The organism is Amycolatopsis sp. NPDC051071 (genome assembly GCF_040682875.1).
GTDB lineage: Bacteria > Actinomycetota > Actinomycetes > Mycobacteriales > Pseudonocardiaceae > Amycolatopsis.
Genome location: NZ_JBFBBY010000021.1, coordinates 1 through 57,671 on the forward strand (window position 1 = coordinate 1; position 57,671 = coordinate 57,671).

The following is a 57,671-nucleotide window of genomic DNA, read 5'->3' on the forward strand; positions in this document are numbered from 1 at the left end:
GGTGCGTGAGTGATTTGGGTCGTTCTAACGACCCAAATCACTCACGACCCCTGTACCGGTGCCACCTCAGTCACACCTGCCACGCCGTCACTGACACCGCCGAAGAAGGCGCATCAGAGAAAGCGCGCATCCTGACCGGCTTGACCTGGCCAGGGGTAGCGATATTGTGAAATCAGTTTTCAAATTCAACATAGGCTACGCGGCATTGCCGCACACCTGAGTTCGGCATCCAGCACGCGAGTTACGGCTTCAAGCACGCGAGTCACGCCTTCGCTCCGGCCGCCAAACCCCGCGAACAAGCCGGTCACAGCGAGCCCGGACACCACGCCACGATTGCCTTACAACAGAATTCGCCAGGCCGCCGACATGACCCGCCCGGATGATCGATACCCGGGCTGTCCGGAAGGGATTCCCTTTGTTACGAAGATTTTGTGCTGGATTGTGCGCCGCCGTTCTCGTCGCCGGCCTGACCGCCGGTACTCCGGCGGCGATCGCGGCACCGTCAGCCGAGCCGGCCGCCGAAGCCCGTGGCGGGGACGACCTGCCCAGTCCCAGTGACGTCCAGCGCAGGTGGCTGCGGCAGCAGGCGCACGCGGATGTGCTGAAGGGCAACGAAGTCACCGAGAAGCGCGGCGCGAGCACGGTGGTCAAAACCGGGCGAAAGCCCGCTCCGAAGGCTAAAACCGGAACTGGTGGCGGTCCTGTCGACGAATACGTCGAACTGGCGCGGGAAGCGACCGATCGGATTTTCGTGGTGCTCGCCGAGTTCGGCGACCAGCGCCATCCGTCCTACCCCGACGTCGACACCGATCCGGCCATCCCCGGCCCGGTGCGCTTCGACGGTCCGCGGCACAATCAGATTCCCGAACCTGACCGCCGGGCCGACAACACCACCATCTGGCAACCGGACTACGACCGGCGGCACTACCAGGATCTGTACTTCTCCACCGCCCCCGGCGCCAACTCGCTCACCAACTACTACCGCAAGCAGTCCTCCGGCCGGTTCTCGGTCGAGGGCCAGGTCACCGACTGGACCAAGGTGCCGTTCAACGAGGCACGCTACGGCCGGTCGAACGGGTTCCCGTGTGCCGGGGTCGTCTGCGCCAACTCCTTCGATCTGGTGACCGACGCCGCCGACGCCTGGTACCGCGGACAACTCGCGGCAGGCCGGACATCGGCACAGATCAAGGCACAGCTCGCCACCTTCGACACCTGGGATCGCAACGACTTCGACGGCGACGGCGACTTCAACGAGCCGGACGGCTACCTCGACCATTTCCAGGTCGTGCATTCCGGAGCCGATCAGGCCGACGCGGATCCGATCCGCGGTGAGGACGCGATCTACAGCCACAGCGCCTACGCGTTCGACAACACCACCTCCGGCCCGGACCGTAACCTGCGGGGCGGCACCCAGATCGGCGACAGCGGCATCTGGATCGGCAACTACACCATCCAGCCGGAGAACGGCGGCGTCAGTGTGTTCTGCCGCGAGTTCGCGCACGACCTCGGGCTGCCCGACCTGTACGACACCAACGCCGGTGCGAACAACGTCAGCTGGTGGTCGCCGATGGCGCAGCACCGTGTCGCCGGACCCGGCGAGGTCATCGGCACCCGGATCAACGACCTGGACGCGTGGTCCAAGCTGCAGCTCGGCTGGCTGGACTACGAGGTCGTGGTGGCAGGCCAGACCGCCACCCTCGACCTAGGCCCGCACGAGTACAACTCCGCCAAGGCACAAGGCGTCGTGGTCGTGCTGCCGGACAAGCAGAAGACGCTCCACTACGGCACTCCGTTCGACGGCCCGAACCAGTGGTGGAGTACCAAGGGCGACAATCTGTCCACCACGATGACCCGCCCGCTCGACCTGACCGGCACGACGTCGGCGTCACTGACGCTCAAGGCCCGCTACGACATCCAGCCGGACTTCGACTTCCTCTACACGCAGGTGTCGGCCGACGGCGGCGTCAGCTGGACCGCATTGGACGGCATCGCCGGTGGCACGCCGTTCCAGCGGGACTTCGGCGGACGGCCGGGACTCTCGAGCAGCACCGGCGGGAACTGGGTCGACATGAACGTGCCGCTCGACGCGTTCGCCGGCAAGAAGGTCCTGCTCCGGTTCCAGTACCGCACCGACGGCGCCTTGGCACGCAACGGGTTCTTCGCCGACGGCATCACGATCACCGCGGACGGCGTCCCGCTGCTCACCGACGGCGCGGAGAACGGCGCGAACGGCTGGGAACTCGACGGCTTCCGGACGGCGGCCGCCACCGAGACTCGCGTCTTCGACAACTTCTATCTCGCGTCGAACCGCACGTACGAGTCCTACGGCCAGTATCTGCGTACGGGTCCCTACAACTTCGGGTTCCCGGGCAAACCCGCCTTCGTCGAGCATTTCCCGTACCAGACCGGACTGGTGGTGTCCTATTGGGACATGTCCGAAAGGGACAACAACACCAGCGAACATCTCGGCTCCGGCCTGATCCTCCCGATCGACGCGCATCCCGCGCCGATCTACACTATCGAGGGCGTCCCGTGGCGGTCCCGGATCGCGGGCTACGACATGCCGTTCTCACTCCGCAAGGCCGACTCGTTCACCTTGCACGTCAACGGAAAGCCCAGCTACATCCGCGGGCAGAACGCCGTCCCGCTGTTCGACGACACCGGGACGTTCTTGTTCCCCGCCCAGCCGAACGCCGGTGTGCTCCTCCCCGCCACCGGAACCACGATCCGCGTGCTCTCGCAGACCGGCACGTCAGTGCGCGTTCGCGTCGGTCACAAGTGAACAACCCGCGTGCGGGTTGACCACTCGCCGCGACGAGGACGGGTGGCGTTCGAGCAGGGCCGCGGGCCGCACTGGCCGTCGCACGAGCTCGCCGCCGCAGTTGGGGCAGATACCGCCGAAGCCGCCTTCGGCGCACGCGGGGCAAAAGGTGCACTCGAAGGTGCAGATACGCGCGTCCGCCGCGGGCGGCAGATCTCGATCGCAGCACTCGCAATTGGGCCTGAGTTCGAGCATGGCCTGAATGCTACCCGGGTGCCCGCTCAACTGGGCAATGCCGAAACCGGGCACGATTCGCAAGACTGACGCAGGCTCGCGGCCGATGGCCGCCGAGTGGGCTATCGGGGGTTCCTGGAGGTTCAGTGCAGTCCGATCAGACCATGGATGACTCGAACGAGGCCGGTATCTCCCGGCGCGGCTTGCTGGTCCGGACGGCGACGGCGTCGGCGGCCCTGGCGGTCGGCGGTCAGCTTGCCGTCCAGGAGGCGGCGGGCGCGGAGCAGGACGGCCGGGAAAGCGGCCTCATCGACGTGGAGCTACGGGTCAACGGGCGGGTGGAGCGGCTGCGGCTGGATCCACGGGTGACGTTGCTGGACGCGTTGCGTGACAGGCTGGGGTTGACCGGAACCAAAAAGGGCTGCGACCGCGGCCAGTGCGGGGCGTGCACAGTGCATGTCGACGACCGGCGGGTGCTGTCCTGCCTGACGTTGGCCGGCTCCGCGGCAGGCAGCCGGGTGACCACCATCGAGGGGCTGGCTCGCGGCGACAAGCTGCATCCGGTGCAGCAGGCGTTCATCGAGCACGACGGTTTCCAATGCGGCTTCTGCACTTCCGGCCAGATCATGTCGGCGGTGGCCGTGCTCCGCGAGGGGCAGGCCCGCTCGGCCGGGCAGATCCGGGAGCAGATGTCCGGCAACATCTGCCGCTGCGGGGCGTACGCCAACATCGTCGACGCGGTCCGGACCGCGTGGGCGGCGGAGGTGACGGACTGATGCGGCCGTACGACTTCGCGGTCGCGCGCAGCGTTGCCGAGGCTGTCGACCGCGCGGGTGCGCCGAACTCGGCCTATCTGGCAGGCGGTACGACCCTGGTGGACCTGCTGAAGCTCGAAGTGCTGACGCCCAGCCGGGTGGTGGACATCAACCGCTTACCGCTGACCGGCGTGTGGACCGACCGGCAACGGCTGCACATCGCGGCGCTGGAGCGGATGAGTGACGTGGCCGTACATCCGCTGGTGCGCGCACGCTATCCCCTGCTCGCCGAGGCCCTGCTCGCCAGCGCGTCGCCGCAGCTGCGCAATATGGCCAGTATCGGCGGAAATCTGTTGCAACGCAGCAGATGCGGTTACTTCCGGGACACCGCCACGCCATGCAACAAGCGAGTACCCGGCAGCGGCTGTCCGGCGGTCAAGGGCGCCAACCGCACCCACGCCATCCTGGGTACCAGCGACTCCTGTGTTTCCACTCATCCGAGTGATCTCGCGGTGGCGCTCGTGGCGCTGGACGCCTCGGTACGGCTGACCGGCCGGGGCGGCTCCCGCGACGTCCGGCTCGTCGAGTTCTACCGGCTGCCGGGCACCACCCCGCATCTCGAGAACGAACTGCGACCGGGGGAATTGGTGACCGAGGTGACGGTGCCACAGCTCGATTGGGCGAACCGGTCGACCTACGTGAAGGTGCGGGACAGGGCCTCCTACGAGTTCGCGCTCGCCTCGGCCGCCGCCGCGGTGCTGGTTCGCGACGGCGTCGTGCGTGACGTACGGCTCGCGGTGGGCGGGGTCGGCACCCGGCCATGGCGTTTGCCCGCCGTGGAGGACGCGTTGCGCGGCCGCCCGTTGCGGCTCGACGTCGTCGAGAAGGCCGCCGCACTGGCCGCCGAGGGGGCCCGTCCGTTGACCCACAACGGTTTCAAAGTGCCGCTGTTGCGACGCGCCGTCACCAGTGCCCTGATGAAGCTGGCGGACCGGCCATGACCGCGCTCTCCCGCGTCGACGGCCGGGTCAAGGTCACCGGGGCCGCCCGGTATTCCGCCGACTACCCGATCGGCGGCCTCGCCAACGGCTACCTCGTACTGAGCACGATCGGGCGCGGCGCCATCCGTTCCGTCGACACCGCCGCCGCGCGGCGCTCCCCCGGCGTCCTCGCCGTCTACACGCACGACAACCCGCCGCGGCTGTTCGGCGGTGCCGAATCCGGCGTCGGCTACAACTGGCTTCCGTTGCAGGACAACCAGGTTCGCTACCACGGGCAGATCGTCGGGCTGGTGGTCGCCGAAACCTTCGAGCAGGCCCGTGACGCCGCCGCACTGGTCCGCGTGGACTACACCGCCGTCCCGCCGCGGGCGTCGCTGCGGGACGGTATCCCCGGCGCCACCCTGCCGGACGACGTCAACGGCGAGCCGCCGCTGCTCGACCTGCTCGCCGACGGCGTCGCGTCCATCGACGAAGCCCTCGGCGCGAGCGACGTGGTCGTCACCGGCACGTTCACCCAGCCGATCGAATATCACAGCGCCATGGAGCCCCATGCCGCCATCGCGGTGTGGCGCGACGGCTACCTCACCCTCTACAGCGGAGCACAGGCCCCCCAGCTGGCAGCCGGAACGATCGCCACCACCATCGGCGTCGACCCGTCCCGGGTGCATCTGCTCAGCCCGCACGTCGGCGGCGGGTTCGGCAACAAGATCCTCACCTGGGGGCACCCCTTGCTCGCCGCGGCCGCGGCCAAGGCACTCGGCCGCCCGGTCAGGATCGTGCTCACCAGGGAGCAGACCTTCGGCGTCACCGGCCACCGCTCCGCCATGTCCCAGACGGTCTCCCTCGGCGCCGACCGCGGCGGGCATCTCGTCGCCGTCAAACACGACGCCTACGCCAGCTTGTCGGCAGGCAGCGACGGGTTCCTTTACGAGGCGGGACCGCATACGACCTCGCGCTACTTCTACGCCTCCCCCAACATCCACCTCGGGCAACGCCTGGTGACCCTGGACGTCCCACCCCAGACGCCGATGCGGGCGCCGGGTCAGCAGGCCGGTTCGTTCGCGCTGGAAACCGCCATGGACGAACTGGCGGTACGACTCGGCCTGGACCCGATCGAGTTACGCATGCGCAACTACGCCACCACCTACCCCGGACGCGGCGTGCCGTGGTCCGGCAAACATCTCGACGAGTGCTACCGCGTCGGCGCCGAGGCGTTCGGCTGGTCCCGGCGTGACCCGGTGCCGGGGGCGGCCGTCGACGGTGACTGGCTGGTCGGCACCGGTATGGCGACCGCCGCCTACCCGGCCGTGCGGTACCGCACCACGGGAAAGGTCCGGCTCCAGGCCGACGGCACCGCGGCGGTGTCCACCGCGACGTCGGATCTGGGCACCGGGATGTGGACGGTGCTGACCATGGTCGGCGCCGACGCACTCGGCATCCCGGTGGACCGCGTCCGCGCCGCGCTCGGCGACTCCGCGCTGGCCGGCAACCCCGGCGCGTTCGCCTCCGCGGGCACGGCGAGCTCCGCCCCTGCCATCCAAGCGGCCGCCCGGTCCGCGACGCGCGCGTTGCTCGAACTCGCCGTGACACACGAGCGCTCCCCGTTCCACGGCCTGAGCCAGGACCAGGTGCGCTACGAACGCGGCGACGTCGTGGGCCCCGGACGGCGAATCGCCTTCGGCACACTGCTCGGCATCGTCAACCTCGCCGGGATCGACGCCGCCGAAACCACGGCACTGGGGCCGGAACGCGAGCGATTCGCCTTCGCTTCGTTCGGCGCGCACTTCTGTGAGGTCGCGGTCAACCGCTGGACCGGAGAACCCCGCGTGCGCCGCGTGACGACGGTCATCGACGCCGGCACCATCATCAACGAGAAGACCGCGCGCGGGCAGATCATCGGCGGCGTGATCTTCGGCATCGGTCAGGCCCTCTTCGAAAACACGCACCTCGAACCGGACACCGGCCGCATCGCCAACGCGAACCTCGCCGACTACGTCCTTCCGCTCAGCACCGATGTGCCACCGATCGACGTTCGCTTCCTCAACCACCCCGACACCGTGTTCAATCCCCTCGGCGCACGCGGGATCGGCGAACTGGGCACCGTCGGTATCGCCGCCGCCATCGGCAACGCCCTTCACCACGCCACCGGCCGTCGCGTCCGCGACCTCCCCATCACCCTCGACAAACTGATCGACACCTGAGGCGAGTCGCCTTTCACCGATGTACCTGAAGGCCCCCTTCCCTACCTAGATCCGGTCTGCCGCGCGCAGCGCGTCCTTTGAGGGCGGCGGCGGGGGCATGGATGGAGCAAGGACCCGGCAAAGTCGTTCTGCGGGTCAGGTGATTTTTGGTAGATGTGTCGTGAGTGGTAAGTAAGTCGTGCTATGTGGGAGGTAGGTCAAGTCTGGCGTGGCTTCTGCCGGGTAGGCCCTTTTTCGCGAGCTTCAAGGTGGGAAGGGGTTTTCGCGCGTGGATTTGGACCGGTCGTCGGAGCCGACGGTGCTTTGAGCGTCCATAATGGACACTTACCGGCGAGCAGATGCCCGATTAATGGATATTTGTACGGTTGCTGACCGGGTCGTGAGTGATAAAGAGGGTTAGAACGACCCAAAACACTCACGACCCCCGCGCAAAGCGCCCAAATCGGACACGAATGACGGGATTGCTGTCCCTTGTGGACGGTGAGGCCACGATCAGCCCGGCTGACCGGTGTCCGGCACACCACGTTGCCTTACCTTTCAATAACCCCCCACTGCCACTCGCGACCCCTGCGCGCACTCTCGTGACTTTGCCGGGGCCCTGACCTAGGCACAAGGAAGGGGGCCTTCCTGTACTTCAAGTGGCCAGGGCGGAGCCGGTACACCGAATAGCCCACTCACGACCAGCCCGATGCCTTAGGGTCCTTCGCGTGACGGAAGTTATCGAGCTGCGGCAGTACACGCTTCATCCAGGGCAGCGGGAAGTGCTGATCGAGCTGTTCGATCGCGAGTTCATCGAGACCCAGGAAGCCACCGGGATGCGTGTCCTCGGGCAGTTCCGGGACCTGGGCCGCCCGGACCACTTCGTGTGGCTGCGGAGCTTCCCCGACATGCGGGCCAGGCTTCAAGCACTGGAGAGCTTCTACACCGGTCCGACGTGGAAGGCGCACGCGGCGGCGGCCAACGCCACCATGATCGACACGGACGACGTGTTGCTGCTGCGGCCCGTCAGGCGGGGAATGCCGTCCGGCCTCGACCCCGCGGTCCGGGACACGCCGGCCTCGTCGGTGGTCACGGCCACGATTCACTACCTGCCGGAGCCGCCGGACGAGGAGCTCGTCCGGTTCTTCGACGGCACTGTCCTCCCGCTGCTGGAGAAGGCCGGTGCGACGCCGCTTGCCTTGCTGCAGACGGAATACGCGGAGAACGACTTCACTGGGCTGCCGGTCCGCACGGGTGAGCACGTGCTCGTCGTGCTCACCTCGTTCCCCGGGCGGGAGGCTTACGCCGAGCACTCCGGCAGGCTGGCCGGGCTACCCGAGTGGCGGGACGGCGTCCAGCCCCATCTGCCGGATTCTGTCGAACGGCTGCTGCTGACCCCCACCGACCGGTCGATGCTGCGCTGAACATCGCCGCAACGCCGAGGACAGCCGGCTGACCAGCCTCGGCAGCTCGGTGCCCGGCGAGCGGGCGGCGAGCACGCGCAACGTCAGGCATTCCTCGCGGTACCACGCGAGCCCGGCACCGCGGTTCGCCGACAGCCGGGAAAGCTGATCACGCACCGCGCCTTCGTAGTATCCGACGATGCGGTGCGTCGCGGTGCGCTCCTCGTCGGCCGTGACGTACTCGCCGAGGGCGAACAGCCGCACCAGCCCCGGCACCCGGTACCGGTCCATCCGCAGCGGCTCGACGAGCCCGGCGTCGACCAGCCGTTCCGCGGCGGGTTCGGCCAGGCGGACGGGGAGGTCGAGCGCGGCCGCGAGCGCGGCCGTCGACACCACCGGCAGGTCCAGCACGCCGAGCCTGCCGAGGGCACGCGTCACCGTCGGGTCGGCGTGGTGCCGCGGCAGCAGCTGGACGCCTGCCCGCAGGCTGGCGCGGACACTGAGTCCGTCGCAGGTCAGTGCGTCCAGCCTGCGCCCTGGATCGGCCAGCCGCGCGGCGAACTCGCCGACCGTCCACTCCGGACGCCGCGCGAGCCGGGTGGCGGCGATGCGCAGGGCGAGCGGCAGATGGTCGCACAGCCCGGCGAGCCGGGCGGTGGCGGCGAGGTCGGTGTCCACCCTGGCGGCCCCGGCGTAGCGGCGGATCAGCGCCGTCGCGGCCGTCATCGGGAGCCTGCCGACACGGAGCAGGCCCGCCCCGTCCACCGCGGTGGACGCCGTCCTGCCGGTCAGGATCACCGCGCAGCCGGGCGCCGACGGCAGCAGCCGTCGGATCTGTTCGGAGCCGACGACGTCGTCGAGCACGATGAGCACCCGCCGGTCGGCAAGGGTGGTGCGCAGCAACGCGGCGGCCCCTTCCTCGTCCGGCGGCAGGCTCGCGGCCGGTACACCCAGCAGCGCGAGCAGCCGCCCGATCACGTCGATCGGGGCCGCGGACGCACCGAGGCTCAGATAGACCTGACCGTCCGGAAAGGATCCGGCCACCCGGTGGGCGGCGTGCACCGCCAAGGTGGTCTTGCCGCCACCGGCCAGACCGTGCACGGCGCAACACCGCTCCCCACCGGTCAGCCGGGTGGTGATCCAGGCCAGCTCGCGATCCCGGCCGAGGAACGCGGGGACGTCAGGAGGCAGGGTGCGGGGCACGACCTGCCGCGGGACCGCGGTCGCCGTCGAGGTGGGCCGGGGTGCCGCCAGCAGCGGGTCGTCCCGCAGGATCCGGCCCTGAAGCTCCCGCAACGGTTTGCTGGGCTCGACGCCGAGTTCGTCGACCAGCAGCCGTCGCAGATCCCGATACGCGCCAAGGGCTTCGGCCTGCTGCCCGGACCGGTACAGCGCGACCATCAGATGTGCGTGCAGTCGTTCGCGCAGCGGAAACCGCGAGACCATCAGCTTCAGCTCGGGCAGCAGCGCCTCGTCACGGCCGAGCCCGATCTCGGCCTCGATCCGCGCCTCCACCACCGCCAGCCGCGCTTCCTCCAGTCGCGCGGATTCGGACAGGACGGACGGAACCAGCACCACGTCCGCCAGCGGCGTCCCGCGCCACATCCCGAGCGCTTCGGCCAGCGCCGCGGCGGCCGAGGGCAGGTCACACTCGGCAAGGCTTTTCCGGCCTGCCGCGACCAGTTCCTCGTACTCGTCGACATCGGTCGCGCCAGGGGGAAGCACGAGCTGATAGCCGGGTGCCCTGGTGCTCAGCATCCGCCCTTCCTGGTCACCGAGGCTGCCGCGCAACCGCCAGACGTACCCGGCCAGCAGGCCGGCGGCGCTCGGCGGCGGCCGCTCGCCCCACAGTTCCGCCATGAGCTGATCCGCCGACACCACGCGGTTGGCGTTGATCAGCAGGACGGCCAGCAGGGCCCGTTGCTTCGGGGCGCCGATCGAGGACCACTGCCCGCCGTCGAAGAACTCGAGCGGGCCGAGGAACCGGAACCTGACCGGTGACGATAGCGCATTCGGTTTGCCGTTAATTGACGTCCACCATTCTTCGGTGCTCTACTCGCCCAGCCGGAATACCGAGGGTGAGGTGCGAGATGGATAACGCTGAGCCATGGTTGCTGGAAATTCGACTGTTCACGGTGAAACCCGGAAGCCGGGAGGAATTCGACCGGATCAGCCGGGAGGGCACGATTCCGTTGATGCGCGAGCTGGGTATCACGGTCGTCGCCCATGGCCCGTCGCTGAACAATGACAACGGCTACTTCCTGCTTCGTGCCTTTCCGTCCGAGCAGGAGCGGGTCGAACGGGCCCAGTCGCTCTACGCCACGGACGAATGGCTGACGAAGTACGACGGGCCGGTCTCGTCGATGATCGACGACTACGAAACCGCGGTGCTGCCGGTGAATTCGGCCGCGCTCAGCCACCTCGCCGAGCCGGTCACCCGGTAGGCCGGGCAAGGCCGCCCAGTACGAGCGCCTCGGCGAGGCAGACCCGGCCGAACTCGCCGAGGTGCAGGCTTTCGTTCGGACCGTGTGCTTGCGTGTACGGGTCCTCGACCCCGGTCACCACGATCGTGGCGTCCGGGAACTCCGCCTGGAACGCCGAGACGGCGGGGATGGAGCCACCGAGACCGATCTCCTCCGGCGACACCCCGTCCCAGGCGGTACGTAACGCCGACCGGATCGTTTCGTAATGCGGGCCGGTGGTGTCGATGACGCACGGCGCGCCACCACCGTCGAAGGTGACCGAGAGCGCGGCGCCCCACGGGCGATATGCCTCAAGGTGGTCCCGTAACGCGGCGAACGCCTTACCCGGATCGTCTCCGGGAGCCAGCCGGACACTGATCTTCGCCCGCGCCAGCGGGACCAGGGCATTGCCCGCCTGGAGAACCGATGGCGCGTCGATACCGAGAACCGACAGCGAGGGCCTGGTCCACAGCCGGTCCGCCATCGAACCGGTGCCGGTGAACCGGACGCCGTCGACCATGCCCGATTCGGCGCGAACCCGATCGGCCGGGAAATCCACTGTGGACTCGGGACCCACGACAAGCCCATCGACCACGACGTCGCCCGCGTCGTCGTGCAGTGTCGCCAGCAACCGGACCAGCGCGGTCAACGCGTCCGGCACAGCGCCGCCGAATAGTCCACTGTGGACCTCGGCATCCAGGGTGCGCACTTCGACCACGCAATTGACAATGCCACGCAACGAGGTGGTCAGCGCGGGTACACCGATGTCCCAGTTAGCCGAGTCGGCGATTACGATGACGTCGGCGCGCAGCTTGTCGTGGTGCTGCCGGAGCAGCTCGGAGAGCGACGCCGAGCCGTACTCCTCTTCGCCTTCGACGAACACCACGACCCCGACCGGCAGGGCGTCACCGAACGCCCTGAGCGCCACGACATGCGCCATCAGCCCGGCCTTGTCGTCCGCCGCGCCGCGGCCGTAGAGCCGGCCGTCGCGCTCCACCGGCTCGAACGGATCGCTGTCCCACAACGCTTCGTCTCCCGGCGGCTGTACATCGTGGTGCGCGTAGAGCAGCACCGTCGGCGCACCGGGTGGCGCGGGACAGCGGCCGAGGACGGCTGGTTGGCCACCGGCCCGTACGACGTCGGTTTCCAGCCCACAGCCACGCAACAACGTCGCCACCGCTTCCGCGGAACGGTCCACCTCCGCGTGGTCGAATTCGGGAAAAGCAATTCCGGGAATACGGACCAAATGCTCCAGGTCGGTCCGCGCTCGGGACAGTTCCCGTTCGACGGCCGTCCTCAACTCAGCTTCTGTCGCGTCCTTGGTCGTCATGAATCGGATCGTACGGCGCGGCCGACGGAAAAGGTGCCGGTCAGCCGCGCGTGAATCAGCGGCAAAACAAACTTGTGGCACGGCGTTACCCTCGGGTCCATGTTGCTCGGAATCGACCACATCGGACTCGCGACCGAGGAACCCTCGGCACTCGGCCCCATCATGGCAGCGCTCGGCATGTCCAAAACCGACAGTGGGCTCGCCGCAGGATATCGCGTGGCGTGCGAGTTCTGGCGGCCTGCCGGCCGCACCGGACTACCCATGCTCGAACTGGTCTCCCCGGCGGGCCCTGATTCGGCACTCGACGGCCATCTCGCCAGGGTCGGCCCCGGCCTGCACCACATCGCCATCGAGGTGGACCACCTCGTGCCGGAGCTGAACCGCTTACGCGAGGCCGGGTTCACCATGGTCGACCGAGAGCCCTGCGCCGGTGCCCGGCAGGGCATGCTGGTCGCCTTCCTGTACTTGGCCCGGCCTGCCGGGCTACTGGTGGAACTGGTCCAGTACGACCGCGGCCAGTAAGGGACCCGGCTTTCAGCCCCGTCAGCGAGCCAGAGTGGTCGCCGCCACCCGGCTCGCCGCGAGCACGACCTTGGCCGCACCGCCCGAACCACCGGTGAAGGTGAACAAACCTGCCCCGATCTCGCGTAGTTCGAGGCCCGGCGGGTCGTGATAGCAGTCGGACGACACCGTGGTCCGATGTGGACAGTGGCTGCCCGGTGGGTGGCCGAGCAGGCGACGGGCCTCGTCGGCGGCCCGTTCGACGAGCGCGGTGTCCGGCCGCGGGCGGGACGGGTCGACGTCCCACCGGTCACAGGGCAGGCCGAGCAGGAATCCCGTGTCACCGGCCGGGCGACCCCACAGGCCGGTGCCCTCCCGGACGAACGCGCCGAGCCGGGCAGGCCGTCCCTCGTACACGGTGTACTGGATTTGTTTGACGCGCAGCCCGCCGGTGTCCAGCCCGCTCGCCGCCAGCAAGGCAGGCGTCCACGGGCCGGCGGCCAGCACGACAGCGTCGTATTCCGCTGTCGTGCCGTCGGCCAGCCGCAGGACCGGTGCCGGGGTCACGCTCACCACCGGCATCCGCCGGACCGTCACGCCGCGATCGGCCGACCAGTCCAGTACGGCGGCCCGTAATCGGGCCGTCGAAAGGAAACCCGCCTGCCGTTCGACGACCGCGGTGCCCTCGGGGGGCAGACCGCGGAACGGATACCGGCCGGCCAGTTCGGCACCGGTGAGCAGCGTCGCCGAGCCGGGCAGCACCTCCTCGATCACCCGGATCTGCTCGGTCACCTCGGCTCCGGAGGGCAGCAGGTACACCGATCCGACTTCCTGATACGCCGACGCCGACCGCAACGCGGGGTCGCCACGCAGTTCCGCGAGGCTGGACGCGGCCAGCCGTCCGGTCGGCACGACCCGCTCGAAGGCACGCACCAGCCCGCCGGACGCACTGGTCGCGTCGCCGTCGGCGGGCCCGGCGGTGTATACGTCGACCGCGATCCGCGGCGCCACTTGACGCAGCCGCCAGGCAAGCAACGCACCCGCGACGCCGGCACCGACGATTCCCACTCGCACGGGGCCCGCTCAGCCGGTGGCGGCGGCCTGGGCGGCCACCGCCCGTCGCAGGTCGCCGGTGAAGTCCGCGACCCGCCTGCGCAGCGGCAACTCGACGTCGCCGCGGGCCAGCAGCTTGTCGGCCAGCCGCAGGGTTTCGCGCGAGGCGGCGTAACGCGGGTAGAGGAAGCGGACCAGCATGTCCAGCACGAGGTCGCCACGCAAACCGGCGGCCGAGGGCATCTCGGCGAAGAACCGCGACACATATCCGACGGTCAGCTCTGCCTGTTCCGGTTGCCAGAATCCCTCTGCCAGCGCCCAAAGCCCGTAGCTGGACACTCCGCTGTCGCCGGTGATCGCGTCCCAGGCCGCGCTCTTGGCCGCCGGATCCGGCCTGGCCGCACGGCATTTCGCCGCGAACTGCGCGCCGAGGGTGCTCGGGTCCGCCCGGTGGGCCGCGGTGATCTCGTCCTCGGCGAGCCCGCCGAGGACGGCGAGCCGATACCTGGTGCGCCAGGCCAGATCCGCGTCGAGCACGAGTCCGGCGGGCAGGCGGGTGCCGTCGAGCCAGCCACGCAACTCGTCGACGTCCGCGCTGAACTCGATGAGCCCCCGGCACAGCGGCAACCAGATCTCGTCGGTGGGCACGACGCCCGCCATACGGTCACGGATACCGCCGGCGATCTTGGCGAGCGCGGCAGGCCGCCGCGCCGGACGCAGGAAGCGGTCGGCCACGTCGACGCGGGCCTGTTCGAGTACTTCGACGACGATGGACGGTTCCGGCTCCACGGCGAGCATCCCGGTCACCAGATCGAGGTGGTCGGCGGCCGGGAACGCGCCGTCCTGTACCGCCAGCAGCAACGCGCACCACACCATGGCGCGGTTGACCGGGGACAGCCGGGGAAGGAATTCGGGCAGCGCCGCCCGGGAACGGGCATCGAAACGGACCTTCGCGTAAGTCAGGTCGCCGTCGTTGAGCAGCACGAACCTCGGCGCCGGCAGGCCGACCAGCTGCGGCAGCTCGGTCCGGACGCCGTCGATCGCGACCCGCACCGTGGTGGACTCGTCGCCGTAGCAGCCGACGTCGAGGGTGTGCGGGTGCGCGGCCGAGGCGTCCTGGCGCACGGCGGCAGCCGAGATCACCCCGTCGGTCACCGTGATCTCCGGGGTCAACGTGGTGACGCCGGAGGTGGTGAACCACACGCGGGCCCAGTCGGTCAGGTCGGTTGCGGTGGCCTCGCCCAGCGCGGCGAGGAAGTCGGCGAACGTCGCCGTGCCGTACGCGTGGCGGGTGAAGTAGATCCGCAGGCCCGCGCGCAGTGCCGGGGTGCCGACCCGGGCGGCCAATTGCCGCAGTACCGAGGAGCCCTTGAAGTAGGAGATCCGGTCCAGTTCGAGCAGCACCGTCCGCACGTCCGGTCCGGCAAGGCTCACCGGATGGGTCGACGGCCGCTGGTCGGCGACGTAGGCCTGTGCTTTGCGCCGGACTGCGAACGTGGTCAACGGGCCGGAGAACCTCGTCACGTCGCTCGTGACCCGGTGGGCCATGTAGTCGGCGAAGGCCTGCCCCAGCCACAGATCGTCCCACCAGGTGTTGGTGACCAGGCCCGCCAGCCACATCAGGGACAGGCCGTGCGCGATGACGACGGCTCTGGTCTCCCGCTCGCTCGCGGGCACGGCGGAACCGAACAGGTACAGCTCGCGCAGCAGCACGCAACCGGGGTGGTCGAGTGAGAGCACGCTGAACTCCGGGACGAAGACCTGATCGAACTTGCCGAACGGATAGGGCACACTGAACAGCCGCTGGTATTCGTCGAGGCACTGCCCGGTGATCTCGAAGACCTCGTCGATGTCGTCCCGGAGCCCGTCGGCCAACGAGGCGCGGCAGTGCAGGCCGAGCGGCACTTCGCCGTGCTCGGTGTGGAAGGACTCATACGGTCCGGCGACCAGTGTGGTCAGGTAGGTCGCCAAGGGCGCGGTCTCGCCGAGCCGCCAGCGTCGCGCGCCGAGCCGGGTCGCCTTCGCGTTGCCGAGCACCTTCCAGTCGTCGTCGGGGACCGTGACGGTGAAGGTGAACGGCGCCTTGAGGTCGGGCTGGTCGAAGCAGGCGAAGATCCGTGGGGCGTTGTCGATGTAGGTGAAGGCGTACAGGTAGAGCCTGCCGTCGGCGGGGTCGGTGTACCGGTGCAGGCCTTCGCACTCCCGCGAGTAGGCCATGTCGGCGACCACGACGATCTCGTTGTCCCCGGCGAGGCCGGTGAGGGTGAGCCGTCCGTCGTGGAGTGCGGCCACGTCCAGTTCCCGGCCGTTGAGGGTCACCGAGCGCAACGCACGGGGCCGCACATCGAGAAAAGTATCGTCAGCCACGGAGCCCGCCTGGAAAACAATTCTCGTCGTCGATCGGAATATCTCGTCGCCTGCCGTCAGATCAAGGTCGACCTCATACGAGCGGACCTGCAGTACTTCACCGCGCCCCTTCGCTTCGGCCTGCGTCAGACTGGGCATTTCAACGGCCCTCCAAATAGCTGCATAGCGGCCGCCGAACAGCTCAAAGCAGCCTCCGAATAGGCAATCCCCCGGCCGCCAAATAGCGCACCGCGATGCTCAACCGCAGCCGGCGGATCAGTTGAACGGTCACTTTCGGCTGCCCGAAAGTTCCGGGCCGGACTCCGGCCAGGCACGATCGCCGATCATCCGGCCGAGTCCGCCGGTGTGGCAAGTCGCGAAAAGGTTCCGACCGGAGCGGAACTCACTTGAGCACCTAGTTCACGGTCGGTCGACAACCTACCCTCTGACCAGGAGAGCGGGGAGGGTAACGGTGACGACGCCGTTCACGAGTTGAACGACGCCGGATTTTTCCATGGGGATCTTTTAATGGGGACACAGTCGGCGGCAGTTTTGACTCCGCACACTACCGCGCGAATCGGAATTCAGGCCAGAAGGCGACGCCCGAAATCGGCGAAGTGTCGATATCAGTAAATCGGTGCAGACGCCGGGACTCATTCAGCGTATGTCGCAGATTTGCCATCCACAACCCGATGGGGGTGCCCATTGACCGGGCAAGCTGACCATGGCTCCAGTCAGGGGCACTCGGCTGATCCAGCCGAACACGGCGAACCGTCTTCGTCGATCGAGTATCCGAAGGCGGATCAGGTCACCCACACCGTTCCGGTGGCCGCGTTACGCCCGGCGGACTCGCCACGGCTGATCGGTGAGGACGCCGAGCACATCCGGGTACTGGCCGAACCGGACCGCGCACTGCCGCCGATCCTGGTGCACCGGTCGACCATGCGGATCATCGACGGGATGCACCGGCTCGGCGCGGCCCGCCTGCGTGGCCAGGACACCATCGACGTGATCTTTTTCGACGGCAGCGAAGAAGACGCGTTCGTGCTGGCGGTCAAGGCCAACGTCGCGCACGGCCTGCCGCTGTCCTACGCGGACCGGGAGGCCGCGGTCGCCCGCATCTTCGTCTCGCATCCGGACTGGTCCGATCGCGCCATCGCCGCGGCCGCCGGACTCGGTCCCCGTACCGTCGCCGCGGTCCGCGGCCGTGTCGAAGGGCTTCCACAAGGGACGACCCGGATCGGTCGCGACGGCCGGGTCCGCCCGTTGGACAGCACCGACGGGCGACGCGTCGCGAGCCAGCTGATCACGGCCTTTCCGGAGGCATCGCTACGCGCGATCGCCCGCGCGGCGGGAATCGCCCCGGCCACCGTGCGTGACGTGCGTGAACGGATCCAGCGCGGCGAGGATCCGGTGCCGCCACGACGGCCACGTGCCGTCCGGGACAGCCAGGCCGAACGCCGCGACGCCAACCCGTCCACTCAAGACCAAACCGAGCGTCTCTCGACACAGGAACGCAATGCCGTACTCCGGAACCTGGAACGCGATCCGTCCCTGCGCTTCGCCCAGACGGGCACCCGGACGCTGCGCTGGCTCGTGCACCGGGTGATCGCCGAAGAGGAGTGGCGCGAACTGGTCGACACGGTTCCACCACACAGCGTGTACGTCCTCTCCGGACTGGCCCGCCGGTGTGCCAACGAGTGGATCGAGTTCGCGCGGCAGCTGGAGCAGCGAGTCGGCTCGCAGAAGTCGTAACCCCGCGCCGCGGGTGAATGCGACAAGTGTTCAACTGGGCACCGGATACTCAGTTGAACATCGCGCGTCTTTCGAGCAGTTGTCGGCACGTGAGTCGTGCGAGCAGTATTCCCACTTGACACACGAGGGGTCCGAATGGTGTTCGAAAGTTCACGGCGGACCGCACCTCGGTAAGTGACCGCTATTGCCATGGAGGCGGGCCGGGCTTTGAATAACGCCCGACCAGTTCGAATCCGGCCGCCTTCCGGCAATGACTGATGACTTTCCGATTCACCGGGCCGATCGGCCGGAAACGCACGCCGCCCAATGCCGCCGACCGGCTCGGCAAGAGGAGAAACAATGCCAAGACCACTTGCCGAATTCGGCATCGCAGGTTTCGGTTACGCATTCGGCGACGATCAGGACGTCGAGCGCACCGCCGGCAGCTACGTCGCCGACCCGGAGCGCATCATCCGATGGGGCTATCAGACCTTCCACCGCGCCGGTGACGGGGTGACTTCGACGGCGCTGGCCGCCGAGGCCGCCCGCGACGCGCTGACCAGGGCCGAGGTGGACCCGGCGGACGTCGACCTGGTGGTACTGGCCAATTCGGAGCTGGCGGAGTACCCGTACTGGGACTCCTCCGCCGCGCTGGCCAGGGAACTGAAGATCCGGGAACGGCAGACGATGCTGCTGACCGAAGGCTGCGCCTGCGGGGTGACCGGCCTCGGCTCCGTCGCCGGGCAGTTGCTGCTGCAACCGGAGCTCGGCACCGTGCTGTTCACCGCCGTCAACCGGGTCAGCGAGTTCCACCGCAACCGGATGAACGTCAACAACGCCGTGCACAGCGACGGCGCGGTCGCGGTGGTGCTGCGCCGCGGCCACGACCGCAACGAGTGGCTGGCCACCGAGCAGTTCACCGATTCCGATTTCTGCGACTGGTTCCGCACCGACGTCGGCGGCAGCGTCACCCCGGTACCGCCGCCCGGCTGGTCGAGTTCGACCGCACCGAGTGGCACCGAACGCGTGCAGGCCCATTTCCGGAAGGACCCTCGGCAGCTCGAGAAATTCAGCGAACAGCTCAACGCGCGGGTCGTCGAGGTGATCGATCGGGTCTGCCGCCGGGCGGGTGTGCGGCGCGCGGATCTCGCCCGGTTCTTCTACATCAATGACCCGGACGGCATCGCCGATCTCGCCACGGTGCTGGATATTCCGCTGGCCCGGACCAACCACGATCTCGCGATCGAACACGGTCATATGGGAGCGGCCGATCAGCTGATCGCGCTGGGGGCACACCTCGACGACGGCGGACTGAATTCGGGAGATCTTGTCGCGCTCGCCGGAATCTCCATCGGTATGCGCTGGTACTGCACGCTTTTCAGAGTTTAGGCAGGGGCCGATGAACGATTTCACGGAACTGCTCGACGGCCTGCGGGCCGCGGTGGCCGCCCGCTCGGCGCCGTCGCCGGGCCTGCGCCAACGACTCGCCGGGCTCGACGACCCGGCGACGGTCCGCCGCGCCGGCCGTATCCTCGCCGAGCTCCCGCCGTCCGGGCCGGAGCCGCGGCCGATCCGGGTGGCCGTGCTGGCCACCTGCACCATCGGCCCGTTCGAGCATCTGCTGCGTGCCACGCTGGTCGCCACCGGTACTCAGCCCACCCTCCTCCTCGGTGACTACGGCACCTTCGACCTGTCACTGGCCGCCGGCGAAATCGGCGGCTCCCCCGACGTCGTGACGTGTCTGCTGGACGAGCGGTACTTCCTGCCCCGCGAGTGGAGTGCTGTCGATCCGGACGGCCTGGCCGCACACGTGGCTGCCCGGTTCGCCGACCTGCGCGGGCTGATCCTCGCCTGCCTGGAGCGGACGCCTGCCGCGTTCGTCCTGCACACCGTCCCGATTCCGGCCGAGCTGCGTGATTCGGTGATCAGCTGGCGGGCAAGGGCCACGGTCGGCCGGGCCTGGCACCGGCTCAACGCGGACCTTCTCGGCCTGGCGGAGGAGGACAGCCGGATCACGGTGGTGGACCTGGCCGGTGAACTCGCCGACGTCGCGGTCGCGTGCCGGGACGACCGGCTGCACCGGTACGCCGACCTGCCCTACACCGACGGCGCGCTGCTCGTGCTGGCCCGGCAGGTCGCCCGGGTGGTCGCGGCCAGGTCGGGACTGTCCCGCAAGGTGCTCGCGCTCGACCTCGACAACACACTGTGGGGTGGGGTGCTCGGAGAAACAGGCGAGGCCGGGCTGCAACTCGGCGGGTTGTACCCGGGGAACTGTTACCAGGCACTGCAACGAGTCGTGCGGCGGCTACGCGAACAAGGCGTGATTCTCGTACTGGCCAGCAAGAACGACGCCGGACCGGTCGACGAGGCATTGGCCAATCACCCGGAGATGCTGCTGCGCCCGCAGGATTTCGCGGTACGCGCGGTGAACTGGTCGGCCAAGGCGGAAAACCTGCGCCACGCCGCCGAGACGCTCAACCTGGCCGCGAGTGCGTTCGTCTTCATGGACGACTCCCCGTTCGAACGCGGCCATGTGGCCGCCGAACTACCCGGCGTTGCGGTGGTGGCGGCAGACGGCGACCCCGCCTACCTGGTCCGCTCGCTGCTCCGGTCCGGCTGGTTCGACGTGCCGGAGCTGACCGACACCGACCTGAAACGTCCGGCGCTGTACCGCTCACGCGCGCTGCGCACCGGCTTCTCCACCGGGTTCGCCTCGTCGGAGGACTACCTGCGGGCACTGCGGACGCAGGTGATCTCGCATCCGGTCACCGCGTTCGAGACGGGCCGGGTCGCCCAGCTCGCCGCCCGTACCAACCAGTTCAACCTGACCGGAGTCCGGTTCGACGAAGGCGTCACGACCGCGATGAGCACCGATCCGGACCATCTGGTCGCCTCGTTCACGGTGTCGGACCGGTTCGGCCACGAAGGAATCGTCGGCGCCGCGTGGATCGAACGCCGCGACCGGATCTGGCGGGTGCTGAACCTGGTACTGAGCTGCCGGGTGTTCGGCCGGGGCATCGAGTTCGCGATCGCGGACTGGATCGTGGGCCGGGCCCGCGAAGCCGGAGCCACCGCATTGGTCGGCCGCTACGTGCCGACCAACCGGAACTCGGTGGCCGCCGGCTTCTGGGAGAAGGCCGGCTTCACCCCGTCCGATGAGGACGGCACCTACACCGTGGTGCCCGCCACCGCGCCGACCTGCCTGCCCACCTGGATCACCGACCCGGAAACGAAGTGATGACCGAAATGGATGACACGGCGTCCGTCGTGCTGAACACGCTGAGCGAAGTGCTGAACAAGTCGACCGGCGAACTGCGGGCACGACCGGTGCTCGCCACCCACGGTTGGGACAGCCTCGCGTCGCTGGAGGTCCTCTCCCGGTTGGAGAGCGGGCTGACGGTGACGCTCGATCTGCGTGCCTACCACGCCGCACACACGGTGACGGCGCTGATCGACCTCGTCGCGGCCGCCGCGACGAGCAACGCGGCCGCCGGTCGGCGCGGATGAAGGGGAAGGATTCGCGGTGCGATTTCAAGAAGTAGAGCTGTTGGCGATCGGAGGCGGCCCGTCCGGCCTCGCGCTCGCGGTCGCGGTCGAAGAGCTGGCAAAGTCGGAGCTGGCCAAGGACACGCTCATCGTCGAACAGCAGGACGACGTGGTCTGGCAGCGCGGGATGCTGATCCCGTGGACGCAGAGCCAGGTCTCGTTCCTCAAGGACCTGGTGACCCTGCGCAATCCACGGAGTGCCTTCAGCTTCATCAACTACCTGCACTCGGTCGGCAGGCTGGACCAGTTCATCAACCTCGGCAGCTTCACGCCATACCGGATGGAGATCTCCGGCTACCTTGGCTGGGTTTCCAAATCCCTGCCGAACGTGCGGATCGACTACGGCAGGCGCTGCGTTTCGGTCCGGCCGTTCGGTATCGCGGACGGGGCGGGCGAATGGCTCGTCCAGATGGCCGACGGCAGTGCCGTGGTGTGCCGCCATCTGGTGATCGCGGCCGGACGGGACCCCTACATTCCGGACACCTTCGCGGCCATCCCGCGCGAACTGATGATCCACAGCACCGAGTTCGCGGCCCGGATCAGCGAGCTCGATCCCGAGCGGACCCGCCGGATCGTGGTCGTCGGCGGGGCGCAGAGCGCGGCCGAGATGCTCTGGACCGCGCACCAGGCGTTCCCGAAGGCGCACTGCGCGATGGTGATGCGCTCGATCGGCCTCAACGCCTACGAGGCGAGCAAGTTCACCAACGAGCTGTTCTATCCGTCCTTTGTGGACGAGTTCCACTCCGCCCTGCCGGAAGCCAGGGCGCAGCTGCTGCGCGAGATGCATCGGACCAACTACGCCGGTCTCACCCCGGACATGCTCGACACCCTGTACCGGCAGATGTACATCGAACGGCTCACCGGGACCGAACGCATCGAGATGATCCCGATGGTCGACGTGGCCGGGGCCGAGATGGACGGCCGCGAGGTCGTGCTCACCCTGGTCGACCGCAAGTCCGGCCGTCGCTCCCAGCAGCGCTGTGACGTGGTGTTGCTCGGCACCGGTTTCACCAAGCGGATGCCGAAGATCGTCGAGGAAATGGCTTCCGCTGTCGGGATCGACGAGATCACCGTCAACCGCGGCTACCGGATGAGCCTGCCGCCCTCGTTCAGCGGGACCTGCCATCTGCAGGGAGTGAACGAGGCCACCCACGGCATCGCCGATTCCCTGCTCAGCCTGCTGGCCGCGCGGGCGGAGGAGATCGTCACCGACCTGCTCGCCGACCGCAAGGCGCCCCGGCCGCTCGTCGGCACCGAAACCGCCACCCGCCCGCTCGCCGCGACTCAAGGAGCGCAATGACCATGATGGAAATCCGCAAGTTCGATCGCACCCACCTCAAGCCGGACAACGGTTTGGCCGCGACGCGGCTGCTGCCGTGGCCGGAGCTGAACGCGCCGTTCGAGGGCTCTTGGTGTGTGGTGCCACCGGGTGCGGAGTCCGGCGCGCACAGCCACCACGAGTACGAGATCTGGGTGGCCATGACCGGCGCCGCTGAGATCGTCTGTGGTGGACGCCGGGTGCCGTTCACCGTCGGCGACGTCGTGCACTTCCCGCCACGGTCGCATCACCAGGTGGTCAACACCGGGACCGAGGAGTTCCGGATGTACGCGGTCTGGTGGGACAAGGCCATGGCCGGGCGGTTCACCACCCGCGACGAGGCCGGCGTGTAGATGTCCACGACCATCGTGGTCGCGGCGACCCCGACGTCCAACGGCGACCTGCATCTCGGGCATATGGCCGGGCCGTACCTGGCTGGCGACGTGTACGCCCGCTACCTACGGGCCACCGGCGCTTCGGTGATCTATACGACCTGTACCGACGACAGCCAGAGCTACGTCGTCTCCACCGCGCGACGGCTCGGCACCACACCGCGCGCCCTGTGCGCCGGCTCGACCACGGCGATCGAACGTTCGCTTTCCGCGATGGGCATCTCGATGGCCGGTCTTCCGCCGATCGACGACGTGTACCGGCGCGCGGTGCTCGAGTTCGTCACCGCCCTGTACGAGGCGGGCCGGTTCCGGACGCGTACGGTGCGGCTGCCGTTCGCGACGCGATCCGGCACGTACCTCTTCGACGGGCTGGTCGCGGGCACCTGCCCGGTCTGCCTGGCAGGCAGCAGCGGCGGGGTCTGCGAGGCCTGCGGGCACCCTAACAACTACGACGACCTGCTCGATCCACGCTCCACAATGGACCCGAGTGATCCGGTGTCCTACCGGGACGCGGAGATCCTGGTGCTGCCGATGGAGGAATACCGGGATCGGCTGACCGCCTACTACGCCGCGCAAGCGGGACGGTGGCGGCCGCACGCGATGCAGCTGGTCGGCGAGCTGCTGGCCAGGCCGCTGCCGGAGGTGCCGGTGACCATCCCGGCGGACTGGGGTATTCCCGCGCCGTTCCCGGAGACCCCCGGCCAGATGCTGTACCCGTGGGTCGAGGCGATGCCCGCGGTCATGTACAGCACCTGGTGGTCGGCGGGCGACACGACGCTGCCGCTCGACGAGCACTGGCGCGCCGGACACGAGGCCGACGTCGTCTACTTCCACGGTTACGACAACGTCTATCACTGGGGCCTGATGGATCTGGTGTTCCTGCTGGCCCACGGCGACCGGTACGTCACGCCGGTGGCCAACGTATGCAACGAGTTCTACAACCTGGCCGGGGAGAAGTTCTCCACCAGCCGCGACCATCTGATCTGGAGCGTCGACCTGCTCGCTGAGGTCCCTCGCGACCTCGTCCGATTTCATCTGGCACTCACCGCGCCGGAGCAGGCACGCGCCAACTTCAGCCGGGAAGGGTTGCGTGACACCGGGTACCGGCGGCTCGGCGCGCCGTGGAACGCGCTGGCCGAAGCGATGTCGCTGATGCTGACCGGACTCTCCGGCACGGTGCCGGTGACCCCGGCCGGACGGCGGCGCGCCGCGGCCATGCTGGAACGGTTCCGCGGCTGTTACGCATTGCCCGGCTACAGCATGAACCGGGCCGCGGAGACGGTGCTCACCCAGCTGACCCGGCTGCGCGATCTCGCCGCCCGGTCGTCGATCACCGCGGGCGATCTGCTGCTGGAGGTGCGCACGCTGCTCGCGGGTGCCGCCCCGATCCTGATCGACGTGGCCGAGGCGGCCGTCGCGGACGGGGTCGACCTGTCCCTCGTCGCCGAACCACCCGCTTCGGTTCCCGTGTTCGAACTCCCCCGGCTGCCCGAGGAGGCGAGCCATGAAGTTGCTGACCATCGAGACACGTCAGTACCTGACCTACTACCACTCCCGCTATCGGCAGGTGCAGGCGTTCGGCGTCGATCTGTACGTGATGAACGGTGAAGGGACGGACGATTTCTGGCCTGCCGACCACTACCGGCTGGTCGGCTCGAAGAAGATCGGCGAGATGATCGCCTGCGCCGGGAAATGGCATGAAACCGAGCAGTTCGACGGGGTGATCACCTTCTCCGAGGCGGCGGTGATCACGGTCGCCGCGGTGGCCGACGCGCTCGGCCTGCCGAGCATCGGCGTCGACGGTGCCCGCAACAGCCGCAACAAACTCCTGATGCGCCAGGCGTACGAGCGGGAAGGCGTGCCGATCCCCGGCTTCCGGTTCGTCACCGAACTGGACGACGCGCTCGCGGCGGGCGCCGAGTTCGGTTACCCGGTCATCCTGAAGCCCACCCTGGGCGCCGGCAGCCATCTGGTGTACCGAGTGGACGGTCCGGAGGAAATGGCGCGGGACTTCGCCACGGCCAGCGAGGGTCTGCGGAACATGTTCTGGATCAACGCCGAAGCCGACGACGTCGACCTCGGCCCGATCGGACTGCTTGTGGAGTCCTTTTTGGACGGGAAAGAATATCTGATGGAAGCCCTCGCCTGGGACGACGAGGTCTACCTCGGCTCGGTGGTCGACCGGATCACCGCGGAGGGCAGCAGTTTCGACGACGACGTGCACCACGCGCCGACGTCGCTGCCCGCCGAGGAACTTGCCAGGGTGCATCATGTGGTCAGGGCCGCCGCACACGCGCAAGGCCTGCGGCGCAGCGCGATGCACGCCGAGGTGCGCTACCACGACGGCAAACCGCATTTGCTGGAGATCGCGGCAAGGGTCGGCGGCGGCGGGCTGGACACCATCGCCCGGCTCACCGCGGACTACGACCCGATCCGTGCCGTGGTGGACGTCGGCCGGGGAGTCAAGCCGCCCGTCCGTCATTACTGGCCGACCGGGACGCATATCACCGCGATGTGCCTGATCTGCGACGGCGGCGTGGTCAAGGACATCGAGGTGCCGCCGGCGGTGAGCAACTCGGACCGGGTCTTCCTGCAGACGATCACCGCCCGCCCCGGCGACGTCATCCTCAGGCCACCCGACGGCAACACCATCTTCGGCTTCCTCGGCACCACCGGAACATCCAAAGAGGACGCTTTCGACCTGATGACCGAACTGGCAGGCAAGATCACCGTCACCCTGGAGGCCGACCAGTGCGGGTAGCTCGTGCCAGGCGGTTCCTGATGTGCCCGCCGAACCATTTCGAAGTCAGCTACTCCATCAATCCCTGGATGGAGCCGGACAAGCCGACCGACGCACCCTTGGCACTCGTACAGTGGGAACGGCTGCGTGCCCAGCTGGTCGCGCTCGGCCATCGGGTCGAGGTGGTGCCGCCGCGCCCCGGCCTGCCCGACATGGTGTTCGCCGCGAACGCGGCCACCGTGGTCGGCGGCCGGGTACTGGCGGCCCGATACCGCTACCCGCAACGGTTCGGCGAGGCACCGGCCTACCAGGCCTGGTTTGCCGAGCACGGCTACCCGGTGCGGCGCTCCCGGTTCGTCAACGAGGGCGAGGGCGACCTGTTGCCCACCGGCGCGCGGCTTCTCGCCGGCACCGGTTTTCGCACCGACCACCGCGCACATGCCGAGGCGGCCGACCACTTCGGCATCCCGGTGGTCACCTTGCGGCTGGTCGACCCGTACTTCTATCACCTGGACACCGCACTGGCGGTGCTCGACCACGAGGAGATCATGTACTACCCCGGCGCGTTCTCGCCGGACAGTCAGGCCGTGCTCCGCGAGCTGTATCCGACCGCGATCCGGGCCGACCGGGCCGATGCGGCGGTCTTCGGCCTCAACGCGATCTCCGACGGCAGGCATGTGCTGCTCCCCCAAGCCGCCGTCAATCTCGCCGAAAGCCTGCGGGCAGCCGGTTTCGAGCCGATCGCCGTCGACCTCTCCGAACTGCTGAAGGCAGGCGGGGCTGCGAAGTGCTGCGCTTTGGAGCTCCGAGACGTCGTGACCACCGCACCTCCCGAGAGAAAGGCGCCAGGGTTCACCATGATCGACTACGAGGGCAGGCGGTTCCGTCCGGTCGCCGTCAACGGCGCGGACGAGGGCAGCGACCAGGTCGCGGTCTACCGGCAGAAGGGCGACCTGGTCTGGGGTGAGTTCACCGGCGGCAAGGCCCGGCGTGGCTCGCTGACCGGCACCTGCGGACCGGAAGGCGAACTCGATTTCGCGTACTGCATGGTCCTGGAGAGCGGCGAGGTGATCTCCGGCCACTGCACCAGTATCCCGCGGATCCTCGACGACGGCCGGATCCAGCTCGACGAGGTGTGGCAGCGCTACGGCCCGCACCAGTCCGTCGGAGTCTCCCGCCTACAAGAGATTCGGTGATGACGATGACCCGAACCACCGCGTTGCCGTCGGCTCGCCGCGGCAAGCCGCGCCGGGGCGGCACGGTCACCTGGGCCTGCGCGCCCGGTTTTCCGCCGACGGTGATCTTCCCGTTCACCCCGGCGGAACGTATGGGCATGCGCAACGTCCTGGAATTCCAGGCCCTGATGTACCGCACCCTGTACTTCTTCGGCAGCGACGGCACACCGGAGGTCGACTACGCCACGAGTATCGGCGAGCCGCCCGTGTGGAGTGAGGACGGGCTGACCGTCACGGTCAAGATCAAGCCGTGGAAGTGGTCCAACGGTGAGACGTTGTGCGCCGACAACGTGTTGTTCTGGGTGAACCTGCTCAAGGTCAAGGGCGACCGGTACGGCGAGTACACCCCGGGCTATTTCCCCGACAACTGCACCGCGTACGGCAAGTTGTCCGAGGACACCTGTTACTTCACCTTCGACAAGGTGTACTCCCGGCGCTGGGTGCTGATGAATCAGCTCAGCCTGATCATTCCGCTGCCGAAGGCGTGGGACCGCACCGCGACGGGCCCGGCCAACGCTTCCGGCGATCTCGCCGACGTCGAAGCGGTCTACGACTACCTGATGGCCGAGCAGGGCGACATCATCGACGAGGGCAACGAACAGCGCACCCGGTGGGCCGGCAGTCCTGTGTGGAGTGTCGTGAGCGGACCGTGGCGGTTGAAGAGCTACACGCTGGACGGGGTCGTGACGTTCGTGCCCAACGAGCATTACTCCGGCCCGAACAAACCGCGTCTCGACGAGTTCCGGCAGATCCCGTTCTCCTCCGACGAGGAGGAGTACCACCGGCTGGAGAACGGACCGGACGGCAAGGACGCGGTCCAGGTGGGCTACCTGCCGCTGAGTTTCGCCACCGGTCGCACGGACGATCCGGCCAAGGGCGGGGTCAATCCGCTGGCCGGGCACTACACGATGGTGCCGCAGGTGGCGTACTGCATCCGGTATACCAGCCTGAACTTTAACAACCCCACCGTGGTCGGCAGGATGTTCGCGCAGACTTACCTCCGGCAGGCGTTGCAGTGCACGCTCGACCAGGACTCCGCGGTCCAGGACATCTACCAGGGCTACGCCTACCGGCAGAACGGGCCGATGCCCATGCTCCCGGTCACCGACCTGGTGTCGCCACCGCAGCGCGGCCGGGCGTGGCCGCTGCCGTTCGACCCCGGCCGGGCCAGGAAACTGTTGGCCGACAACGGCTGGGACACCAGCGTCACACCGGCGGTATGTGTCGATCCGGAGCTGGCAGGCGACGGGATTCCGCTCGGCACCAAGCTGAGTTTCCTGCTGCGTTACGTCGAAGGCCGTCCGGCGCTGACCCGGCTGATGACCAAGTATCGGTCCGACGCCGCCGAAGCGGGGATCGAGCTGCGCTTGCAGGAGGTCTACGGCTCGATCCTGGTCGCCGAAGACGCACCCTGCTACCCGACCGACGACACCCCGTGCCAGTGGGAGATGTGCTGCTGGAACGGCGGCTGGGTCTATCACCACCCGACCGGCGAGGTGCTGTTCAGGACCGACGCGGGCGGCAACTTCGGCCACTACCACGACCCGGTGGCCGACGAGCTGATCGAGCGCACGGTCACCACGGACGATCCGGACGTCCTGTACGAGTACCAGGACTACATCGCCGAGCAGGTACCGGTCGTCTTCAACCCCAACTTCCCGATCCGGTTGTTCGAGGTGGCCACCAATCTCGGCGGTTTCGAGCCGGTCAATCCTTTCGGCATGATCAGCCCGGAGAACTGGTACTACGTCGATGGCTAGCCCCGTCGCCACCATCAGCGCGCACTCCATGCTGGTGTTCCTGCTCCAGCTGGGACTGCTGCTCGGGCTCGCGCTGGCCCTCGGCAGGCTCGCCGTCAAGCTGACGATGCCGGCGGTGGTCGGTGAACTGACAGCCGGTGTCCTCATCGGACCGTCGGTGCTCGCCAACCTGGCGCCCGGCCTTTCGGCCTGGTTGATGCCGCACGACGCCGCGCAGCTCAACCTGCTCGACGCCGTCGGCCAGCTCGGCGTGCTGCTGCTCGTCGGGATCACCGGCGTGCACGTGGACCTGAAACTGGTGCGGCGCAAGGGTATGACCGCGGGCTGGGTCAGCGCGGGTGGGCTGCTGGTGCCGCTGGGCCTCGGCGTCGGGCTCGGCTTCCTGTTGCCCGCGTCGCTGATTCCGGCGGGGACCGACCGCGCGGTGTTCGCGTTGTTCCTCGGCGTGGCCATGGGCGTGAGCGCGATCCCGGTGATCGCGAAGACCCTGCTGGAGATGCGGCTACTGCACCGCGACATCGGACAGCTGATCGTCAGCGCCGCGGCGGTGGACGACATCATCGGCTGGCTGCTGCTTTCGGTGGTTTCCGCGTTGGCCGTCACCGGGCTGCTGGCCGGTCAGGTGGCGCTGTCGATCGCCGGCCTGCTCGCGGTGCTGCTGTTCACCGTCGTCGTCGGACGGCCGCTGGTCAACGCGGCCCTGCGCCTGGCGAGCCGCTCGGCCGAGCCGGGGCCCGGCATCGCCACGGCCGTGGTCCTGCTCCTGCTGGCTGCCGCCGGCACCCACGCGCTGGGCATGGAGCCGGTACTGGGCACGCTGCTGTGCGGCATGCTGATCGGCTCGTCCAAACACATCGACCTCGCGCGGCTGGCCCCGTTGCGCACGGTCGTGCTGGCCGTGCTCGCCCCGATCTACTTCGCCACCGCCGGACTGCGGATGGACCTCACGGCGCTTCGCGATCCCGCGGTGCTCGGTTCGGCCGCGCTGGTGCTGCTGATCGCCGTCCTCGGCAAGTTCGCCGGCGCCTATCTCGGCGCCAGGGCCGGACGGCTCAGCCACTGGGAGGGGCTGGCGCTCGGCAGCGGTCTCAACGCCCGCGGCGTCATCCAGGTGATCGTCGCGATCGTCGGCCTGCGGCTCGGCGTACTGAACACCGCCACCTACACGATCATCGTGCTGGTGGCGATCGTGACGTCGCTGATGGCGCCGCCGACACTGCGCTACGCGGTGCGGCGGATCGCCGTCACGGAGGAGGAACGCGTACGGGAAAGGGTGTTCCATGGCTAGCGAATCGCGACCACATCTCTTGCTGATCGCGACCGGGTGGCAGGTGTTCCGCGAATACCTGCTGCGGTCGATCAGCACCCGGTACCGGGTCCATTTGTTCCACACCGCCGAACCAGGCTGGGAACGGGAGTACATCACCGGCTGGTCGGTGGTGCCCAGCACCATCGACGGTCCCGCGATGGCCCGCGAGGCTGTCCGGCTGAATGAGGCCGATCCGATCGACGGAGTGCTCTGCTGGGACGAAGGGCGTATCCACGCCACTGCCTACGTCGCGGAAGCGCTCGGGCTGCGGTGCGGTGACCCGGCGATGATCTGGCGGCTGCGTGACAAGGCGCAGACACGCGCCGCGCTGGCCGAGGCGGGGGTGCCCCAGCCGCGTTCGGTCAAGGTCGGCACCCTCGCGCAGGCGCTGGCCGCGGCGGAACAAGTGGGATACCCGGCCATCCTCAAACCCCGCGGCCTCGGCGCCAGTCTTGGCGTGGTCCGGGTCGACGACCCCGCGCGGCTACGCGAAATGTTCGCCTTCACCCGCGACACCAAGGCACCCGACCCGGTGGTCTACGCCAGCGACCACCCGGTCCTGGTCGAGGAATGCGTCACCGGCGAGGAGATCAGCGTCGACTCGGTCGTCCAGGACGGGAAGGTCAGTCCGCTCTTCGTTGCCCGCAAGGTAGTCGGGTTCCCGCCCTACGCCGAAGAAGTCGGCCACTACGTGGACGCGGATGATCCGCTGCTCACCGACTCCACGTTCACCGCGATACTGCAGGACACCCATACCGCGCTGGGCTTCCGGGACGGTTGGACGCACACCGAGTACATGCTGACCGAAACGGGCCCGAAACTCATCGAGGTCAACGGCAGGCTCGGCGGCGACCTGATCCCCTACCTCGGCAAGCTGGCGACCGGCATCGACCCCGGCGTCCTCGCCGCCGCGGCGGCCTGCGGTGGCACCCTGGACTTAAACCCCACGAGACGACAGGTGGCAGGCATCCGTTTCTGCTACGTCGACCGGGACGACACCGTCATCGCCGCGATCCACTTCGACCCGGCGACGCTACCCACCACAGTGGACGCGGTCACCGTCGCCCAGCCCGGCGCCGTGGTGTCCCCTCCGCCCAAAGGCACGGTATGGGGCCGCATCGCCTACGCCACCGCCGTCGCCGATTCGATCAGCGAGTGCGCGCATACCCTCGACGTCGCTCAGGCTTCCCTGCGCGTGCTCGAATCTTGAAGGCGGAGCCCGCTGCGGCCACCAATCCGCCACGCCACCTTTGCCTTACCCCCGACTAATGAGGGCAAGGCAAACGTGGCGTGGTACCCGGGCTCGCTGTGACCGACTTGTTCGCGGGGTTGGGGGCCAAAGCGAAGGCGTGACTCGCGTGCTTGAGCACGTAACTCGCGTGCCTGAGCACGTAACTCGCGTGCTTGAGCACGTAACTCGCGTGCTTGAGGACGTAACTCGGTGTGCGGAGTCTGAGCACGCAAGTTACGCCTTTAAGCACGCGAGTTACGTCTCCAAGCACGCGAGTTACGCCTTTAAGCACGCGAGTTACGGCTCTGAGCACGCGAGTGCGATGTCGGGCCCCCTGAAGAGTCCGCTCCCGCCGGCGAACCCGTCATTCGCCCTCCACCGGACAGTGGTGCCAGGGCCCGTCCGGGGGTCAGTCACCCGCCGCCCGGAAGCGTCGATATCGCTTCGAGACCGAAGCCGCACAACCGGCGGGGCAGCCGGCTACGTCCTCGGCGCATGAGATGGACAGCGGCGTGCCTTGTGCTGATCGTGGCGGGATGTGGCGCCGGAAACGGCCCGGTCGCCGCCGACGGGAACGCGAACGTGAAGCTGGAGGCCTTCGTGAGACCCCAAGGCCCGAGCAACCGGCTGTCGGACCTGAGGCCGGCGGAATTGGGAACAGCCGAGGCCCAGGAGTTCCACCGGACACTGGAGCGCGCCGAGATCACGAACCCGGACGAGGTCCGTGCGGCTTTGTCGTTCGTCCCGGCCGCCGATCGGCGTGGTTTCGTCTTCGCCGTGGCGGGCTGCGCCGAGGACAGTGCCGAGCTGACCGTCGAGCACGGCACGCTGACCGCGAGACTCACCGGCGGCGAGAACATTCAATGTATTCACGCGAACTATTCCCTCGCCGTCTTCTCCGTCGGACGTGGCTCGATACCGCCGACGCCGACGTTGCTGACCATGCCGCGCTGACCACGACTCTCTAGGCCGACTCCGATTCACGCCGGGTCAACACCAAAGGGCCGTCCTCGGTGACGGCCACCGTGTGCTCGGAGTGGGCCGTGCGCGAGCCGTCCGCCGATCGGATGGTCCAGCCGTCGGGGTCGAAGACGACCCGGTCGGTCGTGCGGGCGAACCAGGGTTCGAGTGCGAGGGTCAGCCCCGGCTTGAGTGTCAGCCCGCGGCCCGCGTGCCCCTTGTTGGAAACGTGGAGTTCCTCGTGCATGGTGCGGCCGATGCCGTGCCCGCCGAACTCGGTGTTGACCGGATAGCCGTAGTCGCGCGCCACCGCCCAGATCGCCGCCGAGATGTCGCCGAGGCGGTTGCCGGGCCGCGCCACCTCGATCGCCGCCTCCAGTGCTTCTTCGGTGGCGCGGATGATCCGCAGGTCCTCTTCGGCGGCGGTCCCGACGATGACCGTGCGCGCCGAGTCGGCCACCCAGCCGTCGACGCTCACCGCGAGGTCCGCGGAGAGCACGTCCCCGTCGCGCAGGACGTAATCGTGCGGCAAACCGTGCAGGACGGCGTCGTTGACCGACAGGCAGATGACGTTGCGGAACGGGCCTCTGCCGAAGGACGGCGAGTAGTCCCAGTAGCACGACTCCGCCCCGCGCCGTTCGATCATGCCGCGCACGTGGTGCTCCAGGTCCATGAGGTTCACACCCACGTCGGCGAGCCTGCCGACCTCGGAGAGCACCTCGGCGACGAACCGCCCGGCCACATGCATGCGCTCGATCTCCGCAGGCGTCTTCAGTTCGATCACGAGCACCTCACAGGTTCCGGTATAGTTATACCGAGACCCTAGCATTGGCCGGTATAGTTATACCAGTCAGCCGGTCACGCCGAGCTTCTCTCCCGGCACCAGCCCGGCAAGCAACGAGGCCTGTTCCCGGCGGTACGCCTCGACGTTCGCCAGTTTGACGTCCTCGTAACCGCGGACCAGGTCAGGCAGCTCGGCCAAGGCCAGCAGCCGGCCGCGGTCGGCGTCCCCTGCGCCGAACGCCGCGAGGATCACGTCCCGGTATTCACCGACGAGCTCCCGCTCGACCTTCCTGACCTCGGCCTTGCCGAACAGATCCCAGCGGGTGCCACGCAGCTTCCGCGCGGCACGCAGTGCGACGAACACCGGGCGGAACTTCTGGCCGAGCGCGATCTTGCGCTTCATGCCCAGCGCACGGAGGACCGGCGGGTGCAGGCGGTAGGCGTAGCGGCTGCCCACCCCGAACTCCGCCTCGATCCCGGCGAGCACGGCCGGATCGAGCGAAAGCCGCGCGACCTCGTACTCGTCCTTGTAGGCCATCAGTTTGTGCAGATTGCGCGCCACCGCTTCGGTGACGACGGTCGAGTCCCCTTCCAGCACCCGGACACGCTCGACGAACTCGGCGTACTCCCGCGCGTAGCGAACGTCTTGGTACTGAACGAGTTCCGGAACGCGGATGTCCAGCAGGCGAGCGAGTTCCGAACCCGGCTCGGCCTGCACGAGAGCGCGGGTACGGAGCACGTCCGCGGACGGGGCAGGGGTCGCGGCGACGGCGGCCGGAGTGACCGCCTCGTGCAGCCCGCCGGGGTCGGCGACAAGCTGCCTGCCACGCCGGAACGCCTGGAGATTGCGCTCTACGGCGACCCCGTTGAGCTCGATCGCGCGTTCCAGGCTGGCCGCGTCCAGCAGGATGGCCCCGGTCTGGTGCGCCGCGCCCAGCTGGAGGATGTTGGCGAACTGGTCGTCGTCGAACAACGTCTCCGCCAGCGCGCGGGCGTCGAGCGCCACGGTACGCGCCGCGTTGTCCGAGATCGCGCCGCGAACGGCGGCGGCGTCGGGGAAGGACACCGTGGTGTCGACGATCATCCGGCCGGTCGGCACCTCGGTCGTGGAGACCACGGCCGTGGTGCGACCGGGATCGGTCACTCCCAGCTGAGCCGGGTCGGCCCCGACCAGGACGTCACAGGCCAGATACAGATCGCATTCACCGGCCGCGAGTTTCGGTGCCTGCGGTGACGGGTCGGCGGTGATCTTCAGATCCGAGACGACGGCGCCGCCCTTCTGCGCGAGCCCGGTCTGATCCAGCGTCCGGACCTGCTTGCCTTCGAGGACGGCGGCGGTGGCGAGGATCTGCGCGACGGTGACCACGCCGGTCCCGCCGACGCCGGTGATCCGTACGGTGAAGTCGGTCCCGGCTGCCCGAGCGGGCTCGGGCAGCTCGGCCGCGGTGATCTCCCCGGCCTGCCGCCGCTGCTTACGACCGCTGGGCACCACGGTCATGAACGACGGGCAATCCCCAGCAAGGCACGAATAGTCCACATTGCACGAAGACTGGTGGATCGCGGTCTTGCGGCCGAACTCGGTGGCGACCGGCTGCACCGACAGGCAGTTCGACTTCTCGCCGCAGTCGCCGCACCCCTCGCAGACACGCTCGTTGATGACGACCTTCGCGGCCGGGGTCTCCAGCTTGCCGCGGCGGCGTTTGCGGCGTTTCTCCGCAGCGCATTCCTGGTCGTGGATGAGCACGGTCACGCCGGGCATGGTGGCCAGTTCCTCTTGCGTACTCAGGATTTCGTCGCGACGGCGGACCTCGACTCCCCCGGGAAGGCGGACACCGCGGAACCGCTTCGGCTCGTCGGCGGTGATGACCACCTTGGCGATACCTTCGACGAGCAGCAGCGACGCGAGGCGTTCCACCGGGAGCCCGCCGACGGCGTCCTGTCCGCCGGTCATCGCGACGGTCGAGTTGTAGAGGATCTTGTAGGTGATGTTCACCCCGGCGGCGACAGCGGCCCGCACGGCGAGGCTGCCGGAATGGGTGAACGTGCCGTCACCGATGTTCTGCACGAAATGCGAGGCATCGACGAACGGCTCCATCCCGAGCCACTGCGCGCCTTCGCCGCCCATCTGCGTCAGGCCGACGACGTCCCCGACCTGCTCCGGCTCCATGAACAAGGCCATGGCGTGACAGCCGATGCCGCCGCCGACCACGGTCCCCTCCGGCACCTTGGTCGAGGAGTTGTGCGGGCAGCCGGAACAGAAGTACGGCGTCCGGGTCAGCAACGGAATCGAGATGCGCTCACGACGTCGCCGCTGCCCCCACGCGGTCACCGACGGGATCTCGTGGTGCGCACCGAGGCGGGTGGCCAGTGCCCTGGCGACGGCGTCCGGGTCGAGTTCGCCGAGTTCGGTGCACAGGGTGCGGCCGTCCGGGCCGGTCTTGCCGTATACGGCGGGCGCCTCGGCGGTGCCGTAGAGCACCTCCTTGATGGCCGCCTCGACGAAGGACCGCTTCTCCTCCACCACGACGATCTCCGCGAGGCCGTCGGCGAACCGCCGCACGATCGATGGGTCGAGGGGATGTATGACGCCGAGTTTGAGAATCCGGATCCCGTGCCGGGACAACGCGTCGGCGTCCAGGCCGAGCAGGCGCAACGCCTGCATCAAGTCCAAATAGGACTTCCCGGCGGTGACGATGCCGACGTGGTCGGCTGGCCCTTCCTGGACGATCCGGTTGATCCCACTGGCGCGAACATAGTCCAGCGCGAGCGGCAGTCGTTCGGTGTAGAGACTGCGTTCGAGCGCCATGAGCGTGGTGCCGAGCAGGCGGGAGCTGGGCTTATGCCGGTAGGCGGGCAGCGTCAGCTCCGGCGGTGTCCACTGTGGCCGGACGCGGGCGGTGCTCGCGGCGTCGGCCACGTTCGCCACCAGTTTCATCGACGACCACAGCCCGCTGGCACGGGACAGCTCGACCGCGTGCAGGCCGAAATCCAACACGTCCTGGGAGTCGGACGGGAAGAACACCGGCATGGACAGGTCGGCCAGCGCGAGTTCCGAGGCACAGGGCACCGAGGACGACTTCGCGTTGGGATCGTCGCCGACCAGCGCGACCGCCCCGCCCGCCGGATCGGTGCCCGCGAGGTTGGCGTGCCGCAAGGCATCCGTCGCCCGGTCGAGGCCGGGTGCCTTGCCGTACCAGATCCCGGTGACCCCGCCGCGTGACGAGCCGACGGACTTCGTGAGCTGGCTGCCCATCACCGCCGTCGCGGCCAGCTCCTCGTTCAGGCCGGGACGGTGCACGACGTTGTGTTTGTCCAGCAGGACGGACCGGCGGCCGAGTTCGAGGTCGTACCCGGCCAGTGGCGAGCCCTCGTAGCCGGAGACGAACACCGCGGGCGACACCCCGGTGGCGCGGTCGTGCCGGGCCCGGTCGAACAGCATCCGGACCAGCGCCTGGACGCCGCTCAGGTAGACCGTGCCGTCTTCCCGCAGATACCGGTCCTCCAACGTGAACTGCTCCACCACGCCTGCCTCCTTCACCCACCGCGGGATTCCGGACAGCAGACCCGACCGTCCGGTTCCCCGCAACAAGCGACCACTTCTCAAGGCTTCACGCGCAAAATATCTTGCTGAAATCTACTACTGGCCGAGATCTGTTGCGTCTGCGTATCATCCTGCTCCATGGCGGACCAGCTCATCGACGAGACCGACCGCGAGATCCTCGAACTGCTGAGGGAGGACGCCCGGCGAACCCTCGGCGACATCGGCGCCCGGGTCACCTTGTCGACCGCGGCGGTCAAACGGCGTATCGACCGTATGCAGGAGAACGGCGTCATCGTCGGGTACACCGTCCAGATCGACCACGCCAAACTCGGCTGGGGCATCGAGGCGTTCACCGAACTGCGCTTCACCGGGACCACGAAGGTCGGGGAGATCGTCCGCACGACCACCCGGATGCCCGAAGCGCAGGCGGTGTTCACCATCGCCGGCGACCCCGACGCGCTCGTCTGGCTCCGGGTGCGGGATATGGGCCATCTGCAGCACACCATCGACGAGATTCGGCGGCACCACCAGGTGACCGGGACGAAAACCCTGATGGTGCTGGACTCGTGGACTCGCGGACAGCAGTGGCCGAAGCCCGACACCGACGGCGGGTGAACCGGAGACGTGGCGCCTACCCGCTGACCGACCGGATCCGCGCATTCGGCCGGCTGCCGTTCGTGACCCACCGCAGGAGCCATTCGGCCGGGCCGTACCGGAACCGGCGCAGCCACCAAGCACTCGCGACCAGTTGCAGCGCGAAGATGAGCAGCGCCAGCCCCGCCGTGCCCAGCGGCGAGAACGAGCCCGCGAGACCGAACCCGATCCCGGTGAAGATCAGCAGCCCGAGCAGCGACTGCCCGAGGTAGTTGGTGAGCGCGATCCGCCCGGCGGGAGCGAGCGCATCACGGATCTTCGCGGTGCGTGGGTGATGCATGAGGCGAAGCAGCGTCGCGATGTAGGCCGCAGTCAGGAACGGAGCGGTGGCGACGCTGACAGCGACGGCGAGAACGTGGCCGTTGCCTCCGCCGAGCGTGTACACCACACCGCCGGCGATCCCCACCGGGAAGCCGATCCACTGGATCCGGCGCAGGACGGGTTCGTCACCGCGGACCCGGGCGAGCAGCTGACGCCGTCCGGCGACCATGCCCAGCAGGAACATCGCGAGCGCGGTCGGCCCCTGCATCGAAACGGCCTGGATCAGCAGGAGCGGCAGGCCGCCGACGTGCTGGCCGATGATCCCGTCCCAGCCGCCGAGCAGTGCCTGGTCGGCCCGCTCGGCGTTGGCCAGCGCCTCGGCTCCGGACGGCAGGAACGCCGACGAGTCCAGGAAGAGCCCGCTGCCCACCATGCTGAGCAGCACCACGCCGTAGACGATCGCGGCGACCCGCAGCGCCGTTCGGTCGCGGACACCACGCATCCAGAAGAGGATCAGGCACACCAGCGCGTAGGTGGTGAGGATGTCGCCGCCGTAGAGGAGCACGATGTGCAGTACGCCCAGTACGAACAGACCGGCGATGCGTCGCAGCATGCGTGGCGAGAAATCCGCTCCAGCGCGGGCGGCCGCGTCCATCTGCAGGGTGAAGCTGTAGCCGAAGAGGAACGAGAAGAGGAGATAGAACTTCATGTCCACGAACACCGACGACAGTCCCCGGACGATGTCGTCGAAAGTGGACGAATACGCCGGGTCGACGACGAGACTGCCCGGAAAGCCGGATGCCATGAAGGTGATGTTGACGATGAAGATCCCGAGCAGCGCGAAGCCGCGTAAAGCGTCGACGTCGTGTACCCGCGCCCTCGCCGTGGCGAGTTGTCCGGTCATGCTTTCCCCCTGATTCACCGCGATCACTCCGATAGTGTCCCTAGGATACTATCCCATGGACACTATATGGATGGTTACCTGTCATGACCGACCGCGACGTGCCCGCCGACCTGGGACGGCTCTGGCGGATCCCGGCGCCCGCCCGCCTCGGGCGGCCGGCTGAACTGGACCTGGACCGGGTCGTGCGCGCCGCCGTCGACCTGGCCGACCGGGACGGGCTGGAGGGCGTGACCCTGCAGAAGGTCGCGCAAGCGCTGGGCTTCACGAAAATGTCCCTCTACCGGCACGTCGGCTCCAAGGACGAGCTGTTCGAGCTGATGGCCGATCACGCCAACGGCCCGGCCCCGGACCTCGGCGACGAGGGCGGCTGGCGTGACGGCGTCCGGCGCTGGGCGGGCGCCATCCGCGCCAGGTACACCGAACACCCGTGGCTGGTCGACATGCCGATCTCCGGCCCCCCACGCGGGCCGAACGCCATCAGCTGGATGGACGCCATGCTGCGAGTCCTGCGGAACAGCGGCCTCGACCTCGGTACGCAGGTCGGCGTGCTGACCGTCGTCAGCGGCTATGTCGGTCACGCGATGGCACTGACCCGGCAGATGGCGCGCGGGCGCGAAGGCACCGGGCTCAGCCAGGTGGATGTCGAGCAGGACTACGGCCGGACGCTCGCGGCCCTGGTCGATCCGGAGCGCTTCCCTTACGCGGCAAAGCTCTTTGGCGGCGACGTCTTCGAGCCGGAGGCCGGGACCGATGACTTCTCGTTCGGCCTGGAGCTGGTCCTCGATGGGGTCGCCGCGGCCATCGATGCCGTGGGCTAGGTGTGCTCGTCCACGGTTACGGTCAGCGGCGCGGGCAGACGGCGGCGTCGACCACCTTGACGACGTTGTCGGACGCCTCCGGTGCGTAGACGACCTCGTTGACCGAAACGTTCACCGCGCGCCCGTCCGCGGTGACGCCGCCCCGCGTGCGAAAGCCGGGAATGCTGCCGCCGTGTCCCCAGACGTCTGTGCCGCATGAGGTGAGGTAGCGGATGAGCCCCAGGCCGTAGCCGCCGGGGTGCGCCGCGGACGGTACGGTGCGCTTCATCTCGGCGAGCTGCGCCGGCGGCAGGAGACGGCCTCCGAGGAGCGCTATGAAGAACCGGTTCAGGTCCTCCCCCGTGCCCACCATCGCCCCGGCCGCCCCGGCGTACGACGGATTCTGGACGGTGAAGTCGACGCGCTCGCCCGAACCGGCGTCGTAACCGCGGGGATGCGGGCCCCTGATGCCGGTTTCGTAGGGCCGCGGGTAGTAGGTCGCCGTGAGCCCGAGCGGGCGGAGGATCCGGCGGTCGATCTCCGTCGCGACCGGGCGCCCCGCAAGCTTCCGGACGAGTTCGCCCACCACCAGATAATTCGTGTTGGAGTAGGCCCAGCTCGTGCCCGGTTCGAAATCGGGGTCGAGGGCCATCGCGGTCTTCAGCAGTTCGGCCGTCCCGTACTCGCGCCAGCGAATTTCGTCCGGATCGATGACAGGCAGGTAGTCCGCCAGCCCGCTGGTGTGCTGAAGCAGCTGACGGACCGAAATCCGGGAACCGTTGGGCACCACGCCGGGCAGGTAACGCTCGATCGGCGCGTCCAGTACGACCTTCTTCTCGGCCACCAGTTGCAGCACCACGGTCGCGACGAACACTTTGGTGTTGCTGCCGATGCGGACCCGGGCCTGATGCGGGAACGGCTTCCCGGTTCGCAGATCCCCTGCGCCGCGGGCGATCTCGCGGGTGCGACCCCGTTCGGTGACCACCGCCTGCGCTCCCGGCGGGCCACCCTCGGCGACCAGTTCTTCCAACGCTCGCTCGATCCGGTACTTGTCCCCCGGGTCGGCCGCGGCGACAGGGGCGGACAACGCGATTCCGGTGATGGCCAGTGCTCCGGCGAGGGAACATCGTAAAAGGCGCGCGCGCAAGGGAAACCTCCAGGCTTTGACGGCTCTGACTCTGACTCCGACTCCGACTCCGACTCCGACTCCGACTCCGACTCCGACTCCGACTCGGCGATGATGGCAGCGCGTCCTCTCAGCGCACGTCAGCCTGCGGAATGAACCGAGGGCACCCCTGCGAGTTACGCCGACCCGGGCTCCACGGTCAGGGCCTGCCGCCCGAGCCCGCGCACGTAGTCCGTCGGTGAGCGGGCCGCCTCGGTGAGACGAGGGGTCAAGGGTCGCTCGCTGCCCATCGTCCATGAAGGAATTGGGACTTTGAGTGTCCCAATTCCTTCATGGACAAGCCCGGGATGACGTCCTTTGCTCTCTAGGTGGGCTTTCTCTTGAGGCTGGGTGGCGCGGCGCCGCACTCGCGTGCTCAGAGGCGAAACTCCCGAGTTACGTCTCTAAGCACGCAAGTTACGTCTTCAAGCACGCGAGTCGCGCCTTCGCCCTGGCCCTCAACCCCGCGAACAGGCTGGTCACAGCGAGCCCGGGCACTACGCCACATTCGACCTACCCGTCAATATCCCGAATCGCCACTCACGACCCGCTGCACCGACGGCGGCCTTTCCGTGCCGGGCGGGGGTGAGTACCTGGTGCGGGGGTCGTGAGTGTTTTGGGTCGTTCTAGCGACCCAAAACACTCACGACCCCTTTCCTCTCGGTAGTCGCGGTTGCGTCCCCGAATCACTCTCCAGTGGTAAATGGGGTTTGTCGTGGTTGCCTAAAATTACGAACACATGTTCGACCAGGTTTTGGTATTGTTGAGGGGTGTCCGAGACCCCCGTTCTTCCCGAGTTGCCGCAGGAGTTGTGGCGTGCCGGGAAACAGGAGCTCGCTCACGGTGTGACACACCTGTTGCAGGTGATGCGCATGGCGGCCGCCGGGTTGGGAAACTATGTGGCGGAGATCGAGTCTCGCGGCGCTGATGACTTGTATGGGTATGGGACTGTAGCGTTGTGGTTCGCGGATGTCGCGAGGATTTCCCGGGGAGACGCTCGAGCGTTTGTGAAGCGGGCGTTGGCGTTGAACCCGACTCGTGGCGTGGACGGTACGGAGGTTCCGGCGTCCGCCCCGGCGACCGCCGCCGCGGCCGCGGAGGGCGCGGTCGGGGAGCAGCACATCGACGTGATCCTGGAGATCCTGCGGAGGATCCCGCCTGAGGTGCCGCAGGTGAAGCGGGAGGGTGCGGAGAAGATCCTCGCCGACCTCGCGCGTTCCGGTGGCCCGAAGGAGATCGCGGAGGCTGGTACGGATCTGCTCGCGCGCCTGGACCCCGACGGCAAAGAACCCAAAGACCCCGAACCCGCCGAACCGCGCCGCGCAATGTTCATCGAGCGCCGCAAGGACGGGTTCTGGAAGGTTTCCGGCCTGCTGGACGAGGAAACCGGTGCCCGGACCGCGGCCGCGCTCGACGCCTACGCCACGCGGCGTCCCGTGGACGAGTTCGGCCAGGCTGATCACCGGACCCTGCCGCAACGCCGAGGTGACGCGTGGGCTGAACTTCTTGACCTCGCGATCGCCTGCCCAGACCAACCCGGAACGAGTGGTTACCGCACGATGGTGCAGGTGACCGTCGGTCTCGACGTGCTGAAGTCCGGGGTCGGGAAAGCGTGTCTGGATTTTGTCGGGGAGCTCACCGCCCGCGAAGCACGGATGATGGCCTGTGACTGTGTGATGGTGCCGGTGGTGCTCAGCGCGGCCGGTGAACCCCTGGACGTGGGGCGGCTCCGACGGTTCGTGACCCCGGGGCAGCGGCGGGCGTTGAACGTGCGGGATCGGGGTTGTAGCTTCCCGGGGTGTCACCGGCTCCCGAAACACTGCCACGCCCACCACGTCCGCCACTGGGCCGACGGCGGACGCACCGATCTCCGGAACCTGGTGCTGCTGTGTCACTTTCATCACCGGCTGATCCACCACGGTGACTGGGACGTCCAGATCGCGTTCGACGGACTACCGGAATTCATACCACCCCAGTATCTGGACCCACTACGAACTCCCCGACGCAACATCCTCCACCGCGCCATCACCTGACCCGCACAGCACCCGAGGAGCCCGCCACCGAACCGGCGACGGGCTCCTCGACCTGCCCGCGGACACCCTCGCGGGGCTTCAGGGACATGAGCGGAGTGGGAGGTAAGGCAAAGCTCGCACGGGTCCATCCGCACGCGAGTTCTCCCGGCCGACACGGACAACACTCGACTTTCGGCCCAACGAACCTATTTGCCGCTCACGACTCACTCGGGGCCTGCTCACTTTGCTCTTCTGGCCGTCGGGAGCGGCGAAGCACGATGATCAGCAGACCAGCGAGCAGGACGAGACCGAGCCCACCGAACACCCACGGTTGCCAGACCACTCCGACACTCCCATAGAGAATGGCGACGTCGCCCTCGCCCGGGTCCCCGGTGATGTCGCGCGGGGCGTAGATCACGTCGTCCGGATCGAGAATGTCGTTGCCTTGGACGAATTCGTCCAAGCTGCCGTACGAAACGCCTTTGCGGTCGATCACGCGGTCGGGGGAGAGAAAAAGCGTGATCAGTTCGAGCTTTCCGTCGGAGTGCTTGACCAGGATGGCCCGGCCGATGACCTTGTCGGTGCTCGCACCCAAACGCCGTAGTTCGCTGGTGACGGGCAGGGTGATGTCACATCCGGTCCTGAAGAGGGTTGTGCGGGGGAAGCCGCCGCTGTCCGGTCCGGTGCAGGGAAAGGGGGTCAGCAGCCTCGACTTCAGCTGGTCGATCGAGTACCTGGAGGCGAGGTTGGCCATCCGGTCTTCACCCGAACCGCCACCGCTGGGAAACCGATCGTTTTCGACGTCGGTCGAACGCACGTACTCGCTGAGCAAATTGGGTTTGGGTACCGGCTCTTCGACAGTGCTGCACGCCGAAGCGGCAAGGGCGAGCCAGACGGCCGCGAAGGCTCCAATGCGCATGCGGCGAGCGTAGGTTTTCCGGCCGGGACCGGTCCCGTGACTACGCCGAGGTCCGGCTCGCCGCGACAGCGGCGGCCATCAACGCGACCGCGAACAGCATGTAGGAAGCGAACAGTCCGCCGCCTGCCGAACTCAAGGTGCCACCGATGGCGCGGCCCACGAGTTGTCCGACGCATTCGGCCGTGATGACCGCGGTGGCCAGTTCCGCGGCGGTGAAGCCACTCGCGCCCGCGGTGGTCGCCCGGATGTACAGGCCGGGGTAAGCGAGTCCGACGCCGATCCCGCCGACAGCCCAAGCGACGACTACCACGCCGAAGGATCCGCCGGTGGCGAGTTCGATCGCCAACACGGCCGTGCCGAGGGCTGTCAGGCTCAGCCCGGCCGTGGGGAACTTCCGCGCCGACGCGAAATGAGCGGCCACCAGGCTGGTCACCGCCCAGCCGAGCGGAGCCGCGCTCAGTACGACCGCCGCCTGCCCGAGACTCATCCCGAACCCGCTCGTCAACAGCACGGTGATCAGGCTGTCCGCGCCGAAATAGCCGACCGCGAACAACACCATCGCGCCGAGGGCGGCGGGCGTCCCCGGCCGCAGGCGGGCGGTTCCCGCGGGCAGGATCGCGATCATCCCCACCGCGGTGATCGCCGCCCCGAGGATCGCGAGCGGCCACCAGCCCGCGCTCAGCACGACACCCGCCGCACCCAGCGGGACCAGCAACGTCCGTCCCAGCGGCGGTGGCGCAGCCTCGGCCGGTGGATCGTCGCGGACGGCGCGCACGACCAGCAACCGTCCGAAAAGGACGAACGGAACCGGCACCAGCAGCGTCCAGCGCCAGCCTACGAGGTGCTCCAAGCCGAGTGTCGCGGCCGGGCCGACCAAAGCGGGCAGGATCCACATCGCCGACGACGCCGCGACGACCCGGACGCGCAGGCGGTCGTCGAGATGCCGGATCGCGGAACTGATGCCGAACACCGCGAGAAGCCCACTGGCCGACCCGCTGGAGAACTGCCCCAGCGCGAACATCCACGCCGCCTGTGCGGTGGCCGACAGGACGAGCCCGCCGAGGTAGGCGAGCATCCCGACGGCCAGGGTGCCGCGTGTGCCCAGCCGCCGCAGCACCCGGCTTGCCAGCGGGAGGGCGACGAACAACCCCAGGGACGAGCCGGCGATCAGGAGTCCGAGCGCGCTCCTCGCGTCCAGGTCGACGGCGACGACCGGCAGCAGCGTGGAACCCACGAAACCGGTGACGGCCGCCGCGAACTCGAGCGCGACGATCCCGGCCGCGAGGGACAGCGAACCCGCTCGCCGGGTTTCGCTCACGTATAGAGCTCTTGGTCGTACAGGTTGATCTGCACCCAGACCCCGTCGGGATCCCGGACGCGCAGCGAGTGCCCGAAGCCCTCATCGGTCACGGGTCCGGGCTCGAATCCGGCCGCTCGCAGGCGTTCCGCGACGTCTTCCAGCGGTTCGCCTGCCTCGAAAGCCAGCTCGCAGCGGCCCGCGTCCTCGGCGGACCCGCGGTGAAGGGCCAGCAGGCCGCCCTCGGCGGGCATTTCGATCCAGCCACCGGGCCGCGAGACCGGTCCGACCGGCAGGCCGAGCGCCTCGTAGAACCGTGTCATCGCCGCGACATCCGAGCTGTAGCGGATCGGCATCACTCGCATCACGAAGGCTCCTCACCGGTGGTGTCGCCCTGTCGCAGGTGGTCCTCCAGGACGCGCTCGACGAACGCGGAAAGCGACTCGTCCGCGTCGACGGACGCGTGCTTCACCCGCCTGATGAGGTCATTCGGCAGGTAGACGCTGAATTGCCGCTTGGCGTCCGGGCTCATGTGAGTATGCTAGCAAATGAACATGCCCGCGTATGAGTAGTTGCGAGGACAGCGGGTATGTGGCGGAGATCGGCACCCCGCGGCGGCGGGACCGGCCCGAAGGCCGGTCACGCCACGGCTCAGTTCAGCTTGCGGGTGTCGACGGGCAGGCCGCCACCGGCGTAGACGTCCTCGGCGAGCTTGGCCAGGGCGGTGAGGGCGACGTTCTGGCTCCACGGCCCGTAGGAGACCCGAGAGACACCGAGTTCCTGTGCGGCGGCCAGCGGGATCGACCCTGGGATGCCGATCAGGTTGACTTTGCGCTCGCCCAGCGCCTCGACCAGCTTGCCGACCTGGGCTTCGTCGAGCTTTCCGGGGACGAAGAAGTTCGACGCGCCCGCGTCCAGGTACGCGCGGCCGCGGGTGATCGCCTCGGCCAGCACCTCTTCGGGATCGCGGCCGCCCGCCTTGACGAAGGCGTCGGTGCGGGCGTTGACCACGAAGTCGACACCGGCGGACTGCGCCGCGGCAACAGCGGCCTCGACGGCCTTCACCGACTCGCTCAGCGGCTTCATCTGGTCTTCGAGGTTACAGCCGACAGCGCCGGCCTCGATCGCCAAGGCGATCGTGCCGCCCGGGTCGCCGTAACCCGCTTCCAGATCGGCGGTGACCGGCAGATCACCCGCCGTCCGCACGATGAGGGCGACCTCGGCGATCATCAGGTCGCGCGGGATCTTTTCGCCGTCGGGATAGCCCCGTGCGGCGGCGATGCCGTGACTCGGGGTGGCGAGCGCCTGGGTGCCGGGGGTCTCGGCGACGACCTTCGCGGTGATCGCGTCCCAGACGTTGACGACGAGCAGCAACTCGGGGGCGGCGTGCAGCTCCTGCAGCCGGACGGCCTTTTCAGCGGTGGAAACCATGCCCACAATGTATCGAGCCGTCGTCCGACCTCGACCAGGCCGTCGTTGACCGGTCCGGCGGCGTTGATCAGGTACCAGTCCGCGGCGATCCGGGTCCGTTGCGGCCCAGCGGAATCACCCGGTGTGCGACGATTCTTGTAGGTCCGTTCCCGGGCCCACGCCGTACAGAATCCTTGCTGGTGCATGGCTTCGCGGCCGCAGGCGCGACCGGGTCCGCCGCCGGTAAGGGAATTGCTGTCAGGATCAGGTTGTCCGCCCTCAGGGTCCGGCCGTGCGCCGGAGCTGGAGTGCTTTCCTGGTCCGGGTTTCGTCACCGCGCGGTCAACGGACACCACGGTCAGATCACAGGACGGGATTCTTGTTACGCCCCGCGGCCCGGCCGCGATGTACGGATGTCACTTTCGAGTGGAGGCCTCGTGGAGCTAACAATCAACGCCGGTGGCGACGAACAAGCGCTGAAAGAGTTCTATAGCTGGCTTCGTGACGACGTCGACGTGGCCCGGTCCGCGACGATCAGCACCGCGGGCTCACGGGAATCGGGGCAGATGGGGGCCTTCGAGGTGATCTGCATGTCCATCGGTTCATTGACCGGGCTGGCCAACCTCGGCCTCGCGTGGGGCAATTTCCTGCGCACCCGCAAGAAAACACCCTCCTTCACCATCACGATCGAGGGTGAGCTGTCCGCTGGACAACGCGCCATGCTCCGGAACCTGGACCTGCCGCTGGGACGGCCGGAGGGTGAGGAGTGACTTCACCCCGGGTGACTCTTCCCGACCCGCGGAAGTCGCGAGCCGTGCTGGTCGGGGTCTCGGACTACACCACGCTCGAACGACTTCCTGGGGTTGAGAACAACATCTCGACCTTGCGTGAGGCGATGACCGACCCCGAGCTGTGGGGCCTGCCGGAGGAACATTGCGTCGCGCTGCTGAATCCGTCATCTCCTGACGAAGTACTGGACGCCGTGCACCGGGCGGCATCGGAAGCGACCGACGCGCTGCTGTTCTACTACGCGGGCCATGGTCTGCTCGACAACCGTTTCGAGCTCTATCTGGCGTTGCCCGGTTCCGACAACGAGCGGCTTTACCGCGCCGTCCGGTACGACGACATCCGGCGTGAAGTCGTCGGTACCGCGTTGTCCTGTTACGGCAAAGTGGTGCTGTTGGACTGTTGCTACAGCGGCCGTGCGCTCCAAGGCGGGATGGGTGGCTCGGTCGACGATCTGGCCGACCAGGCGCGAGTGGACGGCACCTACCTCATGACCGCGACGGCCGAGACCCGCAAGGCGCTGGCGCCGCCGGGGGAGCGCTACACCGCGTTCACCGGCGCGCTCGTCGACAAGCTGACGCGCGGCCTGCCCGACGGGCCCGCCCTCCTCGACATGGAGACGTTGTTCCATCACGTGAAGGCGGATCTGCAGGCGAGGCACTTTCCCGTTCCGCAGCAACGCAGCCGCAACGACGGCAAGGCGATCGCGTTGGTGCGCAACCGATGGAGTGCCGGGCAGCGCGCGGTGGAGCGGCCGACGGCCGTCGCGTGGGTGCTGCCCCGGCCACCGGCCGGGTTCGAAGCCTTCCTTCGGCGCCGTCCCGGCGATGTGTACGCCGAAGTGCAGACGTTACGGGCGCACCAGCAGCACGACGTCGCCGACCAGATCCTCGCCGCTTGTGCGGCGTTGCGGCCGGATCAGGAGGTCGCGGCGATCATCGAAGTCCTCCGGCGGCTGGGCGCCACCGCGGAGCTGCGGAACGTGTGGACGGCCGCCGCGCGACGTCCACCGGAAGAAGTGCTGCGGATCTTCGACGCGCTGATCGACACCGATCTGCCACTGGACGCGGGTGAACTTTTGCGCGCCGTCGGCGCGGGCCCGGTCGGCGACGCGGCGACACTGGCATATCTGCTCCAAGAGGGAAGCCGTGCCGGCGCACTCGTCGTCCTTCTCGACTCGGCGTTGGATGCCGCGCAGGCGCGGTCGTCGCTGATCGATCTGATCAACGCCTTATGGGTGGCGGGACTACGCGAAGAGGTCGACAGCCTGATCGCGCGCACCGCGACCAGGCTGCCCACGCCCGCGGTACTCGCGCTGGCCGACGAACTGCGGTCCGTCGGCCGGGAGGAGGCGGCGTTCGGTCTCTACGCGGCTTCGGCCGAGGGGATGGCGTCGCGTCCGCCGGACGTCGTGGCGCAACTCTGTCACGCGATGGCCGAGGCAGGGCGCGCCGAGGACAGCGCCAAGGTGGCGCAGGCCGCGATCGACGGCGCCGACGGGGTCGGTGAGCTGCTTGAAGCCGCACTCGCTTTCTGGGACACCGGACAGGAACAACACACCGAACGGGTGCTGATCCGGGCGGCGCAGGTGCTGCCGAACGCGGGTGTCATCGGTCTCGTCGCCGAGTTGCGAGCTCGCGATCACGAGCCGGAGGCGCACCGGTTTTGCCTGCGTGCCATGGTGAATCGTCCTGCTCAGTCCATCCGGGAAATCATCGCCGAGCTTCGCGAGGAGGGCTGGCCGGTCCTGGCGAAGCAACTGCTGGAGGAGACGACCGCCCAGGTGCCGGTCACGACGGTCGCCGAACTACTCGGTTCGTGCGACGCCGCGGACCGGCAACGGGTACTGAGCGTGGCAGGCGAACGTGAGCAGGCCGATGTGGCGGAGTTGTTGAAGAGACTCGTTTCCACGCGACCGGGTCTCGCGCGGGAGTTCGCCGACCGGATCACGGCGAAGGCCGAGACCAGGACCGAATTGGTCCCGGTGATCATCGAGGGCCTCGATTTCGGGTCCAAGGAACAAATTCTCACGAGCATCGTCCACACCGGAGACGGTCCGGCTCTTTTGACCTTGCTGTCGGCCCTGCCCGCCGAAGACGCGAAGCACCTGATGTACCTCATCGTCCTGGCGGGACCCGAGAAGTTCGGGGCGGTGAGCCGTCGCCGGCCGTCGGAGCACGGTGATCAGGTGCTCCGCCATCTGCTGGACCAACCCGTGTCACGGCTCGCGATGCTGGTCACGAAATTGCGGGAAGCCGACGAAAAGTACTACGTCGACGCTTTGCTGAGCAACGCGGCCGAACGGAATATGCCCGCCGTCGCCCGAAACCTCGCCTTCCTTTTCGGCGCGGGTGAGGAGGTCGTCGGGAAACTCCTGTTGCGCAAGGTGATGGCCGGCCGGTCCAGTGCCGCGCTCACGAGTCTCGTGGAAGCCTTCCGAAACCAGAACCAGCCTGCGATCCTCGAAGCTGCGGCGGAGTGGGTGAAGGAACACTACGAGGAGGTCGGGGCGACGGACGGCATCCTCCGCCGGATCGGTCTCCGCGAGTACACGAGCCGTCGTTCCTTTCTGAACAGGCGAACCACGGACTGACGTCACCGGTCGGGAGGGGCCGTGACGTCGATGCGCACGGAGTCGTTGTCCTTGACGATGAACACTTTCGACTTCCCGTGCTCCCACTGCCGGGAGACGAGGACGAAGCGGTTGTTGCTGTAGACGAGAAGACGCAGGCCGTCGTAGCGATAGTGGAAGTCCTGTTCGGGTGACGCGTCATAGCCAAGGCTGATGCCGGTGCCACTGATATCGAGTTTACGCGTGCTGTGCAGCCGGATTTCCGGTCGTGTCAGCAGTGCTTGCGCGTCGTTGACGGCGATGGTCCGGCCGACGTGTTCGGCATACCTCTCCACGGTGAGCAGAAGCCCGATGAGGCTGAGGCCGAGCAAGGTGACAGAGAGAAGATGGCTTCCGGATTCGCGGCCGGCGCGGGATCGTGCGAGGTGGGTGACGTAGCCCAGAGTGCCCGCGCCGGCGAAGATCGCGAGTGGCGGCAAAGCGGCCTCGGGCCATTCCGGCGTGACGTCGACGAGCACTCCCAGTACGCCGACGAGGAGCAGCACGCCTCCGACCGGTCTCGCCGTTCGGAGGGCACGCTCGGCAAAGCGGCCCCGGGAACGGGCGAGGCGTGGCGCGATCGCGTAAAAGACGATCGTGCCGAGCAGAAAGACCAGCAGGGGCCGGACAAGGGAGTTCAGGCTTCGCTGCAGGTAGTCGCTCGGAGCGAGTCCCAGCAGGGTGACATCCAGCCCGAAGTAGTCCGCCGTGGCGTTGGCGCGGATCCAGCCGATCCGGTACAGGAGTGCGACCAGGATCGTCGTCTGGGAGACGATCGCCACGATGATCGGCCAGGCCTTCGCCTTGGTTTCGGCGGTTTTCGGCCGACCCGCGTTCCTGAGCCCGGCGACGCGAAGACGCTTCGTCATCAGTGACACCACCAGTGTTCAGTGACGGAGTATCCGCACGGCGCCTGACTCGGCGCGGCCTTGGGCGAGGTCGTCGGCGCGGGCTCGTCACTCTCGACGGGAACAGGGACGAACCGGTCAGCGCCCGGCTTGCCGGCTTGGGACGGCTTGGTGGCGGCCGGCGTCGGTGTCTTGTGACCGCCGGAATCAATGGTCGCGGGTGCGATCCGCGCCGGAATGGGTGGTGGCGAAGGCGTCGGCGACGGTTTCGGCGACTGTTCCGGCACGGCAGGGGACGCGGGCGGTGGCGGCCGATGGTCCGGTCGTGGGGGCGGTTCCGGGGTGCCGCAGGCGGAGAGAAGCGCGATCCCCAGGGACACGAGGACAAGAAGCAGTCGGTTCAACACCTGCTTCAGGAGCAGACCTCGGCCGCCTGGATACGAAGATCGGTCCCGTTCACCGGGACGAGTGACCAAGACGCGGGCTTCAAGCGCCGCTCCCCAGCCATCGCAGCGTTTCCAGCGCCACCGCCACAGCGACGGCGTTCTCCGCCAACGGCCGCGGAAGCAGCTCATCGGCCCTCGCCAACCGGCGGACGACGGTGTTCCGGTGCGTGTAAAGCCGTTCCGCGGTCCGCGTCGTGTTGCCCAGTTCGTGCACGTAGGTCCGGACGGTCTCGCGTGTGTCGGCGTCGGCGGTCCGGAGTTGCCCGAGTGTGTCGGCGAGGAATTCGTCGGCCTGCGCCGGATCGACGGTGAGCAACGCGAGCAGCTGGATGTCTTGGTAGCGCGCGATTTGCTGCGGTGACGTGAGCCGGGCGAGCATCCGCTGGGTGGCGGCGGCGTCGAGGTGGCTGCGGCGGAAGCCGTCGATGCCGCTGCCGGGCCGTCCCAGCGCCACCCGGACGTCGGGGTGCGGTGCCAGTTCTCCGGCGAGCAGGTCCGCGCGGGGCGAGGTCCGGCCGGGCAGCCAGACCCACAGGGCGGCGGCGCTGGCGACGACGGTCAGCCGGTGCGAGGCGTCGCTGGCCCGCATGAGCGTTTCGGCGGCGGTTTCGAGCTGCTGGGACGACGGCGTGGCCGACCCGCTCCAGACGATCGCGGCCGTATGCGGTCCGGCGAGCGGGTAGCCGAGCTGGGCTTCGGCCCGCGAGCGGCTGATCGGGGCGCCCTCCAGGAGCAGCGTGACCGTGGCGCGTCGTTCGGCGTGGGCGCCGCGGGTCAGTTCGGTGCGTTCGGCGGCCATCCGTTCGGACACCGCCGCCACCGTGTCCTCGATGAACGTGGTGATGGACAGCGACGAGACGTCCAGCAGTTCGCGGAGCAGGACGGGGTCTGACGTGAGGTCGAAGCAAATCTCGATCCACCGGCGCCAAGCGACCCCTTGAGCCCGCCGGTACGCGTCGAGGCCGCCGGAGTCGAAGCCCCGGCGCACCATGTCACGGGCGCCGTCGAGCACTTCCTGGTTCAGGTTGGCGGAGACCCGCCTGCCCGGATGCTGTACGTTCGCGGCCGCCCAGTGCAGCAGGTTCGCCAGGTTCGCGCGTTTGGTCCCCTCGGTGAGCACGGGGTCGTCGGCGACCGCGCGCATACTGCCCCCGCCGAGCGAGGCCGCGTGCAGCTCCTCGATCCATTCGGCACGCGGATGGAGGACGATCTCCGCCCCGCGCCGGAAGAGCTTCCGCGCCTCGGGGGACAGCGCAGGCCACGGCGCTGCGGCACTTTGCACCATCGATCCATGATGATGGTGCGGATAGTGCTAGCGCAAGGCCGCGGCGCACCCGCATCGTGGAGGGAACCGAGACGAGTCTGGAGTACCGCATGACGACGAGCACCCCCGTCGAGCACCTCGACGTGGTCATCATCGGTGCCGGGATTTCCGGGATCGGGGCCGCGCGCTACCTGAAGACCGAGGTCCCCGGCAAGAATTTCGCCATCCTGGAGGCCCGCGGGGCCTCGGGTGGCACCTGGGACCTGTTCCGTTACCCCGGTATCCGATCGGACTCCGACCTCCACACCTTCGGCTACGAGTTCAAGCCGTGGCGCGACAAGCAGTCCATCGCCGACGCGCCGCGGATCCTGTCGTACCTGCGTGAGACGGTCACCGAGAACGGCCTCGAACCCAGCATCCGCTATCACCACAAGCTGCTCTCGGCGGCTTGGTCGAGCGAAGAGTCCCACTGGCTGCTCGAGATCGAGCGCACCGACACCGGCGAGCGCATCCGGCTGAGCGCGGGCTGGCTGTTCAACGCGGGCGGCTACTACCGCTACGACGAGGGCTTCACGCCGGACTTCGAGGGCCGCGACCGGTTCACCGGCACGATCGTCCACCCGCAGCACTGGCCGGAGGACCTCGACTACGACGGCAAGCGCGTCCTCGTGATCGGCAGCGGCGCCACCGCGGTCACCCTGATCCCGGCGATGGCGGGCACCGCCGCACACGTGACCATGCTTCAGCGCACCCCGACCTACGTCATGCCGGTGCCGCGTGAGGACAAGATCGCCAACGTCCTGCGCAAGCTCCTCGGCGACGAGCGGGCCTACGCGCTCACCCGCCGCAAGAACATCCGCAAAGGCCTCGCGGTCTGGCAGTTCTGCCAGAAGTTCCCGAAGACCGCCCGCTCGCTCATCCGGTACGTCAACAAGAAGCAGCTGCCGAAGGACTATCCGGTCGACGAGCACTTCAACCCGCCGTACGACCCGTGGGACCAGCGGCTGTGCGCCGTACCCGGCGGTGACCTGTTCGCCGCCATCCGCGAGGGTGATGCCGACGTCGTCACCGACAAGGTCGCGACCTTCACCGAGAAGGGTGTCCTGCTGGAGTCCGGGCGGGAGCTGGAAGCGGATATCATCGTCACCGCCACCGGGCTGAACCTCCAGGTGTTCGGCGGGGCGACCCTCAGCGTCGACGGCAAACCGGTGATCCTGCCGGAAACCGTCGCGTACAAGGGAATGATGCTCTCGGACGTGCCGAACGCCGCGTTCGCGATCGGCTACACGAACTCGTCGTGGACGCTCAAGATCGGCCTCCTGTGCGAGCACTTCTGCCGCCTGCTCAAGCATATGGATTCCCGCGGTTACGATGTCTGCCGCCCCGTCCTCGCCGATCCGGACATGCCGACGAAGCCGTTCTTGGACTTCGCCGCCGGATACGTCCAGCGTGCCCTCGGCCAGCTTCCGCGCCAGGGCGACCGCATGCCGTGGCTGACCTCGATGAGCTACCACTCCGACCTCAAGCTGCTGCGTGCCGACGACATCACCGATCCCGAGCTGCACTTCTCCCGCGCGAAGGTCCGGGAAGCGGTGAGCTCATGACCGACAGCTTCGCCGAGCTCACCTTCGGCCTGGCCCGCTAGAGATCAGGGCGGGCGATGCTCTGGTGCCCGAACAACCCGAGCAGCCAGGTGTAGCGGAGGGCTTCGCGTGCTTGGCCGTAGGCGTCTTCGGTGCCGCTCCAGATGGCCTGGGTGATCAGTTCGATCGTGGCGGCGACGACCGTGCGCGCGGTGAACGGCGGCGGTGACGGCAGCGCGGGATCGGTGGCACGAACCCAGTTCGCCGTCCGGTCGAAGACGGCTTCCCCGGCACGCAAGGTTTTCTCCCGCGCTTCGAGCCCGGCGTCGCCGAGCGCGTAGATCTCCAGCAGCGCCGCGCGGACGGCCGCGGGGCGGCGATGGACGTAGTCGACGAGGAAGTCGCAGCAAGCCGCGATCGCGTCCAGCGGAGTCGCGGCTTCGGCGGCCACGGCGACACCCTGCGCGATGAACTCCGTGGTGATCTCGCGATAGGCGGCGAGGAACGCGTCCTGCTTGTCGGTGAACTGCTCGTAGAACGAGGTTCGTGACACACCTGCGGTGGCGGTGATGTGGCCGACGGTGGTGGCGACATACCCACGCCTGCCCGCGTTTTCCAGCACGGCATCGATCAGCCGGGCGCGCTGGGTGTCGGCGACCTCGTCGCGGCTGAGATTATGCGGCCCCTTCGGCAGTTTGCGGCGCGCCGGGCGCGCCGGGCGGGCGGTGCGGTCGGGCTCGGTCACCGCGCCACGGTACCGGTCCGACTGGTGCAGACCAATGGTCCGTGAAGGCCTCCTTCCCCACCTTGAATCCAGGCTGCGCGCGCAGCGCGTCCGTTGAGGGCGGCGGCGGGGGCATGGATGGAGTAGGAAAGGAGGCCTTCAAAGACCGAACGGTCAGCCGGCCGGCACCTCCGGGGCAAGTGAGTTGCCGGGTGCGATCTTCCCGCAGGTGGACGGCGCCTGCTTGCCGGCGAACCGGTCGTTGAGCCACAGGATCGCCTGCGGTGCCCAGGCGACGGCCGCCCCGACATGGCTCAGTGTGTTGTACTGGTCGTACTTGATCGACTTGTTGCCGGTGTCGCAGTACTGCCGCGCGAGCGAGCGCACGTCACCCGCGACCATCACGCCGTCGCCGGTCCCGATCCCCGGCGGGTTGCCGAAAGTACCTTCCACGACACCGTTGTTGCCCTGCGCGATGAAGGCGGGGACGGTGGGCGTCGGCGCGGAGCCGAGGTTGACCTTGTTCACGGCGTCGACGTACGGCAGCACCGTGTTCGGGTTCGCGTATTCCGGTTTCACGAACTTTTCCCACGTCAGTCCGGGATAACGGCCGAGCGCGTCGGCGATCGACGCGTTCTCCATCTCCGCGAGTACCTTTAAACCATAGGAATTCGCGTACGGCTTGAGATCGATGTCGAAGGAGCGCGAGACCCCGATGAGCGCCATCGGAATGACACCCGTCCAGGCGGCACTTCCGTTGACGTACTTCAGATTGTGCGACGGCTTGACGAGCACTCCACCTTCGGTGAAACCGACGAGATTCTTGTTGACCTCGGGTGCGTACGCCGGCGCGAGCGCGGCAGCCCAGCCGGTCGCGATGGCACCACCCGAATAGCCGAGGAGGCCGAACCGGGTCTTGTCGTTCATTCCCGTTTCCGGCGCCCGCGTCGCGGCGCGGATCGAGTCCAGGGTGTTCGTCCCGTATTCCGGCCCGGCCGCGAAGTTCGCGTCCTGGCCTTCGGTGTCGGAAATGACGACGTTGTAGCCCTGCAACAGCGAAGGCGCGATGAGAAGCGATTCCGCGTTCGCGATCAGGCCGCCGAGCGAGACGTCACCGGCGATCGCCCGCGACGGGCCGTGCTCGGGGTTGAGCGAGTCATAGAACGACTGGTACGAAACGGCTTTGGTGCTGTCGCCGGTGAGGCTGCGCAACACGGAAGTGACATTGGCCGACGGTTTCCCCAGCGCGTCGGTGGTCCGGTAGAGCAGCTGGGTCACCTTGAGCGGCGTGGAAATACCGATGACGTGGTAATTCAGCGTCCGGGTTTTGAGCACGGTTCCGGGGCTGTAGGAAGACAGCGGTTCAGTGCCGTTGTAGCTGTAGAAGGAATCGGCCTTGGGGGCGGCGGTTGCTGCGGGCGCGGCGGCGAAAGTGACGACGAGTGCGATCGCGACGGCCAGCAGGCGAGCGGGTTTCCGGGTCATGACTCCCCTTTGAATCATGAAGTGGATCACGTTTGGATGCTCGGAACCTACCAGTCGGTAACCGGTGGTGTACAGAGGCGTACACCATTCGTTGTGACGCACGCCGGACACCTGCTTGTCCGTTCGCGGCACAAGAAAGGCCCAAGTGGGGGCTGGCCTTGGATCGTCGCAAGTACGACTGTGGTGAGGGAGGGGATGTACCAAGAGCGGGGTGGTGGCCTTGAGATGACGGGCCCGGGCGATTCCGACGCCCGTGGAGGGGAACGTGAACTCGAGGTCGACGCTGAGCTGGTGCGCGCCTATGAAGGCGGCGCCACGATCACGGAACTCGCCGCTCGCTTCGGAATGACCTACTACAAAGCGCGAGCCTCACTCATTTCGGCGGGTGTGGCACTGAGACAGGTGGGGCCGGCGACGCCTCCGGCCCCACCTGGCCTCGTCGAGGCATACCTCGGCGGGGCGAACATTCACGACGTGGCGAAGAGATTCGGGCTGAGTTTCGGGGTCGCCCGGCGGATGCTGCTGCAGAACGGTGTCCGGCTCCGGCCCAAGGGGGGTGGCCGGACATAGTCCCGCGGGATCAATACGTACGCCACCAGTCGCCGGTCGTCAGCACGAACATGGTGACGAACAGCAGGGACAGGGCGGGCGCGGACAGCAGGTGCTTCTTCAAGATACTCCTCGGGGGGATAGGGGAGATGCGCATCCGAGTTGCCACACACATGTCAATCAACTCGGATATAGAGGAGCGTAGGGCTGTCCCGAGAGCCAGGTCAACGCTGTAGTCGATGGTCTACTTTCTGTTGCCACCGCGGCAATCGGGCTCGCACACGGGCGGAGCAGCACCTATTCGATCAGCGGTGTCGGTGCGGGCCCGCAAGGTTTCACCGCTTCGTGTGATATCCGGTGACGCGTCGAGACGGCGGGAGCATGGCGATCGTGTCTTCGTCGCCTCTCCGCGTGGCCGGAATCCCGGACTCGTTTCTGACGAGTTCCGCGATCCGCGGCTCCAGTTCGGCGGCCTTCGAGTGCCGGCCTCTGTTGCGGTAGAGCTCCGCGGCGCGTTCGAGAACCTCGCGGGCGTCTGGGGAGTTGCCGCGATCGGCGAGGATGCGCCCCAGCGTGGCGAGCGCCCGGGCCTGCCCCGTTGCGTGGTGGGTGCGTTCGGCCAGGTCGATGGCATGGTCCGCGTACTGGAGCGCTTCGCGGTCCTTGAGTTGTGCGTGCGAGAGGCAGGCCAGCACGGTGTACAGCTTCATGGTCGCCGGCAGGTGGTGGATCTCGTCGGCAAGCAGCAGTGCCTTGTTGCCGTGCAAGGTCGCTTCGTCGTACCGGCTCAGCTGGGTCAGGACACTCGCCAAGGCCGTGTGGACGGCCATCTGTCCGGAGGCGTCGCCGGTCTCCCGGCGAAAGCCCAATGCGAGCCGGTAGTGCTCGACGGCGGCGACGTGCTCGCCTGCGGCTTTGAGGGCGTCCCCGAGCCGGTACTCCGCGGTGCCCAGGTGGTCGGGATCGCGCACGATGTGCGCCAGCGCGAGACATTCGCGGTACCGGGCGATCGCCTCGGCCGTGCGTCCGGCGTGATGGTGACGGCGTGCCATGTTGAGCAGGACGGCCAGTCTGCCGAAATCGTCGCCCCGGGCCTGGACGAGGTCGTGCGCGCTCTTGAGATAGCGGTCCGCCTCGGCGTCGTTCCCGATGAGCATGTGCACCTGACCGAGATCGTTGAGCGTGGCCGCCTCGGCGAACCGCTCCCCGGCGGCCGCCGCGGAGCGAGCGGCGATCGCCAGCCCGTTCACGATGTCGTCGTAGAACCCGTACCGGTCGTAGATGTCGCTCGTGACATGGGGTATCCGCCACGCGTACTGGTCCAGGCCATTGTGGTGAGCGTCCTCTACGAGGGCATTCAGGTTGCTGCGTTCCTGAAGGC

At 68.1% G+C, this 57,671-nt stretch carries 45 protein-coding genes and 1 pseudogene (1 of these 46 running past the window's edge); 27 read left to right on the top strand and 19 right to left on the bottom strand.

Features of this window, described 5'->3' with window-relative positions; all coding sequences use genetic code 11:
* Positions 1 to 439 precede the first annotated feature (439 nt).
* Positions 440 to 2,782, top strand: a complete 2,343-nt coding sequence (locus AB0M65_RS10280; RefSeq protein WP_364024456.1) for an immune inhibitor A domain-containing protein — start codon at positions 440 to 442, stop codon at positions 2,780 to 2,782.
* On the opposite strand, the gene AB0M65_RS10285 is transcribed toward AB0M65_RS10280, so the two are convergent.
* Positions 2,753 to 3,016: a DUF1272 domain-containing protein gene (locus AB0M65_RS10285; protein ID WP_364024459.1), complete on the bottom strand. Its 264-nt coding sequence runs from the start codon at positions 3,014 to 3,016 to the stop codon at positions 2,753 to 2,755. The genes AB0M65_RS10280 and AB0M65_RS10285 overlap by 30 nt on opposite strands.
* A gap of 287 nt (positions 3,017 to 3,303) precedes the next feature.
* Between AB0M65_RS10285 and AB0M65_RS10290 the strand changes: the two genes are divergently transcribed.
* From AB0M65_RS10290 to AB0M65_RS10305, 4 genes are all read left to right on the top strand, one after another.
* Entirely contained in the window at positions 3,304 to 3,771 is a 468-nt protein-coding gene (locus AB0M65_RS10290) for a (2Fe-2S)-binding protein (RefSeq protein ID WP_364024635.1), read from the top strand.
* Complete coding sequence (locus AB0M65_RS10295) at positions 3,771 to 4,751, top strand: xanthine dehydrogenase family protein subunit M (RefSeq protein ID WP_364024462.1); 981 nt, start codon at positions 3,771 to 3,773, stop codon at positions 4,749 to 4,751. Before AB0M65_RS10290 ends, AB0M65_RS10295 begins: the two co-directional genes overlap by 1 nt.
* Positions 4,748 to 6,952, top strand: coding sequence for a xanthine dehydrogenase family protein molybdopterin-binding subunit (locus tag AB0M65_RS10300; RefSeq protein ID WP_364024465.1), 2,205 nt, complete (start codon positions 4,748 to 4,750; stop codon positions 6,950 to 6,952). The genes AB0M65_RS10295 and AB0M65_RS10300 overlap by 4 nt, the downstream gene beginning before the upstream one ends.
* Positions 6,953 to 7,659: 707 nt before the next feature.
* Complete coding sequence (locus AB0M65_RS10305; protein WP_364024468.1) at positions 7,660 to 8,355, top strand: NIPSNAP family protein; 696 nt, start codon at positions 7,660 to 7,662, stop codon at positions 8,353 to 8,355.
* On the opposite strand, the gene AB0M65_RS10310 is transcribed toward AB0M65_RS10305, so the two are convergent.
* Positions 8,263 to 10,362: a BTAD domain-containing putative transcriptional regulator gene (locus AB0M65_RS10310; RefSeq protein ID WP_364024638.1), complete on the bottom strand. Its 2,100-nt coding sequence runs from the start codon at positions 10,360 to 10,362 to the stop codon at positions 8,263 to 8,265. The two genes, AB0M65_RS10305 and AB0M65_RS10310, sit on opposite strands and share 93 nt — an antisense overlap.
* Positions 10,363 to 10,424: 62 nt before the next feature.
* On the opposite strand from AB0M65_RS10310, the gene AB0M65_RS10315 reads away from it, so the two are divergent.
* Entirely contained in the window at positions 10,425 to 10,778 is a 354-nt protein-coding gene (locus tag AB0M65_RS10315; protein WP_364024471.1) for a hypothetical protein, read from the top strand.
* Here the strand turns inward: AB0M65_RS10315 and AB0M65_RS10320 are convergent.
* Positions 10,768 to 12,126: a dipeptidase gene (locus AB0M65_RS10320; RefSeq protein ID WP_364024474.1), complete on the bottom strand. Its 1,359-nt coding sequence runs from the start codon at positions 12,124 to 12,126 to the stop codon at positions 10,768 to 10,770. The genes AB0M65_RS10315 and AB0M65_RS10320 overlap by 11 nt on opposite strands.
* Before the next feature lie 99 nt (positions 12,127 to 12,225).
* On the opposite strand from AB0M65_RS10320, the gene AB0M65_RS10325 reads away from it, so the two are divergent.
* Positions 12,226 to 12,648 carry a VOC family protein gene (locus AB0M65_RS10325; protein ID WP_364024477.1) on the top strand — a complete coding sequence of 141 codons (423 nt, stop codon included), beginning with the start codon at positions 12,226 to 12,228 and terminating at the stop codon, positions 12,646 to 12,648.
* A gap of 21 nt (positions 12,649 to 12,669) precedes the next feature.
* On the opposite strand, the gene AB0M65_RS10330 is transcribed toward AB0M65_RS10325, so the two are convergent.
* Both AB0M65_RS10330 and pepN read right to left on the bottom strand, forming a co-directional pair.
* Positions 12,670 to 13,701: an FAD-dependent oxidoreductase gene (locus AB0M65_RS10330; protein WP_364024480.1), complete on the bottom strand. Its 1,032-nt coding sequence runs from the start codon at positions 13,699 to 13,701 to the stop codon at positions 12,670 to 12,672.
* A gap of 9 nt (positions 13,702 to 13,710) precedes the next feature.
* Positions 13,711 to 16,185, bottom strand: coding sequence for an aminopeptidase N (pepN, locus tag AB0M65_RS10335; RefSeq protein ID WP_364024483.1), 2,475 nt, complete (start codon positions 16,183 to 16,185; stop codon positions 13,711 to 13,713).
* Positions 16,186 to 16,731: 546 nt separating this feature from the next.
* Here pepN and AB0M65_RS10340 point away from each other — a divergent pair.
* From AB0M65_RS10340 to AB0M65_RS10400, 13 genes and pseudogenes are all read left to right on the top strand, one after another.
* A complete protein-coding gene (locus AB0M65_RS10340) occupies positions 16,732 to 17,781 on the top strand; it encodes a ParB/RepB/Spo0J family partition protein (RefSeq protein WP_364024486.1) in 1,050 nt (349 codons plus the stop codon).
* A 339-nt stretch (positions 17,782 to 18,120) separates the two neighbouring features.
* Positions 18,121 to 19,149, top strand: a complete 1,029-nt coding sequence (locus AB0M65_RS10345) for a 3-oxoacyl-[acyl-carrier-protein] synthase III C-terminal domain-containing protein (RefSeq protein ID WP_364024489.1) — start codon at positions 18,121 to 18,123, stop codon at positions 19,147 to 19,149.
* A gap of 10 nt (positions 19,150 to 19,159) precedes the next feature.
* Positions 19,160 to 20,998, top strand: a complete 1,839-nt coding sequence (locus AB0M65_RS10350; RefSeq protein ID WP_364024492.1) for an HAD-IIIC family phosphatase — start codon at positions 19,160 to 19,162, stop codon at positions 20,996 to 20,998.
* Positions 20,998 to 21,267, top strand: a complete 270-nt coding sequence (locus tag AB0M65_RS10355) for a phosphopantetheine-binding protein (RefSeq protein WP_364024495.1) — start codon at positions 20,998 to 21,000, stop codon at positions 21,265 to 21,267. The genes AB0M65_RS10350 and AB0M65_RS10355 overlap by 1 nt, the downstream gene beginning before the upstream one ends.
* A gap of 40 nt (positions 21,268 to 21,307) precedes the next feature.
* Entirely contained in the window at positions 21,308 to 22,606 is a 1,299-nt protein-coding gene (locus tag AB0M65_RS10360; protein WP_364024498.1) for a SidA/IucD/PvdA family monooxygenase, read from the top strand.
* The gene (locus tag AB0M65_RS10365) at positions 22,603 to 22,977 is read left to right on the top strand and encodes a cupin domain-containing protein (protein ID WP_364024501.1); all 375 of its coding nucleotides are present in this window, start codon (positions 22,603 to 22,605) and stop codon (positions 22,975 to 22,977) included. The genes AB0M65_RS10360 and AB0M65_RS10365 overlap by 4 nt, the downstream gene beginning before the upstream one ends.
* Positions 22,978 to 24,624, top strand: a complete 1,647-nt coding sequence (locus AB0M65_RS10370; RefSeq protein WP_364024504.1) for a class I tRNA ligase family protein — start codon at positions 22,978 to 22,980, stop codon at positions 24,622 to 24,624.
* Positions 24,521 to 25,777: an ATP-grasp domain-containing protein gene (locus tag AB0M65_RS10375; RefSeq protein ID WP_364024506.1), complete on the top strand. Its 1,257-nt coding sequence runs from the start codon at positions 24,521 to 24,523 to the stop codon at positions 25,775 to 25,777. Before AB0M65_RS10370 ends, AB0M65_RS10375 begins: the two co-directional genes overlap by 104 nt.
* 20 nt (positions 25,778 to 25,797) lie before the next feature.
* Positions 25,798 to 26,565: pseudogene (ddaH, locus tag AB0M65_RS10380) on the top strand (dimethylargininase); the annotation flags it as partial.
* A 392-nt stretch (positions 26,566 to 26,957) separates the two neighbouring features.
* The gene (locus tag AB0M65_RS10385) at positions 26,958 to 28,751 is read left to right on the top strand and encodes an ABC transporter substrate-binding protein (protein ID WP_364024509.1); all 1,794 of its coding nucleotides are present in this window, start codon (positions 26,958 to 26,960) and stop codon (positions 28,749 to 28,751) included.
* Entirely contained in the window at positions 28,744 to 30,039 is a 1,296-nt protein-coding gene (locus tag AB0M65_RS10390) for a cation:proton antiporter (protein ID WP_364024512.1), read from the top strand. The genes AB0M65_RS10385 and AB0M65_RS10390 overlap by 8 nt, the downstream gene beginning before the upstream one ends.
* Positions 30,032 to 31,270: an ATP-grasp domain-containing protein gene (locus tag AB0M65_RS10395; RefSeq protein ID WP_364024515.1), complete on the top strand. Its 1,239-nt coding sequence runs from the start codon at positions 30,032 to 30,034 to the stop codon at positions 31,268 to 31,270. The genes AB0M65_RS10390 and AB0M65_RS10395 overlap by 8 nt, the downstream gene beginning before the upstream one ends.
* Positions 31,271 to 31,786: 516 nt before the next feature.
* On the top strand, positions 31,787 to 32,245 hold the full coding sequence (locus AB0M65_RS10400; RefSeq protein WP_364024518.1) for a hypothetical protein: 459 nt from the start codon (positions 31,787 to 31,789) through the stop codon (positions 32,243 to 32,245).
* Between the two features lie 10 nt (positions 32,246 to 32,255).
* Here AB0M65_RS10400 and map read toward each other — a convergent pair whose 3' ends face one another.
* The gene (map, locus tag AB0M65_RS10405) at positions 32,256 to 33,035 is read right to left on the bottom strand and encodes a type I methionyl aminopeptidase (protein WP_364024520.1); all 780 of its coding nucleotides are present in this window, start codon (positions 33,033 to 33,035) and stop codon (positions 32,256 to 32,258) included.
* A gap of 66 nt (positions 33,036 to 33,101) precedes the next feature.
* Positions 33,102 to 36,554, bottom strand: coding sequence for an indolepyruvate ferredoxin oxidoreductase family protein (locus AB0M65_RS10410; RefSeq protein WP_364024641.1), 3,453 nt, complete (start codon positions 36,552 to 36,554; stop codon positions 33,102 to 33,104).
* Positions 36,555 to 36,713: 159 nt separating this feature from the next.
* Between AB0M65_RS10410 and AB0M65_RS10415 the strand changes: the two genes are divergently transcribed.
* Complete coding sequence (locus tag AB0M65_RS10415) at positions 36,714 to 37,190, top strand: Lrp/AsnC family transcriptional regulator (RefSeq protein WP_364024522.1); 477 nt, start codon at positions 36,714 to 36,716, stop codon at positions 37,188 to 37,190.
* 16 nt (positions 37,191 to 37,206) lie between these two features.
* Here the strand turns inward: AB0M65_RS10415 and AB0M65_RS10420 are convergent, their stop codons facing one another.
* On the bottom strand, positions 37,207 to 38,394 hold the full coding sequence (locus AB0M65_RS10420) for a DUF418 domain-containing protein (protein ID WP_364024525.1): 1,188 nt from the start codon (positions 38,392 to 38,394) through the stop codon (positions 37,207 to 37,209).
* An 83-nt stretch (positions 38,395 to 38,477) separates the two neighbouring features.
* On the opposite strand from AB0M65_RS10420, the gene AB0M65_RS10425 reads away from it, so the two are divergent.
* On the top strand, positions 38,478 to 39,212 hold the full coding sequence (locus AB0M65_RS10425) for a TetR/AcrR family transcriptional regulator (protein WP_364024528.1): 735 nt from the start codon (positions 38,478 to 38,480) through the stop codon (positions 39,210 to 39,212).
* A gap of 22 nt (positions 39,213 to 39,234) precedes the next feature.
* On the opposite strand, the gene AB0M65_RS10430 is transcribed toward AB0M65_RS10425, so the two are convergent.
* A complete protein-coding gene (locus AB0M65_RS10430) occupies positions 39,235 to 40,338 on the bottom strand; it encodes a serine hydrolase domain-containing protein (protein ID WP_364024531.1) in 1,104 nt (367 codons plus the stop codon).
* A gap of 788 nt (positions 40,339 to 41,126) precedes the next feature.
* On the opposite strand from AB0M65_RS10430, the gene AB0M65_RS10435 reads away from it, so the two are divergent.
* Positions 41,127 to 42,389 carry a DUF222 domain-containing protein gene (locus tag AB0M65_RS10435; RefSeq protein ID WP_364024534.1) on the top strand — a complete coding sequence of 421 codons (1,263 nt, stop codon included), beginning with the start codon at positions 41,127 to 41,129 and terminating at the stop codon, positions 42,387 to 42,389.
* A gap of 196 nt (positions 42,390 to 42,585) precedes the next feature.
* Here the strand turns inward: AB0M65_RS10435 and AB0M65_RS10440 are convergent, their stop codons facing one another.
* The 5 genes from AB0M65_RS10440 to AB0M65_RS10460 all read right to left on the bottom strand — a co-directional run bounded on the left by AB0M65_RS10440 (position 42,586) and on the right by AB0M65_RS10460 (position 46,015).
* Positions 42,586 to 43,287 carry a hypothetical protein gene (locus AB0M65_RS10440; RefSeq protein WP_364024537.1) on the bottom strand — a complete coding sequence of 234 codons (702 nt, stop codon included), beginning with the start codon at positions 43,285 to 43,287 and terminating at the stop codon, positions 42,586 to 42,588.
* Between the two features lie 40 nt (positions 43,288 to 43,327).
* The gene (locus AB0M65_RS10445; protein WP_364024540.1) at positions 43,328 to 44,605 is read right to left on the bottom strand and encodes an MFS transporter; all 1,278 of its coding nucleotides are present in this window, start codon (positions 44,603 to 44,605) and stop codon (positions 43,328 to 43,330) included.
* On the bottom strand, positions 44,602 to 44,949 hold the full coding sequence (locus tag AB0M65_RS10450; protein WP_364024543.1) for a VOC family protein: 348 nt from the start codon (positions 44,947 to 44,949) through the stop codon (positions 44,602 to 44,604). Before AB0M65_RS10450 ends, AB0M65_RS10445 begins: the two co-directional genes overlap by 4 nt.
* On the bottom strand, positions 44,949 to 45,116 hold the full coding sequence (locus AB0M65_RS10455) for a CopG family transcriptional regulator (protein WP_364024547.1): 168 nt from the start codon (positions 45,114 to 45,116) through the stop codon (positions 44,949 to 44,951). Before AB0M65_RS10455 ends, AB0M65_RS10450 begins: the two co-directional genes overlap by 1 nt.
* Positions 45,117 to 45,235: 119 nt before the next feature.
* Positions 45,236 to 46,015 (bottom strand): isocitrate lyase/phosphoenolpyruvate mutase family protein, encoded by a 780-nt coding sequence (locus tag AB0M65_RS10460; RefSeq protein WP_364024550.1) that lies wholly within the window; start codon positions 46,013 to 46,015, stop codon positions 45,236 to 45,238.
* Between the two features lie 416 nt (positions 46,016 to 46,431).
* Here AB0M65_RS10460 and AB0M65_RS10465 point away from each other — a divergent pair, with 416 nt between their 5' ends.
* Positions 46,432 to 46,764 carry a hypothetical protein gene (locus AB0M65_RS10465; protein ID WP_364024553.1) on the top strand — a complete coding sequence of 111 codons (333 nt, stop codon included), beginning with the start codon at positions 46,432 to 46,434 and terminating at the stop codon, positions 46,762 to 46,764.
* An 11-nt stretch (positions 46,765 to 46,775) separates the two neighbouring features.
* Positions 46,776 to 49,373 (top strand): caspase family protein, encoded by a 2,598-nt coding sequence (locus tag AB0M65_RS10470; protein ID WP_364024556.1) that lies wholly within the window; start codon positions 46,776 to 46,778, stop codon positions 49,371 to 49,373.
* 2 nt (positions 49,374 to 49,375) lie between these two features.
* Here AB0M65_RS10470 and AB0M65_RS10475 read toward each other — a convergent pair whose 3' ends face one another.
* Both AB0M65_RS10475 and AB0M65_RS10480 read right to left on the bottom strand, forming a co-directional pair.
* Positions 49,376 to 50,260, bottom strand: coding sequence for a hypothetical protein (locus tag AB0M65_RS10475; protein WP_364024559.1), 885 nt, complete (start codon positions 50,258 to 50,260; stop codon positions 49,376 to 49,378).
* 465 nt (positions 50,261 to 50,725) lie between these two features.
* Entirely contained in the window at positions 50,726 to 51,970 is a 1,245-nt protein-coding gene (locus AB0M65_RS10480; protein WP_364024562.1) for a helix-turn-helix domain-containing protein, read from the bottom strand.
* Positions 51,971 to 52,059: 89 nt separating this feature from the next.
* Here AB0M65_RS10480 and AB0M65_RS10485 point away from each other — a divergent pair, with 89 nt between their 5' ends.
* Positions 52,060 to 53,553, top strand: a complete 1,494-nt coding sequence (locus tag AB0M65_RS10485) for an NAD(P)/FAD-dependent oxidoreductase (protein WP_364024565.1) — start codon at positions 52,060 to 52,062, stop codon at positions 53,551 to 53,553.
* Positions 53,554 to 53,590: 37 nt separating this feature from the next.
* Here AB0M65_RS10485 and AB0M65_RS10490 read toward each other — a convergent pair whose 3' ends face one another.
* Together AB0M65_RS10490 and AB0M65_RS10495 are read right to left on the bottom strand one after the other, a co-directional pair.
* Positions 53,591 to 54,277 (bottom strand): TetR/AcrR family transcriptional regulator, encoded by a 687-nt coding sequence (locus AB0M65_RS10490; protein ID WP_364024568.1) that lies wholly within the window; start codon positions 54,275 to 54,277, stop codon positions 53,591 to 53,593.
* 153 nt (positions 54,278 to 54,430) lie between these two features.
* Positions 54,431 to 55,741: a lipase family protein gene (locus AB0M65_RS10495; RefSeq protein ID WP_364024571.1), complete on the bottom strand. Its 1,311-nt coding sequence runs from the start codon at positions 55,739 to 55,741 to the stop codon at positions 54,431 to 54,433.
* Positions 55,742 to 55,966: 225 nt separating this feature from the next.
* Between AB0M65_RS10495 and AB0M65_RS10500 the strand changes: the two genes are divergently transcribed.
* Positions 55,967 to 56,311: a hypothetical protein gene (locus AB0M65_RS10500; protein WP_364024574.1), complete on the top strand. Its 345-nt coding sequence runs from the start codon at positions 55,967 to 55,969 to the stop codon at positions 56,309 to 56,311.
* A 314-nt stretch (positions 56,312 to 56,625) separates the two neighbouring features.
* Here the strand turns inward: AB0M65_RS10500 and AB0M65_RS10505 are convergent, their stop codons facing one another.
* Positions 56,626 to 57,671, bottom strand: the 3' portion of a protein-coding gene (locus AB0M65_RS10505) for a tetratricopeptide repeat protein (protein ID WP_364024577.1). It continues 1,993 nt past the right edge of the window; 1,046 of the gene's 3,039 nt are visible here — the last part of the coding sequence; the start codon falls outside the window, past its right edge — the gene reads right to left on this strand; the stop codon is at positions 56,626 to 56,628.

What these genes read in the sequence shown, in the direction of transcription:
- AB0M65_RS10285 (WP_364024459.1), bottom strand. Translation starts at nt 3,016, where the DNA reads ATGCTCGAACTCAGGCCCAATTGCGAGTGCTGCGATCGAGATCTGCCG.
- AB0M65_RS10295 (WP_364024462.1), top strand. Translation starts at nt 3,771, where the DNA reads ATGCGGCCGTACGACTTCGCGGTCGCGCGCAGCGTTGCCGAGGCTGTC.
- AB0M65_RS10300 (WP_364024465.1), top strand. Translation starts at nt 4,748, where the DNA reads ATGACCGCGCTCTCCCGCGTCGACGGCCGGGTCAAGGTCACCGGGGCC.
- AB0M65_RS10315 (WP_364024471.1), top strand. Translation starts at nt 10,425, where the DNA reads ATGGATAACGCTGAGCCATGGTTGCTGGAAATTCGACTGTTCACGGTG.
- AB0M65_RS10320 (WP_364024474.1), bottom strand. Translation starts at nt 12,126, where the DNA reads ATGACGACCAAGGACGCGACAGAAGCTGAGTTGAGGACGGCCGTCGAA.
- AB0M65_RS10325 (WP_364024477.1), top strand. Translation starts at nt 12,226, where the DNA reads ATGTTGCTCGGAATCGACCACATCGGACTCGCGACCGAGGAACCCTCG.
- pepN (WP_364024483.1), bottom strand. Translation starts at nt 16,185, where the DNA reads ATGCCCAGTCTGACGCAGGCCGAAGCGAAGGGGCGCGGTGAAGTACTG.
- AB0M65_RS10345 (WP_364024489.1), top strand. Translation starts at nt 18,121, where the DNA reads ATGCCAAGACCACTTGCCGAATTCGGCATCGCAGGTTTCGGTTACGCA.
- AB0M65_RS10350 (WP_364024492.1), top strand. Translation starts at nt 19,160, where the DNA reads ATGAACGATTTCACGGAACTGCTCGACGGCCTGCGGGCCGCGGTGGCC.
- AB0M65_RS10355 (WP_364024495.1), top strand. Translation starts at nt 20,998, where the DNA reads ATGACCGAAATGGATGACACGGCGTCCGTCGTGCTGAACACGCTGAGC.
- AB0M65_RS10365 (WP_364024501.1), top strand. Translation starts at nt 22,603, where the DNA reads ATGACCATGATGGAAATCCGCAAGTTCGATCGCACCCACCTCAAGCCG.
- AB0M65_RS10370 (WP_364024504.1), top strand. Translation starts at nt 22,978, where the DNA reads ATGTCCACGACCATCGTGGTCGCGGCGACCCCGACGTCCAACGGCGAC.
- AB0M65_RS10375 (WP_364024506.1), top strand. Translation starts at nt 24,521, where the DNA reads ATGAAGTTGCTGACCATCGAGACACGTCAGTACCTGACCTACTACCAC.
- AB0M65_RS10385 (WP_364024509.1), top strand. Translation starts at nt 26,958, where the DNA reads ATGACCCGAACCACCGCGTTGCCGTCGGCTCGCCGCGGCAAGCCGCGC.
- AB0M65_RS10390 (WP_364024512.1), top strand. Translation starts at nt 28,744, where the DNA reads ATGGCTAGCCCCGTCGCCACCATCAGCGCGCACTCCATGCTGGTGTTC.
- AB0M65_RS10395 (WP_364024515.1), top strand. Translation starts at nt 30,032, where the DNA reads ATGGCTAGCGAATCGCGACCACATCTCTTGCTGATCGCGACCGGGTGG.
- AB0M65_RS10400 (WP_364024518.1), top strand. Translation starts at nt 31,787, where the DNA reads ATGAGATGGACAGCGGCGTGCCTTGTGCTGATCGTGGCGGGATGTGGC.
- AB0M65_RS10415 (WP_364024522.1), top strand. Translation starts at nt 36,714, where the DNA reads ATGGCGGACCAGCTCATCGACGAGACCGACCGCGAGATCCTCGAACTG.
- AB0M65_RS10420 (WP_364024525.1), bottom strand. Translation starts at nt 38,394, where the DNA reads ATGACCGGACAACTCGCCACGGCGAGGGCGCGGGTACACGACGTCGAC.
- AB0M65_RS10425 (WP_364024528.1), top strand. Translation starts at nt 38,478, where the DNA reads ATGACCGACCGCGACGTGCCCGCCGACCTGGGACGGCTCTGGCGGATC.
- AB0M65_RS10440 (WP_364024537.1), bottom strand. Translation starts at nt 43,287, where the DNA reads ATGCGCATTGGAGCCTTCGCGGCCGTCTGGCTCGCCCTTGCCGCTTCG.
- AB0M65_RS10450 (WP_364024543.1), bottom strand. Translation starts at nt 44,949, where the DNA reads ATGCGAGTGATGCCGATCCGCTACAGCTCGGATGTCGCGGCGATGACA.
- AB0M65_RS10455 (WP_364024547.1), bottom strand. Translation starts at nt 45,116, where the DNA reads ATGAGCCCGGACGCCAAGCGGCAATTCAGCGTCTACCTGCCGAATGAC.
- AB0M65_RS10460 (WP_364024550.1), bottom strand. Translation starts at nt 46,015, where the DNA reads ATGGTTTCCACCGCTGAAAAGGCCGTCCGGCTGCAGGAGCTGCACGCC.
- AB0M65_RS10475 (WP_364024559.1), bottom strand. Translation starts at nt 50,260, where the DNA reads ATGACGAAGCGTCTTCGCGTCGCCGGGCTCAGGAACGCGGGTCGGCCG.
- AB0M65_RS10480 (WP_364024562.1), bottom strand. Translation starts at nt 51,970, where the DNA reads ATGGTGCAAAGTGCCGCAGCGCCGTGGCCTGCGCTGTCCCCCGAGGCG.
- AB0M65_RS10485 (WP_364024565.1), top strand. Translation starts at nt 52,060, where the DNA reads ATGACGACGAGCACCCCCGTCGAGCACCTCGACGTGGTCATCATCGGT.
- AB0M65_RS10495 (WP_364024571.1), bottom strand. Translation starts at nt 55,741, where the DNA reads ATGACCCGGAAACCCGCTCGCCTGCTGGCCGTCGCGATCGCACTCGTC.
- AB0M65_RS10500 (WP_364024574.1), top strand. Translation starts at nt 55,967, where the DNA reads ATGACGGGCCCGGGCGATTCCGACGCCCGTGGAGGGGAACGTGAACTC.